Origin of the sequence: Staphylococcus sp. 191 (genome assembly GCF_011174885.1) — a bacterium.
Classification (GTDB): domain Bacteria; phylum Bacillota; class Bacilli; order Staphylococcales; family Staphylococcaceae; genus Staphylococcus; species Staphylococcus coagulans.
The window spans coordinates 1-57,671 of sequence record NZ_PNRJ01000005.1 but is presented as its reverse complement, the minus strand read 5'-3'; the positions used below and the strand labels follow the sequence as shown (position 1 = coordinate 57,671).

At 35.5% G+C, this 57,671-nt stretch carries 55 protein-coding genes, 1 other RNA gene, 1 pseudogene and 2 other annotated features (1 of these 59 running past the window's edge); of the genes and pseudogenes, 53 read left to right on the top strand and 4 right to left on the bottom strand.

The window, feature by feature from the left end:
• The 9 genes from clpX to C1H58_RS05325 all read left to right on the top strand — a co-directional run.
• Window positions 1-881: the 3' portion of an ATP-dependent Clp protease ATP-binding subunit ClpX gene (gene clpX, locus C1H58_RS05365; RefSeq protein WP_050345531.1), read on the top strand. It extends 382 nt beyond the left edge of the window; only the last 881 of its 1,263 coding nucleotides appear in the window; its start codon lies off the left edge, out of view; the stop codon is at window positions 879-881.
• A 166-nt stretch (window positions 882-1,047) separates the two neighbouring features.
• Window positions 1,048-1,641, top strand: a complete 594-nt coding sequence (yihA, locus tag C1H58_RS05360) for a ribosome biogenesis GTP-binding protein YihA/YsxC (protein ID WP_165545567.1) — start codon at window positions 1,048-1,050, stop codon at window positions 1,639-1,641.
• Window positions 1,642-1,868: 227 nt separating this feature from the next.
• Window positions 1,869-3,209 carry a glutamyl-tRNA reductase gene (gene hemA, locus C1H58_RS05355; RefSeq protein ID WP_165545566.1) on the top strand — a complete coding sequence of 447 codons (1,341 nt, stop codon included), beginning with the start codon at window positions 1,869-1,871 and terminating at the stop codon, window positions 3,207-3,209.
• 14 nt (window positions 3,210-3,223) lie between these two features.
• On the top strand, window positions 3,224-4,060 hold the full coding sequence (locus C1H58_RS05350) for a cytochrome C assembly family protein (protein WP_050330715.1): 837 nt from the start codon (window positions 3,224-3,226) through the stop codon (window positions 4,058-4,060).
• A gap of 25 nt (window positions 4,061-4,085) precedes the next feature.
• Window positions 4,086-5,009, top strand: a complete 924-nt coding sequence (hemC, locus tag C1H58_RS05345; RefSeq protein ID WP_165545565.1) for a hydroxymethylbilane synthase — start codon at window positions 4,086-4,088, stop codon at window positions 5,007-5,009.
• Window positions 5,010-5,023: 14 nt separating this feature from the next.
• Window positions 5,024-5,701 carry a uroporphyrinogen-III synthase gene (locus tag C1H58_RS05340; protein ID WP_165545564.1) on the top strand — a complete coding sequence of 226 codons (678 nt, stop codon included), beginning with the start codon at window positions 5,024-5,026 and terminating at the stop codon, window positions 5,699-5,701.
• The gene (gene hemB, locus C1H58_RS05335; RefSeq protein ID WP_165545563.1) at window positions 5,701-6,678 is read left to right on the top strand and encodes a porphobilinogen synthase; all 978 of its coding nucleotides are present in this window, start codon (window positions 5,701-5,703) and stop codon (window positions 6,676-6,678) included. The genes C1H58_RS05340 and hemB overlap by 1 nt, the downstream gene beginning before the upstream one ends.
• A 14-nt stretch (window positions 6,679-6,692) precedes the next feature.
• Window positions 6,693-7,988 (top strand): glutamate-1-semialdehyde 2,1-aminomutase, encoded by a 1,296-nt coding sequence (gene hemL / locus C1H58_RS05330; RefSeq protein ID WP_165545562.1) that lies wholly within the window; start codon window positions 6,693-6,695, stop codon window positions 7,986-7,988.
• Between the two features lie 105 nt (window positions 7,989-8,093).
• Entirely contained in the window at window positions 8,094-9,176 is a 1,083-nt protein-coding gene (locus tag C1H58_RS05325) for an AbrB family transcriptional regulator (RefSeq protein ID WP_165545561.1), read from the top strand.
• Window positions 9,177-9,281: 105 nt separating this feature from the next.
• Here C1H58_RS05325 and C1H58_RS05320 read toward each other — a convergent pair whose 3' ends face one another.
• Window positions 9,282-9,830, bottom strand: a complete 549-nt coding sequence (locus C1H58_RS05320; RefSeq protein ID WP_165545560.1) for a DNA-3-methyladenine glycosylase I — start codon at window positions 9,828-9,830, stop codon at window positions 9,282-9,284.
• Between the two features lie 58 nt (window positions 9,831-9,888).
• Window positions 9,889-10,104 (top strand) — a binding site (T-box leader).
• Window positions 10,105-10,142: 38 nt separating this feature from the next.
• On the opposite strand from C1H58_RS05320, the gene C1H58_RS05315 reads away from it, so the two are divergent.
• From C1H58_RS05315 to radC, 4 genes and pseudogenes are all read left to right on the top strand, one after another.
• A complete protein-coding gene (locus tag C1H58_RS05315) occupies window positions 10,143-12,773 on the top strand; it encodes a valine--tRNA ligase (RefSeq protein WP_165545559.1) in 2,631 nt (876 codons plus the stop codon).
• Between the two features lie 11 nt (window positions 12,774-12,784).
• A complete protein-coding gene (locus C1H58_RS05310; RefSeq protein ID WP_165545558.1) occupies window positions 12,785-14,053 on the top strand; it encodes a bifunctional folylpolyglutamate synthase/dihydrofolate synthase in 1,269 nt (422 codons plus the stop codon).
• 197 nt (window positions 14,054-14,250) lie between these two features.
• Entirely contained in the window at window positions 14,251-14,949 is a 699-nt protein-coding gene (locus C1H58_RS05305) for a prepilin peptidase (RefSeq protein ID WP_165545557.1), read from the top strand.
• Window positions 14,946-15,627, top strand: a pseudogene (radC, locus tag C1H58_RS05300) (RadC family protein). Before C1H58_RS05305 ends, radC begins: the two are co-directional and overlap by 4 nt.
• A gap of 40 nt (window positions 15,628-15,667) precedes the next feature.
• On the opposite strand, the gene C1H58_RS12340 reads toward radC, so the two are convergent.
• Window positions 15,668-15,829, bottom strand: coding sequence for a hypothetical protein (locus C1H58_RS12340; protein ID WP_235433175.1), 162 nt, complete (start codon window positions 15,827-15,829; stop codon window positions 15,668-15,670).
• A gap of 172 nt (window positions 15,830-16,001) precedes the next feature.
• Here C1H58_RS12340 and C1H58_RS05295 point away from each other — a divergent pair, with 172 nt between their 5' ends.
• The 24 genes from C1H58_RS05295 to C1H58_RS05185 all read left to right on the top strand — a co-directional run bounded on the left by C1H58_RS05295 (window position 16,002) and on the right by C1H58_RS05185 (window position 39,152).
• Window positions 16,002-16,478 carry a DUF4930 family protein gene (locus C1H58_RS05295; RefSeq protein ID WP_050330727.1) on the top strand — a complete coding sequence of 159 codons (477 nt, stop codon included), beginning with the start codon at window positions 16,002-16,004 and terminating at the stop codon, window positions 16,476-16,478.
• Window positions 16,479-16,561: 83 nt separating this feature from the next.
• A complete protein-coding gene (locus C1H58_RS12480) occupies window positions 16,562-16,693 on the top strand; it encodes a hypothetical protein (RefSeq protein ID WP_268768020.1) in 132 nt (43 codons plus the stop codon).
• Window positions 16,694-17,027: 334 nt separating this feature from the next.
• Window positions 17,028-17,864, top strand: a complete 837-nt coding sequence (gene mreC / locus C1H58_RS05290) for a rod shape-determining protein MreC (protein WP_050330728.1) — start codon at window positions 17,028-17,030, stop codon at window positions 17,862-17,864.
• A complete protein-coding gene (gene mreD, locus C1H58_RS05285) occupies window positions 17,864-18,379 on the top strand; it encodes a rod shape-determining protein MreD (protein ID WP_050330729.1) in 516 nt (171 codons plus the stop codon). Before mreC ends, mreD begins: the two co-directional genes overlap by 1 nt.
• A 35-nt stretch (window positions 18,380-18,414) precedes the next feature.
• Window positions 18,415-18,488: a sequence feature (ribosomal protein L21 leader region), on the top strand.
• Window positions 18,489-18,499: 11 nt separating this feature from the next.
• The gene (gene rplU / locus C1H58_RS05280; protein ID WP_016425278.1) at window positions 18,500-18,808 is read left to right on the top strand and encodes a 50S ribosomal protein L21; all 309 of its coding nucleotides are present in this window, start codon (window positions 18,500-18,502) and stop codon (window positions 18,806-18,808) included.
• Window positions 18,809-18,810: 2 nt separating this feature from the next.
• Window positions 18,811-19,131, top strand: a complete 321-nt coding sequence (locus C1H58_RS05275) for a ribosomal-processing cysteine protease Prp (RefSeq protein WP_050330730.1) — start codon at window positions 18,811-18,813, stop codon at window positions 19,129-19,131.
• A 10-nt stretch (window positions 19,132-19,141) separates the two neighbouring features.
• Window positions 19,142-19,426: a 50S ribosomal protein L27 gene (rpmA, locus tag C1H58_RS05270; RefSeq protein WP_014613716.1), complete on the top strand. Its 285-nt coding sequence runs from the start codon at window positions 19,142-19,144 to the stop codon at window positions 19,424-19,426.
• Between the two features lie 152 nt (window positions 19,427-19,578).
• Window positions 19,579-20,868, top strand: a complete 1,290-nt coding sequence (gene obgE / locus C1H58_RS05265) for a GTPase ObgE (RefSeq protein ID WP_165545556.1) — start codon at window positions 19,579-19,581, stop codon at window positions 20,866-20,868.
• Window positions 20,869-20,893: 25 nt separating this feature from the next.
• On the top strand, window positions 20,894-21,337 hold the full coding sequence (locus C1H58_RS05260; protein ID WP_165545638.1) for an ACT domain-containing protein: 444 nt from the start codon (window positions 20,894-20,896) through the stop codon (window positions 21,335-21,337).
• 12 nt (window positions 21,338-21,349) lie between these two features.
• A complete protein-coding gene (gene ruvA, locus C1H58_RS05255; protein ID WP_050330733.1) occupies window positions 21,350-21,955 on the top strand; it encodes a Holliday junction branch migration protein RuvA in 606 nt (201 codons plus the stop codon).
• A gap of 16 nt (window positions 21,956-21,971) precedes the next feature.
• Window positions 21,972-22,970: a Holliday junction branch migration DNA helicase RuvB gene (gene ruvB / locus C1H58_RS05250; RefSeq protein WP_165545555.1), complete on the top strand. Its 999-nt coding sequence runs from the start codon at window positions 21,972-21,974 to the stop codon at window positions 22,968-22,970.
• 17 nt (window positions 22,971-22,987) lie between these two features.
• Window positions 22,988-24,013, top strand: a complete 1,026-nt coding sequence (gene queA, locus C1H58_RS05245; protein ID WP_050345539.1) for a tRNA preQ1(34) S-adenosylmethionine ribosyltransferase-isomerase QueA — start codon at window positions 22,988-22,990, stop codon at window positions 24,011-24,013.
• 17 nt (window positions 24,014-24,030) lie between these two features.
• Complete coding sequence (tgt, locus tag C1H58_RS05240) at window positions 24,031-25,170, top strand: tRNA guanosine(34) transglycosylase Tgt (protein ID WP_050330735.1); 1,140 nt, start codon at window positions 24,031-24,033, stop codon at window positions 25,168-25,170.
• Between the two features lie 16 nt (window positions 25,171-25,186).
• On the top strand, window positions 25,187-25,450 hold the full coding sequence (yajC, locus tag C1H58_RS05235; protein WP_016425270.1) for a preprotein translocase subunit YajC: 264 nt from the start codon (window positions 25,187-25,189) through the stop codon (window positions 25,448-25,450).
• 138 nt (window positions 25,451-25,588) lie between these two features.
• Complete coding sequence (secDF, locus tag C1H58_RS05230) at window positions 25,589-27,868, top strand: protein translocase subunit SecDF (RefSeq protein ID WP_050330736.1); 2,280 nt, start codon at window positions 25,589-25,591, stop codon at window positions 27,866-27,868.
• 108 nt (window positions 27,869-27,976) lie between these two features.
• Window positions 27,977-30,259, top strand: coding sequence for a single-stranded-DNA-specific exonuclease RecJ (recJ, locus tag C1H58_RS05225; RefSeq protein WP_165545554.1), 2,283 nt, complete (start codon window positions 27,977-27,979; stop codon window positions 30,257-30,259).
• A gap of 13 nt (window positions 30,260-30,272) precedes the next feature.
• The gene (locus tag C1H58_RS05220) at window positions 30,273-30,791 is read left to right on the top strand and encodes an adenine phosphoribosyltransferase (protein ID WP_165545553.1); all 519 of its coding nucleotides are present in this window, start codon (window positions 30,273-30,275) and stop codon (window positions 30,789-30,791) included.
• 324 nt (window positions 30,792-31,115) lie between these two features.
• A complete protein-coding gene (locus C1H58_RS05215; RefSeq protein ID WP_050330738.1) occupies window positions 31,116-33,305 on the top strand; it encodes a RelA/SpoT family protein in 2,190 nt (729 codons plus the stop codon).
• 12 nt (window positions 33,306-33,317) lie between these two features.
• Window positions 33,318-33,770: a D-aminoacyl-tRNA deacylase gene (gene dtd, locus C1H58_RS05210; protein WP_050330739.1), complete on the top strand. Its 453-nt coding sequence runs from the start codon at window positions 33,318-33,320 to the stop codon at window positions 33,768-33,770.
• Complete coding sequence (locus C1H58_RS05205) at window positions 33,767-34,642, top strand: N-acetylmuramoyl-L-alanine amidase family protein (protein WP_165545552.1); 876 nt, start codon at window positions 33,767-33,769, stop codon at window positions 34,640-34,642. The genes dtd and C1H58_RS05205 overlap by 4 nt, the downstream gene beginning before the upstream one ends.
• Before the next feature lie 356 nt (window positions 34,643-34,998).
• Window positions 34,999-36,270: a histidine--tRNA ligase gene (gene hisS / locus C1H58_RS05200; RefSeq protein WP_165545551.1), complete on the top strand. Its 1,272-nt coding sequence runs from the start codon at window positions 34,999-35,001 to the stop codon at window positions 36,268-36,270.
• Window positions 36,270-38,039 carry an aspartate--tRNA ligase gene (gene aspS, locus C1H58_RS05195; RefSeq protein WP_060829808.1) on the top strand — a complete coding sequence of 590 codons (1,770 nt, stop codon included), beginning with the start codon at window positions 36,270-36,272 and terminating at the stop codon, window positions 38,037-38,039. The genes hisS and aspS overlap by 1 nt, the downstream gene beginning before the upstream one ends.
• Before the next feature lie 73 nt (window positions 38,040-38,112).
• A non-coding RNA gene (gene ssrS / locus C1H58_RS05190) (6S RNA) lies at window positions 38,113-38,304 on the top strand.
• 80 nt (window positions 38,305-38,384) lie between these two features.
• Window positions 38,385-39,152, top strand: coding sequence for a tRNA threonylcarbamoyladenosine dehydratase (locus tag C1H58_RS05185; RefSeq protein WP_165545550.1), 768 nt, complete (start codon window positions 38,385-38,387; stop codon window positions 39,150-39,152).
• A gap of 288 nt (window positions 39,153-39,440) precedes the next feature.
• Here the strand turns inward: C1H58_RS05185 and C1H58_RS05180 are convergent, their stop codons facing one another.
• Window positions 39,441-40,721, bottom strand: a complete 1,281-nt coding sequence (locus C1H58_RS05180; RefSeq protein ID WP_165545549.1) for a replication-associated recombination protein A — start codon at window positions 40,719-40,721, stop codon at window positions 39,441-39,443.
• A 110-nt stretch (window positions 40,722-40,831) separates the two neighbouring features.
• Between C1H58_RS05180 and cymR the strand changes: the two genes are divergently transcribed.
• The 3 genes from cymR to C1H58_RS05165 all read left to right on the top strand — a co-directional run bounded on the left by cymR (window position 40,832) and on the right by C1H58_RS05165 (window position 42,384).
• Complete coding sequence (gene cymR, locus C1H58_RS05175) at window positions 40,832-41,251, top strand: cysteine metabolism transcriptional regulator CymR (protein WP_165545548.1); 420 nt, start codon at window positions 40,832-40,834, stop codon at window positions 41,249-41,251.
• Between the two features lie 41 nt (window positions 41,252-41,292).
• On the top strand, window positions 41,293-42,123 hold the full coding sequence (locus tag C1H58_RS05170) for an aldo/keto reductase (protein ID WP_060829811.1): 831 nt from the start codon (window positions 41,293-41,295) through the stop codon (window positions 42,121-42,123).
• 66 nt (window positions 42,124-42,189) lie between these two features.
• Window positions 42,190-42,384 carry a CsbD family protein gene (locus C1H58_RS05165; protein ID WP_016425257.1) on the top strand — a complete coding sequence of 65 codons (195 nt, stop codon included), beginning with the start codon at window positions 42,190-42,192 and terminating at the stop codon, window positions 42,382-42,384.
• A 127-nt stretch (window positions 42,385-42,511) separates the two neighbouring features.
• Here the strand turns inward: C1H58_RS05165 and C1H58_RS05160 are convergent, their stop codons facing one another.
• Window positions 42,512-43,522 (bottom strand): LLM class flavin-dependent oxidoreductase, encoded by a 1,011-nt coding sequence (locus C1H58_RS05160; protein WP_050330745.1) that lies wholly within the window; start codon window positions 43,520-43,522, stop codon window positions 42,512-42,514.
• 207 nt (window positions 43,523-43,729) lie between these two features.
• On the opposite strand from C1H58_RS05160, the gene C1H58_RS05155 reads away from it, so the two are divergent.
• From C1H58_RS05155 to greA, 13 genes are all read left to right on the top strand, one after another.
• The gene (locus C1H58_RS05155) at window positions 43,730-44,878 is read left to right on the top strand and encodes a cysteine desulfurase family protein (RefSeq protein ID WP_165545547.1); all 1,149 of its coding nucleotides are present in this window, start codon (window positions 43,730-43,732) and stop codon (window positions 44,876-44,878) included.
• A complete protein-coding gene (gene mnmA, locus C1H58_RS05150; protein WP_165545546.1) occupies window positions 44,875-45,987 on the top strand; it encodes a tRNA 2-thiouridine(34) synthase MnmA in 1,113 nt (370 codons plus the stop codon). Before C1H58_RS05155 ends, mnmA begins: the two co-directional genes overlap by 4 nt.
• A gap of 14 nt (window positions 45,988-46,001) precedes the next feature.
• Entirely contained in the window at window positions 46,002-46,673 is a 672-nt protein-coding gene (locus tag C1H58_RS05145) for a tetratricopeptide repeat protein (protein ID WP_060829813.1), read from the top strand.
• A 2-nt stretch (window positions 46,674-46,675) separates the two neighbouring features.
• Window positions 46,676-49,069, top strand: a complete 2,394-nt coding sequence (gene recD2 / locus C1H58_RS05140; protein WP_103356381.1) for an SF1B family DNA helicase RecD2 — start codon at window positions 46,676-46,678, stop codon at window positions 49,067-49,069.
• 243 nt (window positions 49,070-49,312) lie between these two features.
• Entirely contained in the window at window positions 49,313-51,943 is a 2,631-nt protein-coding gene (alaS, locus tag C1H58_RS05135; RefSeq protein ID WP_165545545.1) for an alanine--tRNA ligase, read from the top strand.
• A 62-nt stretch (window positions 51,944-52,005) separates the two neighbouring features.
• Entirely contained in the window at window positions 52,006-52,278 is a 273-nt protein-coding gene (locus C1H58_RS05130; RefSeq protein ID WP_016425249.1) for an IreB family regulatory phosphoprotein, read from the top strand.
• On the top strand, window positions 52,271-52,699 hold the full coding sequence (gene ruvX, locus C1H58_RS05125) for a Holliday junction resolvase RuvX (protein ID WP_050330751.1): 429 nt from the start codon (window positions 52,271-52,273) through the stop codon (window positions 52,697-52,699). The genes C1H58_RS05130 and ruvX overlap by 8 nt, the downstream gene beginning before the upstream one ends.
• 13 nt (window positions 52,700-52,712) lie before the next feature.
• On the top strand, window positions 52,713-53,030 hold the full coding sequence (locus tag C1H58_RS05120; protein ID WP_050330752.1) for a DUF1292 domain-containing protein: 318 nt from the start codon (window positions 52,713-52,715) through the stop codon (window positions 53,028-53,030).
• Window positions 53,031-53,475: 445 nt separating this feature from the next.
• Window positions 53,476-54,120 carry an O-methyltransferase gene (locus tag C1H58_RS05115; RefSeq protein WP_165545544.1) on the top strand — a complete coding sequence of 215 codons (645 nt, stop codon included), beginning with the start codon at window positions 53,476-53,478 and terminating at the stop codon, window positions 54,118-54,120.
• Window positions 54,113-55,042, top strand: coding sequence for a peptidase U32 family protein (locus C1H58_RS05110; protein ID WP_165545543.1), 930 nt, complete (start codon window positions 54,113-54,115; stop codon window positions 55,040-55,042). The genes C1H58_RS05115 and C1H58_RS05110 overlap by 8 nt, the downstream gene beginning before the upstream one ends.
• 19 nt (window positions 55,043-55,061) lie before the next feature.
• Window positions 55,062-56,330 carry a peptidase U32 family protein gene (locus C1H58_RS05105; protein ID WP_165545542.1) on the top strand — a complete coding sequence of 423 codons (1,269 nt, stop codon included), beginning with the start codon at window positions 55,062-55,064 and terminating at the stop codon, window positions 56,328-56,330.
• Window positions 56,331-56,333: 3 nt separating this feature from the next.
• Entirely contained in the window at window positions 56,334-56,957 is a 624-nt protein-coding gene (gene udk, locus C1H58_RS05100) for a uridine kinase (RefSeq protein ID WP_060829818.1), read from the top strand.
• Between the two features lie 24 nt (window positions 56,958-56,981).
• Entirely contained in the window at window positions 56,982-57,458 is a 477-nt protein-coding gene (gene greA / locus C1H58_RS05095; RefSeq protein ID WP_016425242.1) for a transcription elongation factor GreA, read from the top strand.
• The last annotated feature ends 213 nt before the right edge of the window (window positions 57,459-57,671 follow it).

The window sequence follows — 57,671 nt, the reverse complement described above, 5'->3', positions numbered from 1 at the left end:
AAACATTGGCACGTACATTAAATGTACCGTTTGCTATTGCTGATGCCACAAGTTTGACAGAAGCTGGATACGTAGGTGAAGATGTTGAAAATATTCTGTTACGTTTAATACAAGCAGCTGATTTCGATATTGATAAAGCCGAAAAAGGTATTATCTATGTCGATGAAATTGATAAAATCGCACGTAAATCTGAGAATACGTCTATTACACGTGACGTTTCTGGCGAAGGTGTCCAACAGGCATTGCTCAAAATCTTAGAAGGTACAACTGCAAGTGTACCGCCACAAGGTGGACGTAAGCATCCGAACCAAGAGTTTATTCAAATTGACACAACAAATATTCTCTTTATTTTAGGTGGTGCATTTGATGGTATTAACGAAGTCATTAAACGCCGCCTAGGTGAAAAAGTTATCGGTTTCGCAAGTAACGAAGTTTCAAATTATGATGAAGCGAGTTTACTCGAACAAATTCGACCAGAAGATTTACAAACGTATGGCTTAATTCCTGAGTTTATTGGTCGTGTACCTATTGTTGCAAACCTTGAAACATTAGATGTCGAAGCGCTTAAAAATATTTTAACGCAACCTAAAAATGCACTTGTTAAGCAGTATACAAAAATGCTTGAATTAGATGGTGTCTCTTTAGAGTTTACTGACGAAGCATTAGCAGCAATAAGTGAAAAAGCAATAGAACGTAAAACAGGTGCACGTGGTCTACGCTCTATTATTGAAGAAGCATTGATAGATATCATGTACGATATTCCTTCGACTGAAGATGTCGTGAAAGTTGTTATTACTAAAGAAACAATTGTTAATGAAACTGAGCCAGAACTCTATGATTCTGAAGGTAATCTCGTTAACGTGACAAAAACTTCTGCATAAGCCAAGGGTAAATTTAAAAGAATAATGGGATAAAAGGTTGTTCCGAAATTTATTTCTTTTTTAAGTTTGCGCATGTTTTTGTTTATTGTTGCAAAGCTGAGTCTCATAATCAAATGGATTATGTCTCAGCTTTTTTTATAATAAAAATAAAAGAGGTGAAATTAAAATGAAAATTAATCCAAACCATGTCGATTTATTAATAAGTGCAGTAAAGCCAGAACAATATCCCGATCTCGGTTTGCCCGAAGTGGCACTAAGCGGGCGCTCTAACGTTGGTAAATCGACATTTATCAATAGCATGATTGGACGCAAAAATATGGCTAGAACTTCACAACAGCCAGGTAAAACACAAACACTCAACTTTTTCAATATTGATGAACAATTAATTTTTGTTGATGTGCCAGGTTATGGGTATGCCAAAGTAAGTAAAAAACAGCGTGAAGCATTTGGTAAAATGATTGAAACTTATATCACAACACGAGAACAGTTAAAACTAGTGATACAACTTGTTGACCTTCGTCATCCGCCGACTGAAGATGATGTGCTCATGTATGATTTTTTAAAGTACTATGACATCCCAACATTAATCATTGCGACAAAAGAAGATAAAATTCCAAAAGGGAAAGTCCAAAAGCATATTAAAATCATTAAAGAAAAACTAAAGTTGGAAAAAGGGGATCAAATTATTAGTTATTCTTCAATTGAGAAAAAGAAGCAAGATTTGATTTGGTCTACAATCCAAGAATTTTTAGAAGCATAAAGACGACTTCGAAGTACATATGTTATTTTATTAAAGCATGTCAATATACGTAAGGACAGCATAAGATGAGGTTTTATAACGAAGCCATTTTATCTTTCTTTTCTAACCCTAAGTCATTCGTGCTTCAATAAATCTTTAAATCATCAAATTAAAGTTTCTTTTTTTAATTAGAATGAATCTAATCTGTGTTATAATGTAGTTATTGTAGATTATATGGGGGCATAAACATGTATTTAATAGCAGTAAGTGTAAATCATCGAACAGCTGATGTTACATGTCGTGAGAAGCTAGCATTTAAAGAAGAAAATATGCTTAGCGTCCACGAATCACTATTTGAAACAAAGTCTATATTAGAGAACGTGATCTTATCAACTTGTAACCGTACTGAAGTCTATGCTGTAGTCGATCAAATTCATACGGGCCGTTATTACATTCAAAGATTTTTGGCGAGACAATTTAATTTTGAGGTAGATGAGATAAAAGCCATTTCTGAAGTTAAAACAGAAAATGATGCTATTGAACATCTATTTAAAGTTGCTTCTGGGTTAGATTCAATTGTCCTAGGAGAAACTCAGATACTTGGTCAAATGAGAGATGCTTTCTTTACAGCTCAAAAAGCAGGAACTACGGGCACTATATTTAATGAGTTGTTTAAGCAAGCGATTACTTTTAGTAAAAAGGCACACCATGAAACAGATATCGCTGACAACACAATTAGTGTATCTTACGGTGCTGTGGAACTTGCGAAAAAGATGTTCGGTAAACTTAATAAAAAGCATGCGTTAGTGATTGGCGCTGGTGAAATGGCGGAATTGTCATTGCTCAATTTAAAAGGTGCTGGTGTAAGTGAGATTACGATAATTAATCGTACATTATCACGCGCAAAATCATTAGCGGATCAATACGGGGTTCATTATGCTGAATGGGATGCGTTAGGTGATTTTCTCGTGAAATCAGATATCGTAATCAGTTCTACAAGTTCTGAACAATTTATTATTACGCAAGACATGTTAGAAATGTGTCAGGCTGTGGCGAAAACAGCTCAAAAAGTACTCATTGATATTGCAGTTCCGAGAGATATCGAACCATTTGAAGCAAATGATACAGAGTTGTTTATTTACGATGTTGATGATTTAAAAGGTCTCGTTGATGCAAATTTACGTGAACGTCGTAAAGCAGCAGACCAAATCTTAGCGCGTATACCGTCTGAAATTGAAAAACATAATGAATGGGTGAGAATGTTAGGCGTTGTTCCTGTTATTCGTGCTTTACGAGAAAAAGCAATGTTAATTCAACAAGAGACGATGGATAGCATAGACCGTAAGTTACCTAATATGTCTGAACGTGATCGTAAAGTTGTTTCTAAACATACGAAAAGTATTATTAATCAAATGTTGAAAGACCCAATCAAGCAAGCCAAAGAAATAAGTGACGATCGAAACGCCGATGCTAAGCTTCAATTATTTAAAGAAATTTTTGATTTAGAAGTTGAAGCGGATTATAAATCTCAAGCCATTGAGAAAAAAAGAACACTTTTAAGAGAGAGATTACTTAATTTTGAAACTTAACAAGCGGTGATGCTATGGAAGAGACCTTTTTTATACGGTTTCATGAAATAATATTATTGATTTATTTAGTGAGCATGGTTTGTTTAATTATAGACGTGTTCCAAAAAAATTATCGTGTGCAAAATATTGGTTTTTATGCATTAGGGATTGTTTGGTTTTGTCAAACAGTCTCTTTAACTATGTTTATTACATGGCAAAAACAACTGCCGTTAACATCTCTAGTAGAGAGTTTTTATGTTTTAACGTGGTTAATACTGACAATTACTTTCATTATGTCAGTGATGCGACAATCTGACTTTATGATTGCATTTTTAAATGTAATTGGTTTTATCTTTATGACCATTCATACGTTTCATCCACAACAATTTAAAATGGGCGGAACGCGACTCACAGTCATGAATGAGCTCCTTGTTTTCCATATATCACTCGCTTTACTAAGCTATGTGATCTTTGCAGTTGCATTTGTAAATGCAATCATCTATTTGATTCAATATCGTAATTTAAAACAAAAGCGTTTTAATCAAAATTATTTTCGAATAAGTAGTATCGGAACACTTGAAAAAATTGTATTTTACAGTTCTCTTGTTGGCACAATCATTATGTTTATAAGCTTGTTATTAGGAATATTATGGGGAATGAATTCAATCGGTTTCCATATTTTCGCCGATTTGAAAGTTATCTCATCATTAATTATTTTTGTGGCTTATTCTATATTTATTGCTTTACGACTCACACATCGATTTAAGCAATACTTTTTAATTCAGTTGAATATTATGTTATTTTTAGGCTGTATGTTTAACTTGATTGTCGTCACTCAATTATCAACGTTCCATCAATGGACAGGTGTGTAACGAATTTTTATTGGAGGAAAACTCAATGCGTAAACTAATTGTCGGTTCAAGAAGAAGCCAACTTGCGCTTACCCAAAGTCAACAGTTTATCGATCGTTTAAAAGCAATTGAGCCTGATTTGGATATTGAAATTAAAGAAATTGTAACTAAAGGCGATCAAATAGTCGATAGACAGTTATCAAAAGTAGGTGGCAAAGGCTTATTTGTAAAAGAAATTCAAAATGAATTATTTAATCATCAAATCGACTTTGCGATACACTCGTTAAAGGATGTGCCTAGTGAATTACCTGAAGGTCTTACATTAGGGTGTATCCCGGATCGAGAGAATCCTTTTGATGCTTATATCGCTAAAAATCATGTGCCACTCAATGAGTTGCCTGATGGTAGTATTATTGGTACTAGTTCACTGCGACGTGGTGCACAAATTTTAGCGAAATACCCAAAACTCGAGATTAAATGGATAAGAGGCAATATCGATACGCGATTAAAGAAGCTCCATTCAGAGGATTATGATGCGATTATTTTAGCTGCAGCAGGTTTAAAACGAATGGGTTGGTCTGACGATATCGTCACGTCTTACCTTGATAACGGACAACTTGTTCCAGCGATTGGTCAAGGTGCACTGGGTATTGAGTGTCGATCAGACGATTATGAATTATTGGCATTACTTGCTAAGGTACATAATCAAGATGTGGCTGACTGTGTTGCTGCAGAACGTACATTCTTGAAGGAAATGAATGGAAGTTGCCAAGTCCCAATTGGTGGCTATGCGTATAAAGATGACAAACAACGTATCCATTTTACAGGTTTAATCATGTCTCCAGATGGTACACAACGCTTTGAGCACACTGAAATAGGGGATCAACCTGTTGGATTGGGAAATAAAGTGAGTCAAACATTAAAAGCCCAAGGTGCAGATCAAATTATAGCAGCATTAAACGAAGAATAAAGAAGGTGTATAAAATGAAGCCAGTCGTAGTGATGACACAAACAAAGCCGTATGTAGATGAACGAGTTGAAATTCAACATTTGCCATTTGTAGAGATGCAAACTTTATCTTTTGATACGCACTTGTTAGATACGCACTACGACTGGCTCATTTTGACTTCTCAAAATGCTGTTCGATACTTTTTACCTTATATGGAGCAACTAAATTATCGCCATCTTGCAGTCATTGGGCAAAAAACGAAGGCATTTTGTGAATCTAATCATTTAGATGTCCACTTTTATCCATCTGACTATTCTCAAGAGGGCTTTTTAAAAGAATTCCCGGTAGTCAGTGGACTACAAATCCTTTTGCCGTCCAGCAAGTTAGCACGACCGTTGTTACAACAAACGCTTGAAATGAGAGGTTGTCAAGTTCATAAAATTGATCTTTATCAACCACATCCAGTACAACAAAATATTGATGAAGCTTATAATCGTATTCATCAAAATGCTGTTGATGCAGTGACGTTTGCAAGCGCTTCAGCTGCAAATGCTTTTTTTCAGCAGTACCAACCTCGTCATTTTGGTCACTACTTTGCTATAGGCAAACAAACCGCTAATGCAATCAAAAGCTATGGCAACAATTGTTGCACTGCTCAAATTCAAACTTTAGAATCAATGGTGGATAAAATAATAGAAATGAGGGTTTTATAATGGAATTTGATAGACATAGACGTTTAAGATCATCACGTACAATGCGTGATATGGTAAGAGAAACACATCTAAGAAAAGAAGATTTAATTTATCCTATTTTTGTTGTCGAAAAAGATGATGTTAAAACAGAAATTAAATCTTTACCCGGCGTTTATCAAATTAGTTTGAATTTATTACATGAAGAAATTCAAGCTGCATATGATTTTGGAATTCGTGCAATCATGTTTTTCGGTATTCCTAATGAAAAAGATAGCTGTGGTACAGGGGCTTACGTTGAAGATGGTGTGATACAAAAAGCGACACGAATTGCTAAATCAATGTATAAAGACTTATTAATACTCGCAGATACTTGTCTATGTGAGTATACGGATCATGGCCACTGCGGTTTAATTGACCCTCATACACACGATGTAGATAATGATAAAACTTTACCTTTATTAGTAAAAACTGCGATTTCTCAAGTGGAAGCGGGTGCTGATATAATTGCACCAAGCAATATGATGGATGGCTTTGTTATTGCTATACGTGAAGGGCTCGATAAAGCCGGATACCAAAATATACCAATTATGAGTTATGGCATTAAATACGCATCTAGCTTTTTCGGTCCATTTAGAGATGCTGCAGAATCAGCACCTTCTTTTGGAGATAGAAAGACATATCAAATGGATCCTGCAAACCGCCTAGAAGCACTTCGAGAATTGGAATCTGACCTTAAAGAAGGTGCCGATATGATGATTGTTAAACCTGCACTCAGCTATTTAGATATTATTCGAGATGTTAGAAATCATAGTAATGTTCCAATTGTGGCGTACAATGTAAGTGGTGAGTATAGTATGACAAAAGCAGCAGCTTTAAATGGTTGGATTGATGAAGAAAAAGTCGTTATGGAACAAATGATTTCTATGAAGCGTGCAGGTGCTGATATGATTATCACTTATTTCGCTAAAGATATCTGTCAATATTTAGATAAGGAATAAAAGGAGGTCACGTCATGCGTTATAGTGAATCAATTAAAGCTTTTGAAAAAGCAGAAAAACTCATGCCAGGCGGTGTGAATAGTCCAGTTCGTGCTTTTAAATCTGTAGATACACCCGCTATTTTTATGGATCACGGCGAAGGAAGCCGTATCTATGATATAGACGGAAACGAATATATTGATTACGTTTTAAGTTGGGGCCCATTAATTTTAGGACATCGCGACCCGAAAGTTATTGAAGAAATTCACAAAGTCGTTGACCGTGGAACAAGTTTCGGCGCTTCGACATTGGAAGAAAATCGTCTTGCTGAACTTGTGATTGAACGTGTACCATCAATTGAAAAGGTTCGCATGGTTTCTTCTGGTACCGAAGCAACGTTAGATACATTGCGACTTGCCCGCGGATATACAGGTAAAAATAAAATTATCAAGTTTGAGGGTAATTATCATGGTCATAGTGATTCTCTGTTAATCAAAGCAGGATCTGGTGTAGCAACACTAGGCTTGCCCGATTCTCCTGGGGTGCCTGAAGGGACAGCTAAAAATACAATTACCGTTCCTTATAATGATCTAGATGCGGTTCGTTATGCTTTTGAACAATATGGTGATGATATTGCAGCAGTTATCGTAGAACCTGTATCAGGTAATATGGGCGTAGTGCCGCCTATTAATGATTTCTTACAAGGTTTACGTGACATTACACAAGAAAATGATGCATTACTTATTTTTGATGAAGTCATGACAGGCTTTCGAGTAGGATACAATTGTGCACAAGGTTATTTTGATGTAATACCTGATTTAACATGTTTAGGTAAGGTTATTGGTGGCGGCTTACCTGTTGGTGCATTTGGTGGTCGTAAAGAGATTATGGATCATATCGCGCCAAGTGGTGATATTTACCAAGCAGGGACACTCTCAGGAAACCCTCTAGCAATGACAAGTGGTTACATGACATTAAGTCAATTGACACCAGAAAGTTATGACTACTTTAATCAATTAGGTGATATGTTAGAAGAGGGACTTAAAGAAATCTTTAATCGCTATAGTATTCCATTAACTGTTAACAGAGCAGGTTCAATGATAGGATTTTTCTTAAATGAAGGCCCTGTTACGAATTTTAAGGAAGCAAATGCTTCAGACCTTGAATTATTCCGCGTTCTTTATCGTGAGCTTGCAGAACAAGGTATCTTTTTACCTCCATCACAATTTGAAGGTATGTTTTTATCAACAGCGCATACAAAAGATGATATTCAACAAACTTTAAAAGCATTTGATACAGCTTTAGAGCGAATTACAAAAGCAACTGAATAAATATGTGATTAATTTTTATAACTATAAGTACTATAAACAATAAAATGCCAGTTTTATTGTTTATGATCGTTAAAAACAAAAGTGCTTTAAATGATAGGAGGGACCATGATACGAAAACACCACATTAATAATTTCATTGTACTTGGACTCTCAATCATTTTTGGTCTTATATTATTACGACTCCATTTAATGTTGCCATGGATGTTTGGACCGATACTTGCCAGTTTATTTGTGATTAAAGTTTTGAAGTTAGAAGTGAATTGGCCACAATGGCTAAGCGAATTTGGACTTATCATGTTGGGCGTTCAAATTGGGACATCTTTTACAAAAACTGTAATCGATGATATTAAAAATGATTGGTTTTCAATTATATTAGTGAGCGTCTTGTTACTTGTTTTGTCTCTTATTGTTTCTATAGGCTTTAGAAAAATTGCAAAGGTCAATAGAGAAACAGCTTTATTAAGTGTCATACCAGGTGCATTAAGCCAGATGCTTGTGATGGCCGAAGAAAACAAGCGCACAGATATACTTGTTGTCAGCCTGACACAAACGTCACGTATTATATTTGTTGTTATTTTAGTTCCGTTTATCTCATATTTCTTTAAAGATGCAAACGGTAGTCAAAAAGAAATGCAACAAATGCACCTGTTAACTGAAGTTTTAACATTCAAGGATATTTTAATCATTGGATTAGGTATTTGTGTTGTTTATATTCTGATGAAGTGGATTCACTTTCCAACAAAAATGTTACTTGCACCTATTTTAGTGCTTATAGTTTGGAATATGGTAACTGAACGGACTTTTACGCTTGATGCGCCAATTATTGCAGGAGCTCAAATTATCTATATGATTCGTGTAGGTATTCAAATTGCGCATTTAACTGGGCAACTTAAAGGCAGAATTGCAGTCGCAATTGCGTATCAAAATATTTTACTTATATTTGGTACACTTTTAATGGTCATTTTGATTCATTTATTTAATCCAGCGTCGATTAATAATCTGTTTTTAAGTGCAGCACCTGGGGGAATGAGTCAAATTGTATTAGTCGCATTAGATACCGGTGGAGATGTCGCTATGATTTCAAGCTATCATATTTTCCGTATATTCTTCATACTCTTTCTGATTGCACCGTTAATCAGTTTTATATTTAAATATCAAGATCGTAAAAATAAAAGAAGTACGTCTTAATGTAAATTAATTCATTTTATTCATTCAAAAGGGATAGCAATCACACTTTCTAACGTGACTGCTATCCTTTTTTCGTATTTTATTGATTTCATATTCATACATGTGTTAACGGTTCGGACAAGAAATCAGATGGCTATTATAAAGGCCAGCAGCTTCCATAAAAGAAAACGCAGTTACAGGACCGATAAATTGAAACCCGTATTCTTTCAGTGACTTTGACAATTTCTTGGATGTATCGTTCACTGTAATACGCGCTTCAACGGTTTCATATTGAAAATCAATGGGCGCACCATTAACAAATGACCATATAAAATGACTAAAGCTTTCATAGTCTTTTTCAATTTCAATAAAACCTTTGGCTTGAAAAACGATTGCTTCTAACTTTTTACGATGATGTATGATATTAGGGAATGACATCAATTGATCGATATCTGATGATGTCATTTGTGCAATTTTATATGGATCAAATTGATAAAATGCTGATTTGTAAGCATCTTTCTTTTTGAGTATTGTTAGCCAAGATAAACCTGCATGTTGGGATTCTAATGCTAGAAGTTCAAATAGTGCGCGAGAATCATATAATGGCTTTCCCCAAAAGTGATCATGATAATCGATATATACTGGATCTTGACTACCGAATGCACAGGGATTCACGTTTTTATACCTCCTTGTATTGACTTCATTGTCGTTTCAGTATACTATAAGAATTAAATTAATAGTAGAATTTGGGAAGAGTAGATGGTTGTCTTTTTTTTAGAGAGTGTACGTTTGCTGAGAGTACATAAAAGACGTTATTGAAGGTAGCCCACGTTGAACTTTAGCTGAAAGTAAAGTAGGTTAAAGCGTGTTATGAGCGTTAATCGTAAGAGTGCAATAGTGCGTACGCATTATTGAATTTAGGTGGTACCGCGGAACATCCGTCCTATGATTAGGACAGGATGTTTTTTTATTTGAAGGAGGATTCTTATGGAAATGAAACCAAAATATGACCCGCAAGAAGTTGAGGCGGGTCGATATCAAAAATGGGTAGAACAAGAGTTATTTAAACCTAATCAAAATTCAGAACAACCCACATATACAATTGTTATTCCACCGCCGAATGTAACTGGAAAATTACATTTAGGACATGCTTGGGATACGACATTGCAAGATATTTTAACACGTATGAAACGAATGCAAGGTTATGAAACCCTTTATTTACCTGGTATGGATCATGCTGGAATTGCGACACAAGCAAAAGTTGAAGCAAAAATGCGAGAAGAAGGCATTTCGAGACATGATATTGGCAGAGAAAAGTTTTTAGAAAAAGCGTGGGATTGGAAAGAAGAATATGCCGATTTTATACGTCAACAATGGGCTAAACTCGGACTTGGCTTAGATTATTCGAGAGAGAGATTCACACTCGACTCTGGTCTAAGTCAAGCGGTACGTAAAGTATTTGTTGATATGTATAAGAAAGGATTAATTTACCGTGGTGAACGTATCATTAACTGGGACCCTGTAGCGAAAACAGCACTATCTGACATTGAAGTCATTCACGAAGATGTTAATGGTAAATTCTATCATTTTAAATATCCGTTTGCGGATGGTGAAGGGTATATTGAAATTGCAACGACACGTCCAGAAACGATGCTAGGCGATACTGCAATCGTTGTACATCCCGATGATGCGCGTTACAAAGAAGTTATCGGTAAAAATGTTATTTTACCAATTGTTGGCCGTGAGATTCCTGTTTTAGCTGATGAATATGTTGACCAAGAATTTGGAAGCGGGGCAATGAAGGTGACACCTGCACATGATCCAAATGACTTTGAAATTGGGAATCGTCATGACTTAGAACGTATTGTCGTAATGGATGAATCTGGATGTATGAATCAAGAAGCAGGGAAATACGCTGGTCTAGATCGCTTTGAATGTCGTAAACAACTCGTTAAAGATTTGTTGGATCAAGGACTTGTAATTAAAATCGATGATCACGTACATTCAGTTGGACATTCTGAACGTTCGGGTGCTGTTGTTGAACCTTATTTATCGACACAATGGTTCGTTAAAATGGCACCATTAGCAGAACAAGCTTTGAATAATCAAAAAACAGATGGACGAATCGAATTCGTTCCTGCACGTTTTGAAAAAACTTTTAACCGTTGGATGGAAGAAATAAGGGATTGGACTATTTCTCGTCAACTTTGGTGGGGACATCAAATACCTGCTTGGTATCACAATGAAACAGGTGAGATTTATGTTGATGAAAATGCGCCTGAAGACATTGAAAATTGGACACAAGATGAGGATGTATTAGATACTTGGTTTTCTAGTGCGTTATGGCCTTTTTCTACACTTGGGTGGCCTGACGAAACAGCTGAAGATTATCAAAGATTTTATCCAACACAAGTACTAGTAACAGGATATGATATTATTTTCTTCTGGGTAGCACGTATGATCTTCCAAGGTTTAGAGTTTACAGGTGAAAAGCCATTTAGTGATGTATTATTACATGGACTAGTACGCGCAGAAGATGGGCGTAAAATGAGTAAATCTTTAGGTAATGGTGTTGACCCAATGGATGTCATTGATCAATATGGTGCAGACAGTCTTCGTTATTTCTTAGCCACAGGATCTTCACCGGGGCATGATTTACGCTATTCAACTGAAAAAGTAGAGTCAGTTTGGAACTTTATTAACAAGATATGGAATGCTGCTCGATTTAGTTTAATGAATATTGGTGAAACATTCCGTTTTGAAGATATCGATTTATCTCAAAATCTATCAGTAGCAGATCAGTGGATTTTGACTCGTTTAAATGAAACAATCGAAACAGTGACTCAATTAAGTGATAAATACGAGTTTGGCGAAGTTGGCCGTGTATTGTATAATTTTATTTGGGATGAGTTTTGTGACTGGTATATTGAAATGAGTAAAATACCAATGAATGGTGACGACGAAGTACAGAAAAACGTAACACGCTCAGTGTTAAGTTATACTTTAGATCGCATGATGCGCCTGTTACATCCATTCATGCCATTCGTAACAGAACATATTTGGCAAAACTTGCCACATGAAGGTGAGTCTATAGTGACAAGTGCGTGGCCAACAGTTAATGATGCGTTTAATTTCGAAGAGAGTAAAGACGTTATGGAACAATTAGTTGAAATTATTAAATCTGTACGTCAGTCTCGTTTAGAAGTAAACACACCATTATCAAAAGAAATTCCGATTAAAATTAAAGCGAAAAATGAAAAAATTCAACAGTTATTGTTAGCAAATCAACACTATTTACAACGCTTCTGTAATCCGAGTGAACTCGAGATTGCCACTCAAATCGAAATTCCTGATAAAGCAATGACATCTATCGTTGCAGCAGGTGAAGTCATTTTACCAATTGAAGGTTTAATTGATATGGATAAAGAATTAGAGCGTTTAGAAAAAGACCTAGAAAAATGGCAAAAAGAATTAGATCGTGTCAATAAAAAACTAGCAAATGAAAACTTTGTTAATAAAGCGCCGGAAAAAATTATTAATGAAGAGAAAGAGAAACAAGTCAAATACCAAGAAAAATATGATGGTGTTAAAGCAAGAATTGAACAATTAAAAGCGTAGGAGTCTTAGTTATGAATTATCTAGACAGTTTATATTGGATACATGAAAGAACTAAATTCGGTATTAAGCCTGGCGTAAAACGTATGGAATGGATGCTCGAAAGACTGGGAAACCCTCAACACCGTATTAACGCCATTCATATTGGTGGGACTAATGGTAAAGGCTCTACTGTAGCATACATGCGTGAAGCATTAATGAAAAACGATTACCAAGTGGGTACATTTACGTCGCCTTATATAGAGACTTTCAATGAACGAATTAGTTTAAATGGTATACCCATTACGAACGATGAAATTGTAGCATTAGTTGAACGTGTTAAACCTGTAAGTGAAGCAATGGACAAAGAAACTGAATTGGGTGTAGCAACTGAATTCGAAATTATTACAACGATGATGTATTTATATTTCGGAGCAGTACATCCTGTCGACTTTGTTATTGTGGAAGCAGGCTTAGGTGTTAAAAATGATTCTACAAATGTTATCCAACCGCTGATTAGCATCTTAACGAGTATTGGTTTAGACCATACCGATATTCTTGGACAAACGTATCTTGACATTGCTAAAGACAAATCTGCAATCATAAAAGCCAACACCCCAATTGTTTACGCGATCAAAAACGAAGAGGCTTTAAAACTTTTTCGCGATACAGCAGAGAGACTGAACGCAAAAGCATTAGAATTTGATCGTGATATTTTAATTAAGTCTGAAGGGGATGAATTTACTTATCGCTATAAAGACTATGAATTAGAAAATCTAGCGCTTCATATGCTTGGAGAGCATCAAAAAGAAAATGCCTCACTCGTCATAACAGCTTTGATAGAATTATATGAGCAAAATGTCATCAATTTGGATTTCAACAAAATGATTGATGGCATTGAGCAAGCTTATTGGACAGGTCGTATTGAGCAAGTTTCAGAAGAGCCACTCATCATTATTGATGGTGCACACAATAAAGAAAGTGTGGATGCATTGGTCGACACAATCGAAAAATATTATGATTTAGAAAAAGTAGATGTATTATTTGCTGCCATTGAAGGCAAACCCATCCATCATATGCTTGATGCTTTTCAAAATATTGCTAAGCATATTTATGTCACAGGGTTTGATTTTCCAAAAGCTTTACCGAAACAAACATTATATGATGAAGTTGAGTTCGGAAACAAATCGATCGTGGATGACTTTGTCGCATTTATTCGCGAATATAAAGGTGAGGCATTACTTATTACGGGTAGCCTTTATTTCATTAGTGAAATTAAATCTAAAATTGCATTTAACGCATAAAAATAAGCCATTTCATAGCAGGTTAATGTGTATTGCCTGTTTATGAAATGGTTTTTTCAATTTGCTTAGTTTAGGTACGCTATATTTCATTTTTGCAAATTTGACCCTTGAAATAACGACACGCTATAATGATGACACTCAAATGTTGACGCCTAGAGTTGACACGTTTCGTAAATTCTTAGATACGAGGTGCTTAATTGCAGTATTTTACGCTATTTCTTGTTGGCTGTATTTCTATGAGTTTTTTACTCCAATTTGCCGAACATCCTAACCTGAAAATAAAGCATTTAATTAAAAGGTCACGATGTATCCATTGCTTTCATCAACTTAAAATGACGGATCTCATACCGATAGTTAGCTTCGTACTTTTCAGTGGACGTTGCCGCTATTGTAGCCAGCCAATTCCTAGATCGCTTTTAATTGGAGAATTACTGGGAGGGATATTGCTCGTCTATCCTACAATCTTTCCTATTTATGTATCAACTGAAATATTTTATGCAGTTGGACTGATTGATTTACATAGTATGATTGTCCAACATCGCTTTTTAGTTTTACTTTTTGTTCTTTTGCTTTATTTATCGCATCACCTCTATGTTGATTTACAACATGTTATTTTATTTTTATCACTCTTTTTTATAGGCCTCATTCAAAACCATTTAATCGGTTTTGGTGATATAAAATTATGCCTTGTGATGATTTTCTTTTTCCCAATGCCTTTTTTATATTTGTTTTTAGAGTTGATTTTTCCAGTCGGATGTTTCTTTTACCTGCTCACACTTTTATTAAAATCAAAAATGACACATTGTATACCATTAGTTCCTTCTATATTTGTATCATTTATATTGATCACCTCGTTTTATCCTCACTTAATTAATTTTTACGGAGGTATTCTATGACAAGAATACGTGATTTATCAATTGATGAAAAACCTAAAGAACGTTTAATACAATTTGGTAGTCAAGCATTATCCAACACTGAACTACTAGCAATTTTAATAAATACAGGGAGCAGAGGGCAATCTAGTATAGATATTGCTTCTAATATATTGTCTCAATGCCAGTCACTGTCACAAATCAAGAATTTATCTTTAGCAGAATTGGAATCATTTGAAGGGATTGGGAGAAATAAAGCTGTCACACTTTTATCTGTATTTGAAATATGCCAGCGGTTAGCACAAGAAAAAACACGTACACTATCAGAACCAATACGCACACCACAACAAATAGCGGAACGTTTTTATCCCAAGTTTAATGGATGTCATCAAGAGCATTTTGTTCTTATTATATTAAACACAAAGCATCAAATTATTCACGAGCAAACTTTGTTTATCGGTACATTGAATAGTGCAGTCATTCATCCAAGAGAAATTTTTAAAACAGCTTTAAAATGGTCGGCGCATGCCATTATTGTGCTACATAATCATCCTTCTGGAGATGTTACGCCATCTAAAGCAGATATTGAAACGACTAAAAGACTGATTGGATGTGGAGAAGCGATGGGGAATTGATGTGCTTGATCACATTATTGTAGGGGATAGCAACTATGTATCTATTTTAAGCGAGATTGACTTATAAAGACAAAAGGCTCATGCAACATTGCATGAGCCTTTTGTTACTAAAGTTGAAAATTTCCAATAAGCCACGTACCAAATTTATAACATAAATATAAGGCTAATACAACTAATCCTACTTTTATTAGAAATCTTATTATTGTAATACTGACTCTGAATAGCAAAACGATCAATAATATAATTAAAAATAATGTGAGAATACTCATCAATGTCACTCCCTATATCTCTATAATAATCATTTTGTATGAAAATAGCATCATTCTAAAGTTATATTTATTTCATGCTTAAGATGGATGCTAAAATCAAATAAAGCCATTATAATGATAATACAATGAATGAAGTAAGATGAATATAATGAAAATATAGTGGAGGGCATGCATGCGGATTTTTAAAAGCTTATTCAAACTACTCATGGTTGTCTTTTTATTTTTAGCCCTCGTTTTTACTGCATTAAAGTATTTTCCTCAGATTAAAAATGAACCGTGGAATCCAATGAAAGATAAAGAAGTTTATCAAACGGTTGATAATGAAGGATATGAAATCCCAGTGAATGGTCGAAAATATGTTCAACAAGAAAATGACATGTTTAGAAATGTTCCCAAGAGTCAGATGAGAAATGTTTTTAATTGGGTAGATAAATACGAATTTATGCAAGTCAATGATATGTCTCGTCTTGGTTATGATCAAGAATATTTAATAGCTGAAAGAGATTCCCAATTTATTTTGTACCGTTTCGGTGAGAAGAATATGCGAATTTACACAACGGAGCACGATTTGTATGACGATTTAAATCAGCTTGGGCATCCGATATCTTTGCAACCCTTAGAAGCTTATCAGCAAGATGAAGCTGATTAAAAGTTCTCGATGGTAGCAAGTTTGAAAACAGAGTCTATTTACGTTAGGCTGTGATTGTGAAATCTCATAGAGGAGTGGTAAAAATGAAAACTAATCATGCAAAACAACAAAACGAGCAGCGAAAAGCACAAAGATTATTTTCTGAATGGCGTAAAAATGAAATCCTCTACAAAGAAGATCAAGAGGATCAACATTCAAAAGGGCAACGTCAGTAAGAATAACTACAGGTCAATCTTCAGTTAACTGCATGAGATTTTAACTATCATTTTGTAACTCAGTGATAAGTTATCACATTCTAATTGAGAGATACGCCGAAAGGGTAAGCTTAATGCCTTACATTTTCGGCGTTTTTTGTTTTAGACGTACAAATACATGTGACCTTTGCTTGAAATAGACCAATTTTAATTTGAAAATCATAGTATCATTCAAGTTATCATATTCGAAAATCATAATGATGTTATTACAACACACCCTTGTACTTTATTTACTAACAAGAGTAATATAAAATAGGAGCAGTAATATATTTACATATAATATGAGGTGTTGAGGTTGTCCAATTTTTTTAAAAACAACAAACTCGTTGTGTTGTTTTGTGCACTAATACTTTTTATCGCTTTAGTTGGATTATCTATCAGATCAAATACCCAATCGGTTCCTGAACAATATGCAAGTGATACCATTTCTTTCGGGCAACGTATTTTCTCTTATCCAGTCCAATTTGTAGCGGGATCTATTACAGACATATTCCATAAAAGTGAAGCGCCTACAAATAAAGAGAAACAATTACAAGCTGATAATGAACGACTTAAATCAGAAAATAAAAAACTCAAAAAAGAACTCGATATGAGTGATATTTCAGAGTATGAGCCTATTTCAGCAGGTGTGATTGCACGCCAACCGGATCAATGGTTAAATACTGTTGTTATTGATAAAGGAAAAAAATCTGGTATTAAAGAAAATATGGCTGTTATGACAGCCAATGGTTTAGTCGGTCGTGTTGCGAAAGTGAATCAATTTTCGTCACAAATCAATTTAATTACAACAAAGGGGCGTACTAACCGTTTATCAGTAAATATCCAGCATGGTTCAGATGAGGTGTTTGGCTTAATTGATCGCTATGATGATAAAACAAATCAACTTATTGTTAGTGATATAGATAATAATGAAGATATTAAAGAGGGCGATAAAGTTGTAACGAGTGGTTTAGGGGATCAATTGCCTAAAGGACTTTACGTAGGTGAAGTCGAAAAGGTTCAAAACGATCAATATGGTTTATCAAAGCAAGTTTCTATTAAGACGGGCGCAAACATGAATCATTTTTCTCATGTTTATATAGCTAAAAGAGATCCTAAAACAGTGATTAACGATAAGGGTGACAATTCATAATGAAATCGATTTATTATGTACTTATAGGCTTATTGATGTTTTATCTAGATACGTTGCTTACCTTTTTATCACCGATTACAATAGGTCACTTTTCATTTATATTAGTGCCACATTTGAGCTTTTTATTTTTAATGATTATTGCGATTTATAAAAATACAAGTACCGCATTAATTTTAGGTGTCTTATTAGGTATTATGCAAGATTTATATTTCGGTCAAGTTTATGGTGTTTATTTATTCGGTTACATTGTGTCCATACTCATTGCCGATAAATTCTTAAAAGTTTTTTTCAGAGATCATACAATGCTCTATGGCATGATTCTACTCGGCGTGATATTCTTAGAAATTTTTGTCATGGTTATCTATAGTCTATTAGGATTAATTGATTTAAATATGTTTGGATTTTTAGTTTTCCGTATCTTACCTACATTGATACTGAACAGTCTTTTATTAATCTTTATGTATTTCATTTTTAATCGCTTCATAAATCAATTAAGTACTATTGACACGAAGTAATACGAATGGTATGATTCAGTAGTTGAGTAGTTCATAGCTACATACAACCGCTCAAATATAGGTTTTAAGTACAAAATGTCACCTATATATGGCGTGGCTTATAATTAGGAGGTGCAAAGTATGTTTGCTATTATTGAAACAGGTGGAAAACAAGTAAAAGTTGAAGAAGGTCAAGAAATTTACGTTGAAAAATTAAACGTAAACGAAGGTGACACTTTCACTTTTGATAAAGTTTTATTCGTCGGTGGAGACAACGTTAAAGTTGGCGCTCCTACAGTTGAAGGCGCAACTGTCACTGCAACTGTAAACAAACAAGGTCGCGGTAAAAAAATCACTGTATTTACTTACCGTCGTCGTAAAGATTCAAAACGCAAAAAAGGCCATCGTCAACCATATACTAAGTTAACAATCGATAAGATTAACGCTTAATTATGATTAATGTTGACATTAAATTGAATGACGAAGGTCAGATAACAGATGTCATAATGGACGGTCATGCGGACTTTGCTGAGCATGGTCAAGACATTGTTTGCGCTGGTGCTTCAGCAGTAGTTTTCGGTAGCGTTAATGCTATTATCGGACTTACTGCAGAAAGACCAGATATTGATTACAGTGATGACGGTGGATATTTTCATGTGAGATCTGTTGATACATCAAATGAGCAGGCACAGTTGATACTCCAGTCAATGTTAGTTTCTTTACAAACAATTGAAGAAGAATATAATGAGTATATTAAATTAAATCTGAAGTGAGGTGTAACTCATGCTTAAATTAAACTTACAATTTTTCGCATCTAAAAAAGGGGTAAGTTCTACTAAAAACGGACGTGACTCAGAATCTAAACGTTTAGGTGCTAAACGTGCAGACGGTCAATTCGTTACTGGTGGTTCTATCTTATTCCGTCAACGTGGAACTAAGATTTACCCAGGTGAAAACGTAGGTCGTGGTGGCGATGATACATTATTCGCTAAAATCGATGGCGTTGTTAAATTCGAACGTAAAGGTCGAGACAAAAAACAAGTTTCTGTATATGCAGTTGCTGAATAATTTGTCAAATTTTGACACCAGAAGGTAACTTCTGGTGTTTATTTTTTATATTGATTAAACTAAAGATAATGATAGCTTCAAAATGAGAGTCAAACGTAAAGTAAGAGACTTACGTTTAAAATAAAACAAAAAATCGAAAAAGAGGTGAAAATATGTTTGTAGATCAAGTTAAAATATCATTAAAAGCGGGTGATGGCGGGAATGGTATTACGGCATATCGCCGGGAAAAGTATGTTCCTTTTGGAGGGCCAGCCGGTGGTGATGGCGGGCGTGGTGCGTCAGTTGTTTTCCAAGTAGATGAAGGATTGCGCACGCTCATGGACTTTAGATATCAACGACACTTTAAGGCTAAAAAAGGCGAAAATGGTCAAAGTAGTAATATGCATGGTAAAAATGCAGAGGATCTTGTTTTAAAAGTGCCGCCTGGAACGATTGTCAAAGATGTTGAAACAGAACAAACATTAGCTGATTTAGTGGAACATGGGCAAAGTGCAGTTATCGCAAAAGGAGGCCGTGGAGGTCGTGGTAACTCACGCTTTGCGACGCCTAAAAACCCGGCACCAGATTTTAGTGAGAATGGTGAACCTGGCGAAGAAATAGAAGTGACGTTGGAACTTAAGCTTCTTGCTGATGTGGGTCTTGTTGGGTTTCCAAGTGTTGGGAAATCAACACTGCTTTCAATCGTTTCAAAAGCGAAACCGAAAATTGGCGCTTATCACTTTACAACCATTCAACCTAATTTAGGTGTTGTTGTTACGCCTGACCAACGTAGTTTTGTTATGGCTGATTTACCAGGTTTGATTGAAGGAGCATCTGAAGGTGTCGGTTTAGGACATCAATTTTTAAGGCATGTTGAAAGAACAAAGGTAATTGTGCATGTGATTGATATGAGCGGTTTAGAAGGCCGTGATCCTTATGAGGATTATACGATTATCAATCAAGAGCTTAAAGCTTATGCCCAGCGATTAGAAGAACGTCCACAAATCATTGTTGCCAATAAAATGGATATACCAGAAGCGCATGACCAGTTGGAACAATTTAAAAAGAAACTTAATCAACCGGTTAAAATCATTCCAATTTCATCATATACACGTGAAAACATTGATCAATTACTTTATGAAATAGCGAATACACTTGATAAGGTCAAAGATGTTGATTTTTCTGCGACAGAAGAGGATATCGGTGTCAATCGTGTTGTTTATAAACACACACCTTCACAAGATCAATTTAAAATTACGAGAGATGATGATGGTGCTTATGTCGTAAGTGGTAATGCGATAGAACGTATGTTTAAAATGACCGACTTTAATAGTGACCCAGCAGTGCGACGTTTCGCTAGACAAATGCGTTCAATGGGTATCGATGACGCTTTACGTGAGCGTGGTGCAGAGAATGGTGATATTGTACGTATTCTTGGAGGAGAGTTTGAATTTGTCGAATAATGAACAGGAGGCGCCTAATGCGCGTATGAAACATCAATTTTATGTTATTCGTGAGGATGTTTTACCTTACGTCGTGAAGCGTGTACTACAAGTAAAATCCTCATTAAAAAATGACCCATCACTGACAATCCAAGAAGCAGTTGATATGCATGATTGTTCACGCAGTGCATTCTACAAATATAGAGACACTATCTTTCCATTAGATGAAGTTCGTAAACGTACAGAAGCTTATACCATTATTTTATTTGTTATTGATAAGGTTGGAATTCTGGCAAGTATCCTTGAAAAATTGTCAGAGCTTCAACTTTCTGTGCTCACAATTCATCAAAGCGTCCCTATTAATAATAAAGCATCCATTACACTGACATTAGATGGGAGTAAAGCGAAAATTAATCCCTATGAATTAATTAACACATTAAGACAAATGGAAAATATTTATAATGTAGATATTATCGGAATGAATTTATAAGGAGTAGTTACGATGTATGCATATATCTTTGGGAATTTAACGGCACTTTATCCAACTCACATCATCATTGAGACAACATCGGGTGTGGGATATGAAATTCAGACCCCAAACTCATATCGTTTTCAAAAGCATCTTAATCAATCTATTAAAGTTTATACGTCGTTAATTGTACGAGAAGACGCTCAATTGTTATACGGCTTTATTGATGAAGAAGAAAAAGATATGTTTTTAAGTTTAATAAAGGTGACTGGAATTGGTCCTAAATCTGCATTAGCTATTTTAGCAGCGAGCACGCCTAATGAAGTTAAACGCGCAATTGAAAATGAAAATGATGCGTATTTAACAAAATTTCCGGGAATCGGTAAAAAGACAGCACGCCAAATTGTACTAGATTTAAAAGGTAAAGTGGTCATTACCGAAACGAACGATGAAGACTTACTTTCGAATGCAACGGGTACTATCGAAACATCTCACTATGCAAAAGAAGCGCTATTGGCGTTAGAAGCATTAGGCTATTCTAAGCGTGAGTTGAAAAAAGTTGAAAAGGCGATGCAAAGTGAAACTTTTGAAAGTGTTGATATAGCAGTTAAATTTGGATTGAAACAATTAGTTTCATAAAAAAGGAGTGAGTCAAATGGAACAAGATCGAATGATGGATGGCCATGAGCAATCTGATGAGCAAGCTTTTGAATTGTCATTACGGCCAGATCGGCTAAGACAATACATAGGTCAAAGTACAATCAAATCAAATCTTGAAGTTTTTATTCAAGCGGCTAAAATTCGTGAAGAACCACTTGATCATGTCCTTCTCTTTGGCCCTCCTGGTTTGGGTAAAACGACACTTTCACATATTATCGCGAATGAAATGGGCGTTAATTTACGTACAGTTTCTGGGCCGTCCATAGAGAGACCCGGCGATTTAGCTGCTATTCTAACTGGTTTACAACCTGGTGATGTTTTATTTATTGACGAAATACATCGTCTAAGTAGCGTTGTGGAAGAAGTATTATATCCGGCTATGGAAGATTTTTTTATTGATATTATCGTTGGAAAAGGCGAGGAAGCGCGTAGTATACGTATCGATTTACCTCCGTTTACATTAGTCGGTGCAACAACACGTGCAGGGAGCTTGACGAGTCCTTTACGTGACCGATTTGGCGTCCATTTGCGCTTAGAATATTATTCTGAACAAGAACTGGCACAAATTATTATACGGACTGTTGATGTATTAGGCACAGCTATTGATGAAGAAAGTGCTATAGAAATTGCAAAAAGAAGTCGTGGGACACCTCGTATCGCTAATCGTTTATTAAAACGAATACGGGATTTCCAACAAGTAAATGAAGATGACATGATCTACATTGAGACGACAAAACGTGCATTGCACCTATTACAGGTAGATGAAGAAGGTCTAGATTATATTGATCATAAAATGATGGCTTGTATTATTGAGCAATATCATGGTGGACCAGTAGGATTAGATACGATTGCTGTTTCAATCGGAGAAGAGCGTATTACGATTGAAGACGTATATGAACCTTTTCTCATTCAAAGAGGCTTTTTAGAGCGTACACCAAGAGGGCGTAAAGCGACACACCAAGCCTATGAACATTTTAAATATACGAGTCATTAAATAGAGGAGTTACTACTTTGAATATTGAAGAATTTGATTATGAATTGCCAGAGTCGCTCATCGCACAAACACCTTTAAAACAGCGCGATCAAAGTCGTCTGTTATATTTGAATCGACGAACTGGCGAGACTGAAGACTTACATTTTAAAGATATTACACGTTTTTTTGAACAAGGTGATACTCTTGTATTAAATGATACAAAAGTGATGCCGGCGCGTTTATTTGGTGTTAAAGAAGAAACACGAGCAAAAGTTGAAATGTTAATGTTGACTCAAATTGAAGGTGACGACTGGGAAGTGTTACTTAAACCAGCGAAACGGATAAAAGTAGGGCAAACTTTGAGCTTTGGAGATGGAAAGATCATTGCTACTTGTATGAAAGAACTCGATCAAGGTGGCCGGATTATGCGCTTGCATTATGACGGTATTTTACAAGAGCGACTTGATGAATTAGGCGAAATGCCACTTCCTCCATATATTAAAGAACGATTAGACGAAAAAGATCGTTATCAAACCGTTTATGCAAAAGCATCTGGTTCAGCTGCAGCACCGACTGCAGGTTTACATTTTACAGATCAGTTGTTACAACAAATTCGTGAAAATGGGGTTAATATTGCATTTATCACACTTCACGTAGGATTAGGTACATTTAGACCTGTGAGTGTCGAAAATATCGATGACCATGAAATGCATAGTGAATATTATCAAATGTCTCAAGAAACAGCAGATTTACTGAATAAGACTAAAGCTAAGGGACATCGCATCATATCTGTAGGTACAACCTCTACAAGAACACTAGAAACTATCCGTCAAAATCATACGCAATTTGTTGCTTCTAGTGGATGGACGGATATATTTATTTATCCGGGTTTTGAATTTAAAGCGATAGATGGCTTGATTACGAATTTTCATTTACCAAAATCCACTTTAGTGATGTTGGTATCTGCTTTTAGTTCGCGACAATTTGTGCTTTCGGCATATCGTCATGCAGTCGCTGAAAAATATCGATTTTTCAGTTTTGGCGATGCGATGATTATTATTTAGTTTGAGAGGAGAATACTATGCCTGCAGTAACTTATGAGCATATTAAAACTTGTAAACAATCTGGTGCAAGATTAGGTATTGTACACACACCGCACGGGTCGTTTGAAACACCTATGTTTATGCCGGTGGGTACAAAAGCTACAGTTAAAACGATGAGCCCAGAAGAATTAAAACAAATGAATACGAAAATTTTATTAGGAAATACCTATCATTTATGGTTACAACCTGGAAATGATATTGTTAAAAAAGCAGGGGGCTTACACCAATTTATGAATTGGGATGGTCCTATTTTAACGGATTCGGGTGGCTTCCAAGTTTTCAGTTTGAGTAATTTGAGAAAAATAACCGAAGAAGGTGTAGAATTTAGACATCATACGAATGGTTCAAAACTCTTTTTATCTCCAGAAGATTCTATAAAAATACAAAATGATTTAGGTTCGGACATTATTATGGCTTTCGATGAGTGTCCACCTATGCCAGCTGAGTATGATTATGTGAAAAATTCTATTGAAAGAACAACTAGATGGGCAGAACGATGCTTACAAGCACACCAACGTCCGAATGATCAAGCCTTATTTGGAATTATACAAGGAGGAGAATACAAAGATTTACGTCAACAATCAGCGGAAGAACTCGTTAAACTGGATTTTCCAGGATATGCGATAGGTGGTTTATCTGTTGGCGAGCCAAAACCTGTCATGTATGAGATGGTCGAATTTACTGAGCAATTTATGCCTAAAGATAAGCCACGTTATTTAATGGGCGTAGGTTCTCCTGATGCATTGATTGAATGTAGTATCCGTGGTATGGATATGTTTGATTGCGTATTACCGACACGTATTGCACGTAATGGAACATGTATGACTTCACATGGACGTGTTGTTGTAAAAAATGCGCAATATAAAGATGATTTTAGACCGTTAGATGAAAATTGTGATTGTTATACGTGTAAAAATTATTCACGCGCATACCTAAGACACCTCATCAAAGCGGATGAAACTTTTGGGATTCGTCTTACCACTTATCATAATTTGCATTTTCTGTTAAAATTAATGGAGAACATTAGACAAGCCATTCGAGAGGATCGTCTTTTAGATTTTAAAGAGGAATTTTTCGAACAATATGGCCTCAATGTTGATAATCCGAAAAATTTCTAGATAGGAGCTATGATTTATGTCTTCACTTATTAGTTTATTACCTTTAATATTACTATTTGTTGTCATGTGGTTCTTCATGATTCGTCCGCAACAAAAGCGTGCTAAAGAGCATCGCCAAATGGTTGACCAATTAGAAGCGGGACAACGTGTAACTACAATTGGTGGTATTAAAGGAACAGTTCGTGCAGTTGATGAAACAACAGCTGTCATTACAGTTAATGGTAAAGGTACTGAACTGACTTTTGAAAAACAAGCCATTAAACAAGTTGATCCTTCATAACGGATTGCATTGACCAGCTTAAATACAATTAAAGACATGGCTTATACCCATGTCTTTTTTAGTTCGTGATAGAAATCACTTGCACTAATTTTGTAAAGTGAAGTATGCTTGAAACATAAGATAAAATGAGGTGTTTATGTGAAAAAAACAAGTAGATTGATCACCTTTGTTATTCTTGTTGTGCTATTATTCGCGGGAATGGCCACTACATATAAAAATGTGATCAAAGATGTCAACTTAGGGCTTGATTTACAAGGTGGATTCGAAGTTTTATATCAAGTCAACCCACTTGATAAAGGCGATAAAATTGATAATACCGCTGTACAATCCACAGCTAAAACTTTAGAACGTCGGGTTAACGTACTTGGAGTGTCTGAACCGAAAATACAAGTTGAAGATCAAAATCGTATACGTGTTCAACTTGCTGGGGTTAAGGACCAAAACCAAGCCCGTAAAATTTTATCATCACAAGCTAATTTAACAATACGTGATGCTGATGATAAAGTTTTATTAACTGGTAAAGATTTAGTTCAAGGTTCAGCTAAACAAGAGTTTAAACAAAATACGAACCAACCCGCAGTTACTTTTAAATTAAAAGACAGCGATAAATTTAAAAAAGTAACAGAAAAAATTTCTAAAAAACAAGAAAACGTAATGGTCGTATGGCTCGACTTTAAAAAAGGCGACAGCTATGCGAAAGAAAAAACTAAAGAAGATCCAAAATATATTTCAGCAGCTTCTGTTGACCAACCGATTAACTCACCTAACGTTGAAATTTCAGGTGGTTTCCAAGGTGAAAAAGGGATAACTGAAGCTAAACAAATTGCTGATCTTTTAAATTCTGGTTCATTACCGGTTGATTTAAAAGAAATCTATTCAACTTCAGTTGGTGCGCAATTTGGTCAAGATGCATTAGATAAGACGATGTTTGCATCAATTATTGGGATTAGCATCATTTTCTTATTCATGCTATTGTTCTACCGTTTGCCGGGTTTAATTGCTGTCATTACATTAACAACTTATATTTATTTAACAATGCTAGCATTTAATTTTATCTCAGGTGTCCTCACATTACCTGGTTTAGCTGCGTTGGTACTTGGTGTAGGTATGGCTGTTGATGCGAATATCATCATGTACGAAAGGATTAAAGACGAGCTGCGAATTGGTCGCACGTTAAAACAAGCTTATAAAAAAGCAAATAAAAGTTCATTTATCACTATTTTAGATGCCAACTTGACAACTGTACTTGCAGCTGCTGTTCTCTTCTTCTTTGGGGAAAGTTCAGTTAAAGGTTTCGCTACGATGTTATTATTGGCAATTTTAATGAGCTTTGTGACTGCGGTCTTCTTAACACGTATTCTTTTATCTTTAGTCGTACAATCCAATGTATTCAAGAAAAAACTTTGGTGGTTTGGTGTTAAAAACAATCAAATCCATAATATTAATGACGGATATGATGTATCGGATTTAAGTACACCTTACGATAAGATTGATTTTATGAAAATTGCAAAACCACTATTTGCATTTAGTGGTGTGGTCATTTTAGCAGGTATTATCATTTTATCTATTTTCAAATTGAACTTAGGTATTGATTTTACTTCTGGCACACGTGTTGATCTTCAAAGTGATCAACCACTCAATCAAAATCAAGTAGAGAAAAAATTAGAAGCGATTGATTTGAAACCAAACCAATTATCAATTGGTGGAAATAAAAATGAAAATGCTTCGATGCAGTATAAACATGACTTGTCAAAAGATGAAATTGCTAAAGTATCTAAAACATTAAAAGATGCCTATGGCAAAGAGCCATCTGTGAATACCGTATCACCTGTAATAGGTCAAGAATTGGCTAAAAATGCAATGCTAGCAGTGATTATTGCATCCATCGGTATGATTATTTACATTTCTTTACGTTTTGAATGGCGTATGGGGATCGCATCGATTATTTCCTTATTACATGATGCTTTTATGATTATCGCTGTCTTTAGCTTGTTTAGACTCGAGGTTGATATAACGTTTATCGCAGCAGTACTGACAATCATCGGTTATTCTATAAACGATACGATTGTAACATTTGACCGTGTTCGTGAAATGTTGAAAAAAGTAAAAGTAATCACGAAAGAAGAGCAAATAGATTATATTGTGAATAGTTCTATACGTCAAACGTTAACACGTTCAATCAACACCGTTTTAACTGTAGTTATCGTCGTTGTTGCAATGTTGATATTAGGTGCATCAAGCATATTTAACTTCTCATTAGCATTATTGATTGGTTTAGTATCAGGTGTATACTCATCTATTGTTATTGCGGTACCGCTTTGGGGCATGTTGAAAAAACGTGAATTACGTAAATCAAGCCATCACAAACTTGTTGTTTATAAACGTAAACGTACTAACGAAGAAAAAGTATTAGTATAATAGAAATAAACTTGGACGTCTTATTGATTAACATCAATGATGTCCAAGTTCTTTTTATTTTCTCTAATTTTCGTTATAATACGTTTTGAGAAAGAGGCGGTAATGATTATGATACAATCGAATTTTCAATGGCAAACGCGTCAAGTCGATAGCTTGATTGATGACGCTTTAGTCGATAAATATAAATTAACACCGATGATGAAATTAATACTAGAAAGCAAAGGGTACACCGATGGATTAGAACTTGATCGCGTATTAGCACCGAGTCATATGATTCATGACCCTCAAGCGTTAAGTGATATGGATAAAGCCATATCACGAATACATAAAGCAATTCAAAATGGTGAAAAGATACTTGTTTATGGAGACTATGATGCGGACGGTGTAACTTCGACGACCATTATGGTTAAAACTTTGCAACAACTTGGTGCCACAGTAGGGTGGTATATCCCTAACCGATTTACAGAAGGATATGGTCCGAGTGAAATGGCCTTTAGAAATGCCTATGATGAAGGGGTTACGTTAATTATTACAGTTGATAATGGTATACAAGGTCATCATGAAATTGAGCTTGTTCAAAATTTAGGCGTGGATGTGATTGTTACAGACCATCATGAAATGGGGGAAACGCTGCCTCCCGCTTTTGCAATTATCCATCCGATGCACCCTGATTTCAATTATCCATTTAAATATTTATGTGGTGCAGGTGTGGCGTTTAAGTTAGCAGATATGCTTTTAGAAGAATTGCCACATTCATTTTGGGTTTTAGCAATGATTGGAACGATTGCTGATTTAGTTTCTTTGACTGATGAAAATCGGATGATTGTTCAAAAAGGATTGACTTATATCAACGAAGAGACACCTGTGGCGATTCGTGCTTTATTAGATCAGGCACAATACCGAGATGATATTAATGAAGAAACAATTGGTTTTATCATTGCGCCACGATTAAATGCGGTAGGCCGTTTAGACGACGCGGGTTTAGCTGCTGAATTATTAATGTCAGATGATCTAGAAGAGTCGCTATTTCTAGCAGAGCAAGTGGAGCATTTCAATGTAGAACGCAAAGAGATTGTCCAGCAAATCGTTGAGGAAGCGATGGAGATGGCTCAAGAAGCCGTTAATGAGGGTCAAAAATTTTTAGTTTTAGCTAAAGAAAATTGGCACGAAGGCGTATTAGGAATTGTTGCTTCAAGAATTGTTGAAACATTTCATCTGCCTACTATGATTTTGAATATTGATGAAGCCCAGCAACATGCAAAAGGTTCATCTCGAAGTATTTCGCAAGTCTCTATGTTTGAAGCTCTATCTTCGGAATCTACATTAATTACAAAATTTGGTGGTCATCATATGGCTGCAGGATTAACAATGCCCATAGAAAATGTAGATCCGCTGAGAAACGCGTTAAATGCATGGATGACGGAGCGTTTTAATGACGATGATCTTCAACCAGTCAAAATGGCTGATGTTGTTTTAAATATCGAACATGTTACGATTGAACAAATCCGCTCTTTAGAACGGTTACGCCCTTTTGGCATGGATTTTAACAGACCCGTATTTCAAATTGATGGCTTGACCATCCAACAAGTGAAAGCGATTGGTCAAAATCAGAATCATCTTAAAGTTACTTTTAACGAACAGAATTTACAAGGCCTGTTTTGGAATCATGGTGAATTAAACCAAGAATTAATGGAAGACCAAGAAATAGATATCATTGGTGAACTTCAAATTAATGAATGGAATGGGAATCGTACGCCTCAATTTGTAATGACAGATATAAGAAGTAATGATCGACAAATTTTAGATTATCGCAGCAAAAATAAGCGGTTACCTCAATTTGAAGGTAAAGATCAAGTGTGTTATCTCATACATCCCAATAAAGATAAATCTAGTCATCATGAATTCTATTATGGTGAGGTCATTCCAGAAGGTTATGATAAATGTGTAATGAGAGACTTACCACTCACTATGGAAGACATTAAGCTTTCATGTCGTTACATTAAAGCATCTCAAATATATCTTGTCTTTGATCATCGGCATTCTATTTATTTTGAAGGTTTACCGAAAGACGATACGTTTAAAAAATGTTACAAAGCACTTTTTCAAAAGGGTAAAACAAATCTAGAAACTGAAGGAATAGCGCTGAGTCAATATTTGCAAATTAAACCCACTATGCTGAAATTTATTTTAAAAGTTTTCTTAGACTTACAAATTATTTCACAAAAAGATGGTATAATTGAGATTGCGCATTCTCGTGAAAAGCAGTCTATTTCAGCTAGTCGCATTTATCAAGCAAGGGTACAGCGAATTGAAGTTGAAAAACAGCTCTTATATGAAGAATTTGATGCCATTAAGTCTTGGTTTGTTAATGAATTAGCAGGGATTGAATGAGGAGAGGATTTAAGTGGATTTAAAAAAATATGTATCTGAAGTCAAAGATTGGCCTAAAGAAGGCGTTAATTTTAAAGATATTACAACAATCATGGACAACGGTGAAGCATATGGCTATGCGACAGATCAAATCGTTAAATATGCAAAAGAGAAAAATGTCGATATTGTCGTAGGACCAGAAGCACGTGGTTTTATCATTGGATGTCCTGTTGCATATGCAATGGGAATCGGTTTTGCACCTGTACGTAAAGAAGGTAAGCTTCCACGTGAAGTCATTCGTTATGAATACGACCTAGAATACGGAAACAATGTACTGACAATGCACGCGGATGCAATTAAACCAGGACAAAGAGTATTAATTACTGATGATTTGCTTGCTACAGGTGGGACAATCGAAGCGGCTATTCATCTTGTTGAGAAACAAGGTGGTATTGTTGCAGGTATTGCATTTATTATTGAACTTGCTTATTTAAATGGTATAGAAAAAATTAAAGATTACGACGTGATGCGTTTAATCACGTATAATGAATAGTTAATAGCATCAAAAGTTTCTCGCATGCAATTGATTGTATGTTGGAATCAAGTGAGATTAAGAAATCTTCGTTTACTATAGATTTCAGTCTCACTTTTTTTATTATTTTAAATGTTACTTTAAAGTTGATGATACCATTTTTGTTGCTTCAATATTTTAAATAAACTGAATAAACATTTTAAAATGTAATCAAGTATTGAAAAACTAAAATTATTGACACTTTTATTATTATTTTGTAATAAAATTATGCGTTGTGATACGGTTCAATTATTTTTAATCATGTAGTATGATAGAATTATTATTTATAACGTGGGGGTGACCAAAATGAATAACGAATATCCATATAGTGTAGATGAGGTATTGCATAAAGCAAAAACATATTTAGACAATGAACAATATGAATATGTATTAAAAAGTTATCACATTGCTTACCAAGCACACGAAGGACAATTTCGTAAAAACGGTTTACCATATATAATGCACCCTATTCAAGTGGCAGGTATATTAACTGAAATGCATCTCGATGGACCAACGATAGTTGCAGGTTTTTTACATGATGTGATTGAAGATACGCCGTATACTTTTGATGATGTTGAAGAAATGTTCAATGTGGAAATTGCGACAATTGTCGATGGGGTTACGAAATTAAAAAAGGTAAAATACCGTTCGAAAGAAGAGCAACAAGCTGAAAATCATCGTAAATTATTTATTGCAATTGCTAAAGATGTACGTGTCATTTTAGTAAAATTAGCTGACCGATTACATAATATGAGGACTTTGCGTGCGATGCCTCGTGAGAAACAAATTCGAATTTCAAAAGAAACATTGGAAATTTATGCACCGCTTGCCCATCGTTTAGGGATCAATACAATTAAGTGGGAATTAGAGGATATTGCATTAAGATATATTGATAATGTTCAATATTTCAGAATTGTTAATCTCATGAAAAAGAAACGAAGTGAACGTGAAGCTTATATTGAAAACGCAATTCAAAATATACGTAAAGAAATGGATATTATGGAAATTAGTGGTGAAATCAATGGTCGCCCCAAACATATCTACAGTATTTATCGTAAAATGATGAAGCAAAAGAAACAGTTCGATCAGATTTTTGATTTGCTTGCTGTACGTGTTATCGTTAACTCTATAAAAGACTGTTACGCTGTTTTAGGACTCGTCCACACCCTTTGGAAACCGATGCCAGGTCGTTTTAAAGATTATATTGCGATGCCAAAACAAAATATGTATCAGTCATTGCATACTACTGTCGTTGGTCCGAATGGTGACCCATTAGAAATCCAAATTCGTACTTTTGAAATGCATGAAATTGCAGAGCATGGGGTTGCAGCGCATTGGGCTTATAAAGAAGGAAAACAAGTTGATAAAGATAGTGAAACGTATAATAAAAAGCTAAATTGGCTAAAAGATATTGCAGAAACTGACCATACTTCTTCTGATGCACAAGAATTTATTGAGTCACTTAAATTTGATTTGCAAAGCGATAAAGTTTACGCTTTTACACCGGCGAGTGATGTGATTGAGTTACCGTACGGCGCGGTACCGATTGATTTTGCATATGCAATTCACAGTGAAGTCGGTAATAAAATGATAGGTGCAAAAGTAAACGGTAAAATTGTTCCGATTGACTACGTTTTACAAACCGGTGATATCGTTGAAATTAGAACGAGTAAGCATTCATATGGCCCAAGTCGTGATTGGTTAAAAATCGTACGTTCATCAAGTGCTAAGAGTAAAATTAAAAGTTTCTTTAAAAAACAAGATCGCTCTTCAAATATTGAAAAAGGTAAGTTTATGGTTGAAGCTGAACTTAAAGAGCAAGGCTTTAAACCTGACGAACTGTTAACTGAACGCAATTTAAAAATTGTAAATGATAAGTATAATTTTGCGAATGAAGATGATTTATATGCCGCAGTTGGCTTTGGTGGTGTAACATCAGCTCAAATCGTCAACAAACTTACTGAAAGAATTCGCATTGAAAACAAGCAAAAAGCGTTGAATCAAGCACAACAAGTGACGAAATCAGCACCTATTAAAGATCATATTACGACAGATTCAGGTGTATATGTTGAAGGTTTAGATAATGTTTTAATAAAGTTATCAAAATGTTGCAATCCGATACCGGGTGATAAAATATTAGGCTATATTACAAAAGGTCACGGTATTAAGGTGCACCGGACGGATTGTCCAAATATTCAAAACGAAAAAGAGCGTTTAATTGATGTGGAATGGGTCAAATCTAAAAATGCAGCTCAGAAATACCAAGTGGATTTAGAAGTCACTGCTTACGACAGAAATGGCTTATTAAATGAGGTTTTACAAGCAGTGAATAGCACCTCTAGTCAATTAATTAAAGTTGCAGGTAAATCTGATATTGATAAAAATGCTGTCATTAATTTGAGTATTATGGTAAAAAATGTACATGAAGTGTATAAAGTTGCTGATAAAATCAAACAACTCGGCGATATCTATACAGTAACACGAGTTTGGAATTAGGAGTGCTTAATTATGAGAATCGTTGTACAACGTGTGCAATCTGCTAGTGTGAAAAACAGCCAAATAGCGCGTTCTATAGATCGAGGATTATGCTTACTCGTAGGCATTGGTGAAAATGATACAAAAGCGGATGCAGATGCACTCGCTAAGAAGATTGCTAATTCTCGCATTTTTGAGGATGAAAATGGCAAATTAAACTTAAATGTCCAACAAATCGAAGGGCATATTTTGTCAATCTCACAATTTACCTTGTATGCTGATGTGCGAAAAGGTAATCGACCAGGATTTAGTAAAGCAATGTCTCCTGACGAAGCCAATGCATTATATTTATATTTTAATGAGCAATTACGCACTTATCATTTAGCAGTTGAAACAGGTCAATTTGGAACAGATATGATTGTAGATATTCAAAATGATGGACCCGTGACGATAATCTATGAAAGTATTGATGGCAAAATCCTATGAAAAAAGTAGATCAATGGTTAAAGAAAAAGAGAATCAAACCACATAGATTTTATTTAGCGTTACTCATCTTGGCTGTTTTCATTGCAATCGTTATTTCTTTTATCTTAATTAGAGAGAGTCATACGAGCCAAATTCATGTTGTGGAAGATGCAGAAATTAGAACGGGTCCTAATGCTGCATTTCCAGTGATATATAAAGTTAAAGAAGGCGACAGTTTTGTCAAAATAGGACAAAGTGGCAAGTGGATTGAAGTTCGCTCACCAGACGGCAATGAAAAAGGTTGGATTGCTGGTTGGCATACTAATCTAGACATTAAAGAAGACGAAAACCCTTATGCTCATCCATTAAAGAACAAAGTTATCGTTCTTGATCCAGGGCACGGAGGTGGAGATCAAGGCGCTGCTAGTCAAACGGGTAAGAAAACTTTAGAAAAAAATATGACTCTAAAAACAGGTTTAGAATTAAAAGAACTGCTTGAAAAAGAAGGGGCAAAAGTCAAATTAACGCGCACTAAGGATGAGTACGTTAAATTAAAAGATAGAAATTTGAAAGGCGATGTATTTATCAGTATTCATAATGATGCCCTTGACTCACCTAATGCGAATGGCGCAACTGTTTATTGGTTCCACGAACAGCAACAAGCACTTGCGGAAACCTTAAATGCAAGTATTCAAAAGAAAGCGATATTATCTGATCGTGGTCCAAGGCAAGAAAACTATCAAGTACTACGTCAAACAGAAATGCCTGCTGTTTTACTCGAGCTTGGCTATATTAGTAATCCAACTGACGAAGTGTTGATTAGAGATGTAAATCATAGAAAGATAGTTGAAACTGCCATCGTTGATGGATTAAAAAATTATTTTTTAAGTTAACATCTTGAAACTCAACACAAAAACAGTTATGATAATGAATGAATTTTATATTTATCACCGTTAGTATTCTTGAAGTGACTTTTAGATTCCTGAAGAAATCCAGAGAGTTTATCCTAGGCTGAAAGATAAACCTTCAAGTTAAGTTTTTGAACACAAGAAGAGGTACTTTATGAAAATAAAGTCGTACAGCCAACGTTACTGGCTATAGAGTGAAGTACAATCGTGACAGTTGATTGTGCTTAATTAGGGTGGCAACACGGCTTAAAGTACGTCCCTTGTATGCAAAAGTCATACAAGGGGCTTTTTTTATTCAAAATTTGATGACTGGTGCAATCAATGATAAAGGAGAGATGAAGATGATTCACATTCCGCGTGGAACGCAAGATATATTACCTCAAGATACTTCAAAATGGCAGTATATTGAATCAAAATTAGATGAATTAATGAAACTGTATAATTATCAAGAAATTAGAACACCTATTTTTGAAAGTACAGATTTATTTGCACGTGGCGTTGGTGATTCAACTGACGTTGTGCAAAAAGAAATGTACACATTTAAAGATAAAGGGGAACGTAGTATTACATTACGACCAGAGGGAACAGCTGCTGTAGTAAGAAGTTATATCGAAAACAAAATGCAAGGCAACCCTAATCAACCTGTTAAATTGTATTATAATGGGCCGATGTTTCGTTATGAAAGAAAACAAAAAGGACGCTATCGCCAATTTAACCAATTTGGCGTTGAAGTGATTGGTGCTGAAAATCCAAGTATTGATGCTGAAGTTTTAGCATTAGTCATGCATATTTACCAATCATTTGGTTTGAAAAAACTTAAACTTGTCATTAATAGTGTTGGTGATGCAGAATCACGTAAAGAATATCAAGAAGCACTTCGCGAACACTTTAGACCTGTCATCCATAATTATTGTCAAGATTGCCAAAAGCGAATTGAGACCAATCCAATGCGTATTTTAGATTGTAAAGTCGATCGCAATCAACCAGAGATGAAAACAGCACCTTCGATCATTGATTATTTAAATGATTATTCAAAATCGTATTTTGAAGAAGTGAAAGCACACTTGGATCGTTTAGGTATCCTGTATGAAGTGGATCCAACGCTTGTTCGTGGATTAGATTATTATACGCACACAGCGTTTGAATTGATGATGGATAACGAAGCGTATGATGGCGCAATTACTACGCTTTGTGGTGGTGGCCGTTACAATGGCTTGTTAGAGTTATTGGATGGACCTAAAGAAACAGGTATTGGGTTTGCATTAAGTATTGAACGTTTACTATTAGCTTTAGAAGAAGAAGGAATCGAACTTCCAGAAGAGAACCAAATTGACTTATTTATTGCAACTATGGGAGAAAAAGCTGATCGATATGCTGTAACATTACTTAATCGTTTGAGATATGATGGTATTTCAGCTGATAAAGATTATTTGTCACGTAAATTAAAAGGACAAATGAAACAAGCTGACCGTCTTAACGCAACCTATACGATCGTAATAGGGGATCAAGAACTAGAAAATGGCGAAGTTGCAGTGAAACATATGGCAACCGGGGAGTCAAAAACAATGAAATTTGAAGAAATTGAAAGCTATATTAATGGAGGCAGAAAGTAATGAACAAACGAACGACGTACTGTGGTTTAGTCACAGAAGCATATTTAGGACAAGAGATTACATTAAAAGGTTGGGTCCACAACCGTAGAGATTTAGGGGGGCTTATCTTTGTAGATGTTCGCGATAGAGAAGGCTATGTACAAGTCGTATTTAATCCTGATTTCTCTGAAGAAGCATTAAAAGTTGCTGAACGTATTCGCTCAGAATATGTTGTTGAAATAACGGGTACAGTAACGAAAAGAAATCCAGAAACGGTTAACCCTAAACTTAAAACGGGGCAAATAGAAGTACAAGCAAAATCCATTGAAATTATTAATCAATCCGAGACACCGCCATTTTCTATCAATGAAGATAACATCAATGTAGATGAAAATATTCGACTTAAATATCGCTACTTAGATTTACGACGTGAAAAGTTAGCTCAAACATTTAAAATGCGTCATCAAATTACAAAATCAATTCGTACATTTCTAGATGATCAAGGTTTTTATGATGTGGAAACGCCTGTTTTAACAAAGTCTACACCTGAAGGGGCACGTGACTACCTCGTCCCATCCCGTGTACACGAGGGTGAATTTTATGCACTTCCTCAATCACCACAGTTGTTTAAACAATTGCTTATGATTAGTGGATTCGATAAATATTATCAAATTGTTAAATGTTTCCGAGATGAAGACTTACGTGCTGACCGTCAGCCTGAATTTACACAAATAGATATTGAAATGAGTTTCGTTGAACAAGAAGATGTCATTCAATTAGGCGAAGCAATGGCTAAAAAAGTTGTATCTGATGTTAAACAGGTTACTTTGACAGATGCATTTCCGCGTATGACTTATGCTGAAGCAATGGAAAGATACGGTACAGATAAGCCAGATACACGATTCGGTATGGAATTGATTGACGTTTCAGAGTTAGGTGAAGTCATGGACTTTAAAGTGTTTAAAGGTGCTGTTGAAAGTGGGGGTCAAGTGAAAGCCATCATCGTTGAAAATGGTGCTAAAGATTACACAAGAAAAGACATCGATGGTTTAACTGAATTTGTCAATATTTATGGCGCTAAAGGATTAGCATGGGTTAAAGTTGTAGAAGATGGCTTGAGTGGACCTATTGCACGATTTTTCGCAGCCGAGCATGTTGAGAAATTACAATCGCTCACAAATGCTAAAGATGGAGACCTTGTGTTATTTGTTGCTGATACAAAAGAGGTCGTTGCACAAAGTTTAGGCGCTTTACGAAATAAGTTAGGAAAGGAAAGAGGTCTGATTGATCCTGAAAAATTGAATTTCTTATGGGTTACTGACTGGCCATTACTTGAATATGATGAAGAAGCACGTCGTTATGTAGCGGCGCACCATCCATTTACTTCACCAAAAGTAGAAGATATCGAATTGTTAGAATCAGCACCTGAAAAAGCGCAAGCGCAAGCTTATGACCTCGTTTTAAATGGTTATGAATTAGGTGGCGGTTCTATACGTATTCATAATGGAGAATTACAACAAAAAATGTTTAAAGCGCTTGGCTTTTCTGATGAAGCTGCGCAAGAGCAATTCGGATTTTTATTAGATGCATTTAAATATGGCGCACCTCCACATGGGGGCATCGCATTAGGATTGGACCGTTTTGTGATGCTATTGACAGGTCGTACAAATTTACGTGATACGATCGCCTTCCCTAAAACTGCATCGGCTACAGATTTATTAACAGATGCGCCGAGTCCTGTTTCTAACCGACAATTAGATGACCTGTCTTTGCGTATTAAAAACATTTAAAATATCATTTCACAGGGTGATAAACTTATTATTTGCTAAATCACTGATTTGTGATATGATGAATTCATAAGATAGTCGTCTGCAATGTTCGTAAGTTCGCTTTTTGTATTTTGACCTAACACTCTTTGATCAGGGAGCCCAATGGGTTTTCTTGCAGCGCACACGCCTCTCAAGGAGGACTTGCAAAACAAGAAACAGGGCACCCACCTGTATATAGCAGGCCAAAATGATCAAGCATTTTCAACTACGGCATGACGGATTCTATCGGTACGCAAGACACTTTGTCTTGCGTATTTTTTATGCTTTCACATATAAATGTATAACTTAGCTATGAAGGAGATTAATATGAAACATCAATTTTCTCGTAATGAACTTGCAATCGGCCAAGAAGGATTGGACAAGTTGAAACAATCGACAGTAGCTGTATTAGGTGTTGGTGGTGTAGGCTCTTTTGCAGCAGAGGCATTGGCACGTACGAACATTGGTCACATTATTTTAATTGATAAAGATGATGTTGATATTACAAATGTGAATCGTCAAATACATGCACTGACAACAACAATTGGAAAAAGTAAAGTTGCTTTGATGGAAGAGCGCATTAAACTGATCAATCCTGACTGTAAAGTCACACCACTACATATGTTCTATACTGAAGAAACGTATGAACAATTATTTAATGACTATGATATTGATTATATTGTTGATGCAAGTGATACGATTATTTATAAAGTTCATCTTATGGAACAATGTCTTAAGAGAGGTATTAAAATTATCTCAAGCATGGGTGCTGCCAATAAAACAGATCCTACACAATTTGAAATTGCTGATATTTCAAAAACACATACAGATCCAATCGCTCGAGTAATAAGAAATAAATTAAAACAAAAAGGCATTAAACAGGGCATCCCAGTAGTTTTCTCAGGTGAAAGTCCTATCGTGATTCGTGAAGATGTCAAAGCAGTGGTAGGCGATGCTCAAGGCAAAAATAGAAAAGCACAAATGCCACCATCTTCTAATGCATATGTACCAAGTGTCGTCGGTTTAATATGTGCAAGTTATGTTTGTAACGATATACTTAAATCTATTCCATTACAACGTATTAAAGACCGTTAAGTATAGAAATTGCACACTGAAGAAGTTAATTATATCAATTTTTTAAGTGTCATAGATAGTGATTGATGACGAGACGACTGAGGGAATAGGACGAATCGAAGTTTACTGGCTGAGGCTACCTTCTCGGAAATAGAAGTCAGACTATACAAAGTTTTATCATAATAAAGAAGCGCTAAGATGAATTATTAATAGAAAATCATCTTAGCGCTATTTATTTAGGGATTAATATCCTAGGTGCTTTACAAATATAGTTTATGAATTAATAGTGACTAATAACACGTGAGCATTTTACTTTTGATGAAGTTGATTCTGTTGCTTTTTAATATTGTCATAAATTTGTTTGAAATGGTGTTCTGTTTTAGAAGTGTCTTTTGGCTCGTAGTATTCCCGTTTTGCTAATGAATCAGGCAAGTATTGTTGGGCGACAAAACCATTAGAGAAATCATGAGGATATTGATAACCTATCGCGCGTCCAAGAGATTTCGCGCCTTCATAGTGACCGTCTCTTAAATAATCAGGAATTTGTCCAACATGACCTTTACGGATATCACTAAGTGCAGCATCAATAGATTTAATAGCAGAATTAGATTTTGGTGATAGGCAAAGTTCGATAACCGCTTGACTCAATGGAATTCTTGCTTCGGGAAAGCCAAGTCGTTCAGCCGCTTCGATGGCTGCGAGTGTGCGTTGTCCCGCACCAGGAGATGCTAAACCTATATCTTCATAACTAATCACTAGTAAACGTCTAGCAATCGTTGGTAAATCTCCAGCTTGAATTAAACGTGCTAAATAATGTAATGCCGCATTGACATCACTTCCGCGTATCGACTTTTGAAAGGCACTCATCACGTCATAATGCATATCACCATCCTTATCACTCAGAAAAGCCCCACGTTGGAGACAATCTTCAGCATCTTGAATTGTGATATGTGGAGGTTTCTCACTAGAACTTAGTACGGCAAGCTCTAAAGCATTTAAAGCGCTACGTACATCACCTTGGCTCTGAGTAGCAAAATATTCAAAAGCATCGTCATCCACCTCAGGCTTATAGCTAAGTAATCCTCTCTCCTCATCTTCTAGCGCATGTGTCAACGCTACTTTGATATAGTCTTTATCAAGAGGATATAATTCAAAAATTTGTGCACGTGAGCGAATCGCAGGATTAATTGCGTGGTAGGGATTAGAAGTTGTTGCGCCTATTAATACAATTTTTCCATTTTCTAAGTGCGGTAATAAAAAATCTTGCTTCGCTTTATCCAATCTATGGATTTCATCCAATAACAAAATGACTTGTCCGGACATTTTTGCTTCTTCAACGATCATTTGCATATCTTTTTTAGTATTAGTCACAGCATTCAGTTGTCTAAATTTAAATGCGGTACTTCCCGCAATAGCTTGAGCAATACTCGTTTTTCCTATGCCAGGAGGACCATAAAAAATCATAGAAGACAGTCTTTTTGCATTCACCATGCGTCGAATAATCCCTTTATCGCCAACGAGATGCTTTTGTCCTATCACTTCATCTATATTTCTAGGTCTCATTCTCGAAGCTAACGGTTCGGTTAACATCTTTATCCCTCCGTTAAGATTTGTTTTGTACTCTGATTGCATTGGTATTATAATAATATAAATAATGATAAAATCAAACTAAATCGGATTATATAAGGTGAGGTAAAAATATGAAAATATCGACTAAAGGAAGATATGGTTTAACATTAATGATTGCCTTAGCAAAACGTCAAGGGACTGGGTGTGTGTCGCTTAAAACAATTGCTGAAGAAAATCATTTGAGTGATTTATATTTAGAACAACTTGTAGGCCCTTTGCGTAATGCAGGCTTAATTAGAAGCGTTAGAGGTGCAAAAGGGGGCTATGAGTTAAAAATGCCCGCAAATGAAATTACAGCGGGGGATATCATTCGTTTATTAGAAGGGCCACTGACTATTGTTGAACGATTGGAATCAGAACCACCTGCCCAGCAACAACTGTGGTTACGAATGAGAAATGCTGTTAAAGAGGTCCTTGATCAAACAACGTTACAATCTTTAGCAGATGATAAAGATAGAGACGAACTCGAAGGCTATATGTTCTATATTTAAAATACGATTTAATCGACGTTATTCTAAGGAGGCTACAAATTATGGAACAGTTTCAATTAAGAGACGGTAATTATATTGATCAATTGGGCTTTGGGACATATAAATTGAATGGCACTCAAGGTGCACATGCGATAACTGAAGCACTCAAGTTAGGATATCGTGTATTAGACACAGCATATAACTATGAAAATGAGGGTGCCGTCGGTAAAGCAATACAAAATAGTCAAGTAGGTAGAGATCAAATTTATGTGACTTCGAAATTACCAGGCCGTTATCAAAAAGAGGCAGATGTTTATGAAACCATTCAAGAGTCACTTTATCGCCTTCATTTAGATTACATTGATTTGTATTTAATTCATTGGCCAAATCCAAAGCAAGGCTTATTCGTTGAGGCTTGGAATGCAATGATTGCAGCACAAAAAGCAGGTTTAATACGTCAAATTGGTGTGTGTAATTTTTTGCCGGAGCATATAGAACAGCTTGAAAAAGAAACAGGTGTAATGCCTGTCGTCAACCAAATTGAGTTACATCCTTACTTTAACCAAAAAGAGATGATTCAATTTCATCAGCAAAAAGGGATTTTGACTCAAGCTTGGAGTCCTTTAGGCCGGGATAACGGCGTTATGGAAGAAACGATTTTACGACAACTAGCCGAAAAATATGATAAAACACCAGCGCAAATTATTTTAAAATGGCATATTCAAAATGGTGTAATGCCAATACCAAAAGCGACATCATCTCAACGTCAGAAAGAAAACTTAAATGTGTTTAATTTCTATATTACAGATGAAGACATCCAATTAATTAATCAATTAACTAAAAAAGATGGAAGACGAAAAGGACAACATCCAGCTGTTTACGAAGAATTTTAATGACGATGTTTAAATTCCATGATTTGTGGAATAAATAGAGTAGTTATTAATAAAGGAGGCCTTTAAATGTCAAATAGTGAAAATAAATTTGAACAAGCAAAAGGTAACGTTAAAGAAACAGTAGGAAATGTAACAGATAATAAGTCGCTTGAAAATGAAGGTAAAGGTGACAAAGCTTCAGGTAAAGCTAAAGAAGCCATTGATAACGTTAAAGAAAAAGCTAAAGACGCTTTAAACAAGTTTACTGGCGACGATAAATAAGAATCTAATTAAACATTTTCATATAAATAAGCTTCCAAGGGAAACCTCGGAAGCTTATTTTTTTGTGAAATATTAGATAGACGTTTCTATTCAATATCTAGAAAATGATACAAATTGCAGTTGAATCTTATTGTTGATTTCTTTCATCCATTACTTCTTTAAAATACTGATATGAACGGTGTTGTAGTTTTGTATCATAAATATAACTAACTGCCATAATCTCATCAATTTCTCCATACTGTTCAATAAAGGCATCTAATTGCTGATTAACTGAAGCTTTATCTCCAATAATGGAATCTTGTAAACGTGCTTTTGCAAGAGCGACTTCACGAGGTGATAAAACATCACCCAAATCATCTATTGGTGGTTGCATTTTACGCATACGTCCATTTAAAATGCTTGCAAAAACTTGCGCTTGTGTTGTAGCTAAATATTGTGATTCTTCAAAAGTATCGGCAACTATGACATTTAAAGCAACAATAATGTAAGGTTCTTTTAAATAGGCTGAAGGTTGGAAGAGTTCTTTGTATATTGCAAGAGCTTCTTTCATTTGTTGTGGTGCAAAATGCCCAGCGAAAACATAAGGTAACCCCTCTCGAGCAGCTACATGTGCTGAATCGGTAGATGATCCTAAAATATACAGCGGCACATTTTTATTAACAGCGGGAATCGCTTTAACGTATCCTTGATTGGAATCGGGTCCAAAATATTTCAATAATTGTTGAACTTCTTCAGGAAATTTATACACACCATCATGTTGATCTCTTCTTAAGGCACTAGCTGTTGCCATATCCGTTCCTGGTGCTCGTCCTAAACCAAGATCGACACGGTCTCCATATATCGTTTTTAGTGTTCCAAATTGTTCGGCAACAATTAATGGCGCATGATTAGGCAACATAATACCACCTGAACCGATTCTCATGTGCGTTGTTTGGCTTAATGCATGCTGAATAAGTATCGCGGTTGCTGAACTGACTAAATTTGGAGCATTGTGATGTTCTGCAATCCACAAACGTTCATATTCTTGTTGCTCAAGATGCTTAGCAAGATCGACCATTTGCTCAATTGCATCTATATCAGAACTGCCTTCACGTATAGGAACAAGATTTAAGGCAGAGTATTTCATTTGTTTTGTCATATCCAAAACACTCCTTTTCAGAATAGAGTATAACATTTTCTAAATAGTGAACTCATGAAAACTGCTTAATGCTATCGTTGAACTCTCTTGTTTTAAAGATTACAATGAAGATAAAACAACGTGAAATCAGTAAAACGACGTACTAGAATTTTTATATCGCAAATGCTAAAATAGGAACATTGATTATGAGAAAGGATTGACGTGATTATGGGCGTATATGCAGATTATGCTGCAACAACACCTGTTAAACCAGAAGTTGTTGATAAAATGATGACCGTCTACCAAACGCATTTTGGTAACCCTTCATCTATTCATTCACAAGGACGTGATGCGAGAAGCTTGCTTGATGTATCTCGACGTACAGTAGCAAACTATTTGAATGCACAACCCAATGAAGTTGTATTTACGAGTGGTGCAACTGAATCCAATAACACAATCATCAAAGGAATCGCATACGCAAATCAATATAAGGGTAAACATCTGATTACAACAAAAATCGAGCATCATTCTGTGTTGAACGTTTTTGAGTACTTAGAACAACAAGGATTCGAAGTTACTTATTTAGATGTAACGCCTGAGGGCCTAGTTGATATCGAGCAATTGCATAAAAGTTTGCGAGAGGACACGACGCTTGTGTCGATTATGTTTGTTAATAATGAAGTTGGCACAGTTCAACACGTATATGATATTCAGCAAGTGCTGGCGCCTTATCAAGCGTATTTTCATATGGATGCTGTACAAGCTGTAGGGCATTTGCCGATTGATGTAGAAGATTTAAAGGTAGACGCGCTCAGTATGACTGCACATAAATTTGGGGGACCCAAAGGCGTCGGTGTACTTTATATTAAAAATGGGACACGTGTTACTTTTTCTCAATTAGGCGGAGAGCAAGAAACAAAAAGGAGAGCTGGAACTGAAAACTTAGCACAAATCGTTGGGTTAGCAGAAGCGCTCAAAATTGCGGAATCATCACGTGATGATAACAATGTACATCTAGCACAATTACGTGAGCATTTACTTGTTGCGCTTCAAGATCGTGCTATCCCTTTTGAATACAATGGCTCTATGATTGACAGTACAAATCATATTATTAACTTATACTTTCCGTTTATAGATGTAGAAACGTTGCTTACTTTGCTAGATCTTGCTGGCGTTTATGTATCATCTGGTTCGGCATGTACCGCAGGATCCACTATACCCTCACATGTGCTGTTAGCAATGTTTGGGGAAAATAGTCCAAGAGTGAATCAATCCGTTCGCATTAGTATCAACGAACAATTGACTGCTAAAGATATGCAATTGATTGCAACTGAAATTCAAAAAATCTATTTAAAATTTAAGGAGGAAAATACGTGACAAATCAAAATACACGTGTAGTAGTGGGGATGTCAGGCGGTGTAGATAGTTCTGTGACAGCCCATTTACTCAAAGAGCAAGGTTACGATGTAATCGGTATTTTTATGAAAAACTGGGATGATACTGATGAGAATGGCGTATGTACTGCCACTGAAGATTATAATGATGTGATTGCTGTATGTAATCAAATTGGTATTCCTTATTATGCTGTCAATTTTGAAAAAGAATATTGGGACAAGGTGTTCACTTATTTCTTAGATGAATATAAAAAAGGTCGCACACCTAATCCTGATGTCATGTGTAATAAAGAAATCAAATTCAAAGCATTTTTAGAGCATGCATTAAAGCTAGGTGCTGATTATGTGGCAACAGGACACTATGCGCGCGTAAGAAGAAATGATGACGGTTCAGTAGAAATGCTTAGAGGTGTAGATAATAATAAAGACCAAACTTATTTCTTAAATCAATTGACAAATCACCAATTAGAAAAAGTCATGTTCCCAATTGGTGATATCGATAAGAAAAAAGTGAGAGAAATTGCTTTAGAACAAGATTTGGCAACTGCTAAGAAAAAAGACTCTACAGGCATTTGCTTCATTGGTGAACGTAATTTTAAAACGTTCTTATCTCAATATTTACCGGCACAACCTGGTGAAATGCAAACTTTAACAGGCGAGAAAAAAGGGCAACACACGGGTTTAATGTACTATACAATTGGTCAAAGACACGGACTTGGTATTGGCGGAGACGGTGAGCCTTGGTTTGTAGTAGGTAAAAACTTAGAACAAAATATTTTATATGTTGAACAAGGATTCCACCATGATGCTTTATATAGCGATTATTTAATTGCTTCAGATGTATCCTTTGTAAATCAAGTTGATCTGTCAGTTCCACTTAAATGTACAGCAAAATTTAGATACCGACAACAAGACATTGGCGTGACCGTTACAGCGCACTCAGAAGATGCTATCAAAGTCACATTTGACACTCCTGTTCGTGCCATCACACCTGGCCAAGCCGTTGTTCTCTATGATGGGGAAGTTTGCTTAGGTGGTGCAACGATTGACGATGTATACAAAAATGAAAGACAGCTTGATTACGTTGTATAAGAAAAGGTGAAATTATGGATCAAGAAAAAATTCATCAATTAATAAAAGAAGGCAAATATGAAGACGCGTTACAAGCGAGCTTTGATAATATTGAAGCGCATCCAGAAGAAGTAGAAAACTATATCAATTCAGGGATACTACTTGCTGAAGCGGGTGAAGTCGAAAAAGCAGAACGGTTTTTCCAGAAGGCCATTACGATTAATCCGAATCATGGTGTGATTTACTATAATCTAGCTAATGTATATTTTAATGAAGCGCGATATCAAGAAGCCATTAAATTATATCAACAAGCCATGTCGAATGAATTAAATAATAAAGACACCAATTATATGCTTGGTCGTTCTTTTATTGAATTAGATGCGAAAAAACAAGCATTACCATATTTAATGCGTGCTGCTGAATTAGATACTGAATTTGAAGATATAGAGGTACAATTTCAATTTGCATTATTAATGTGTGATTTAGAAATGTTTGAGCAAGCTGTGCCAGTTCTGAATCAAATTTTAGAAAAAGACAATCGTCATGCAGATGCGCAATATAATCTTACGTTAGCATTATTTATGCTAAATGGTAATGTTGAAGCGGCAATTCAAGGTTTTGAACGTGCAATTACAATGGATGAAAATCATTTGTTAAGTCATCATGCAATTAAAACGTTTCGTTCTATACAAGATAAGGAGGACTAATGATGGATAATCCAACACTGTTTGATCAAACCTATGTAAAAGGAACAGTTGAAATGATATTGTTCCAAAATAACGAAAACTACTATACAGTGCTGAAAGTCGATGTACAAGAATCAAATGGCGACTTCGATGACATGGTCACAGTCGTTGGATATTTTCCTAATATGGTCGAAGATGAAACGTATCTGTTTAAAGGAAGCGTTGTCCAACATCCAAAGTATGGTAAACAGTTAAAAGCCGAAACTTTCCAGAAAGAAATTCCCCAAACTAAAGATGCAGTAATTGCATATTTATCAAGCGACTTATTCAAAGGTATTGGTAAAAAAACAGCAGAACTGATTGTCGAAACAATTGGAGAAAATGCGATTAATGAAATATTGAAAGATAATCAAGTCATTGAAAAGGTGCCAAAACTTTCTAAAAAGAAGCAAGAACAAATTGTGCAGCAAATTATCTCCAATCAAGAAAGTGAACAAGTGATGATACGCCTCAATGAATTAGGATTTGGTTCAAAATTAGCGATGGATATTTATAAATTTTATCAACATGAAACGCTCAATGTACTAGATCAAAATCCCTATCAATTGGTTTACGATATTAAGGGGGTTGGTTTTCAAAAAGCGGACCAACTTGCACAACAGTTAGGTATTCATCCGAATCATCCTGATCGTCTAAAAGCAGGACTATTATTCTTGGTTGAAGAAACTTGTATTAAACAAGGCCATACGTACTTACCACAAGAGGCACTTATCAATGAGACCATACAACTTCTTTCTAAAAATGAGGGTGAAGACGTTCGTTATGAAGCCATTGAAGACATCATGGCGCAATTGACCGAAGAAAAAAAGTTAATAGAAGTTGATCACATGATTGCCATACCAAGTCTGTATTATTCTGAAATTAAAAGTACACAAAATTTATTCAGAGTTTATAGTCATAATGAAGCACTGACGCAATTTGAACGTTCGGATATTCAACTGCATATTGGTGAAATAGAAGAGATGAATGAAGTCCATTACGCTGCCTCTCAAAAAGAAGCGTTAGAATGCGCAATCAATCATAAAGTTATGTTATTAACAGGCGGTCCAGGAACAGGAAAAACAACGGTTATTAAAGGTATTGTTCAACTTTATTCAGAGATTCATGGTGTGTCCCTTGATTATGATGATTACCATAATAACGACTATCCTATTGTTTTAGCAGCGCCAACAGGTCGTGCGTCGAAACGATTACATGAATCAACGGGCTTAGAAGCCATGACGATACATCGTTTAATAGGATGGAATCAAGAAACGAAGCCTGATGATATTTTGGATAATGAAATTAATGCTAAACTGATTATTATAGATGAGATGTCTATGGTGGATACTTGGTTATTCCATCAATTTATGGCTGCCGTGCCGTTAGACGCACAAATCATTTTTGTTGGTGATGAAGACCAGTTACCATCCGTTGGTCCGGGGCAAATTTTTAAAGACCTCATCGATTCAAATGTGCTACCTAGAATTAACTTAACTGAAGTATACCGACAACAAGAGGGATCGAGTATTATAGAACTTGCCCACAAAATGAAACTAGGTGAGCCTGTTGATATTACACAGCGTTTCCATGACCGTTCTTTTATACCCTGTAGCACCGAACAGATACCTGATGTCGTTGAAAAGGTTGTAAATAATGCAGTCCAAAAAGGATATACGATGGCTGATATTCAAGTTTTAGCACCTATGTATAGAGGGAATGCTGGTATTAAAAGATTAAATCAAATATTACAATCTATTCTTAATCCAGTTCAAGATAAGTCTAAAAGAGAAATTGAATTTGGTGATGTGATTTATCGTAAAGGCGATAAAGTATTACAACTTATCAATAGACCGAATGACAATATTTTTAATGGTGATATTGGTATTATTGTCGGCATATTTTGGGCGAAAGAAAATGCCCTTAACAAAGATGTCGTTGTAGTAGATTATGATGGTAATGAAATCACATATATGAAATCTGATTTAACGGAACTCACACATGCTTATTGTACCTCTATTCATAAAGCACAAGGTTCAGAATTTCCAATTGTGCTTATGCCGATTGTCAAGCAGTATTATCGAATGCTTCAAAAGCCGATTCTTTATACGGGGCTGACACGCGCTAAACAATCTCTTGTGTTTTTAGGCGATTCAGAAGCCTTCAATATGGGGCTAGCTACAGAGGGTAAGGCACGTTTAACACAATTATATTCGTTTTTAACACAATATTTTAACAATGAAACCGATGAAAATAATCAAGGCGATCAAGATGACTTACCAATAGAATTAACCGAAGCAACCATGTTTAAAATCAATCCTATGATTAATATGGGCGAAGTCACACCATACGATTTTCTTGAAATTGACAAAGCTTAATTCTTTTTTATATAATCATATTAAGTTCACATGCATAGCCGAGTAGGTGTTAATTGATTTTTAAAGAGACGTACTGTTGCTGGAAAAGTACGAGTCGTTACATCGAACGCTACTATGTATCATTAATAATAAAAACAAAGAGTGATAGTATGGATTCATACTGTAACTAGGGTGGTACCGCGAACATTCGTCCCTTTCTGCGACGAATGTTTTTTTGTATTTATGAAATGAGGAGTTGTAAAGATGAAAAACTTAAAAGCTAGTGATATTAGACAAATGTATATTGATTTCTTTGTGGAAAAAGGGCATATGGTTGAACCATCAGCTCCCCTTGTACCCATTGATGATGATTCTCTGTTATGGATTAATTCAGGGGTAGCCACTTTGAAAAAATATTTTGATGGCCGTGAAATACCCAAAAAGCCACGTATCGTTAATGCACAAAAATCTATTCGTACAAACGATATCGAAAATGTAGGTTTTACAGCCCGTCACCATACATTTTTTGAAATGCTTGGAAACTTTTCAATTGGGGATTATTTTAAAAAAGAAGCGATTGCGTTTGCTTGGGAGTTTTTAACGAGTCCGAAATGGATGGCAATGGAACCTGAAAAACTTTATGTGACAATTCATCCTGAAGATACGGAAGCATATGATTTTTGGTCTAATCTTATAGGTTTATCGGAAGATCGCATTATCCGAATTGAAGGGAATTTCTGGGATATTGGGGAAGGGCCATCTGGACCTAATACTGAAATATTTTATGACCGTGGAGAGGCATATGGACAAGATGATCCAGCTGAAGAAATGTACCCTGGTGGAGAAAACGAACGTTATTTAGAAGTATGGAATTTAGTATTCAGTGAGTATAATCACAATAAAGACCATACTTATACACCACTACCAAGTAAAAATATTGATACCGGCATGGGATTAGAGCGTATGGCATCGATTTCTCAAAATGTACGTACAAACTATGAAACAGACTTATTTATTCCAATCATTGCAGAAGTTGAAGCCGTTTCAGGAAAAAAATATCTCGTCAATGCGCAACACGATGTTGCATTCAAAGTGATTGCAGACCATATACGTACGATTGCTTTCGCTATTTCTGATGGTGCACTTCCAGCGAATGAAGGACGCGGTTATGTATTGCGCCGTTTATTACGTCGTGCTGTTCGCTTTAGTCAGTCATTAGACATCAATAAACCTTTTATGTATCAACTTGTCGACATTGTGGCAGAAATTATGGAACCTTATTATCCAAATGTTAAAGAAAAGGCAGATTTTATTGCGCGTGTCATTAAATCTGAAGAAGAGCGTTTTCATGAAACACTCGAAGAAGGTCTTTCTATACTTAATCAGTTCATTGAGACTGCGAAAGCATCAGATCGTATCATCAATGGTGAAGATGCTTTCAAATTATATGATACGTACGGTTTCCCAATCGAATTAACAGAGGAAATTACCGTAAACGAAGGCTTGCAAATTGATATGGATGCATTTGAATCTCATATGGATGCACAACGTGAACGTGCAAGAAAAGCGAGACAAAACAATCAATCAATGCAAGTTCAAAGTGAAGTCTTAAAAGCAATTAAAACGCCAAGTCAATTTTTAGGATATGAAACATTTGAAACAGACGCGGTGATTACCGATATCATTTTAGATGGTGCACGTGTAAGTTCTGCAGATACCGGTGAAACGATACATTTTATTCTAAATCAAACGCCGTTTTATGCTGTTAGTGGTGGACAAGTTGCTGATAAAGGTGTAATTACAAATGATCATTTCGAAATCGCTGTTACAGACGTGATTAAAGCACCTAATGGTCAACACTTACACACAGGTATTGTTCAATTTGGCGAAGTACAAGAAGCAGCAAATGTTACAGCTAAAGTGAACAGCCAAGCGAGAAAGGCGATTATGAAAAACCATAGTGCAACGCATTTACTACATGCTGCATTAAAAACTGTGTTAGGCGAACATGTCAATCAAGCAGGTTCGCTCGTGGACAGTGAGCGACTTCGCTTCGATTTTTCACATATTGCACCTATGACACAAGAAGAAATCGAACGTGTGGAACAACTCGTTAATGAGGAAATTTGGAATAGCATTAATGTAGATATTCAAGAAATGAATATTGAAGATGCAAAAGCTAAAGGCGCTATGGCACTATTTGGAGAAAAATACGGTGATGTTGTTCGTGTTGTTGATATGAGTCCATTCTCAATCGAACTTTGCGGTGGAACACATGTGAATAACACTTCTGAAATTGGTCTCTTTAAAATTACAAGTGAGTCCGGAACAGGTGCGGGTGTCAGACGTATTGAAGCCGTTACAGGACAAAAAGCATTCTTGTATTTAGAACAATACCTCGCGCGCTTTAATGAAATTAAAACTTTGGTCAAAGCAAAATCAGATGAACAAGTTTCAGAAAAAATTGAGCAATTGCAACATAATGAAAAAGATTTACAACGTACGATTGAAGAAAAAAATAAAGCACTCAACCAACTCAAAATGGGCGATATTAAGAGCCAAGTTGAGCAAATCAATGAATTCCCTGTACTGATTACAGAAGTTGAAGTTGATAATGCAAAAGCAATTCGAACAACAATGGATGATTTTAAATCCAAACTCCAAGATACGATTATCATTTTAGCAAGTGATGTTGGAGGTAAAGTATCATTGATTGCAACTGTGCCAAAACAATATACAAATCGCGTTAAAGCTGGCGACTTGATTAAACATCTTGCACCTGAAGTAGGTGGTAAAGGTGGCGGTCGTCCGGACATGGCTCAAGGCGGCGGTACACAACCTGAAAAGATAACAGAAGCATTACAATTTATTAAAAACTATATTAAATCCTTATAATGCAATTAGGTTTCATGTAAAATGGAAGTGTAATCTATTATGGTTTAAGGAGTGTTAAAACTATGGCAAATTTTGATAAAACAATGAAATTCAACTATGAAGATATTCCAAAAGAAAACGTCGAAACGGTTTTAAACAATGTCTATCATACCCTAGAAGAACGTGGTTACAACGCTGTCAATCAAATCGTAGGATACTTATTATCTGGAGATCCTGCATATATACCACGTCATAATGAAGCGAGAAATCAAATTAGACACATCGATCGTGATGATATTATGGAAGAGCTCGTCTCTTATTATTTACAAAACCATAATAAGAAAGACCATGCTTAAACATAAAATTATTGGGTTAGATGTAGGCAGTCGTACTGTCGGCATCGCAATTAGTGATCTAATGGGATGGACAGCACAAGGTTTAGATACACTCCAAATTAACGAAGAAGAAAATCAGCTCGGAATTGAAACCTTAATTGACATTATTAAAAAAGAAAATGTGGGTACTGTAGTCATTGGTTTACCAAAAAATATGAACAATACAATCGGATTTCGAGGAGAAGCATCATTAAAATATAAAGAAGCTTTAGCTGAACAAATGCCAGAGTTAGAAATTGTGATGTGGGATGAGCGATTAAGCACGATGGCAGCTGAACGCTCACTCCTTGAAGCTGATGTATCAAGACAAAAACGTAAAAAAGTTATTGATAAAATGGCGGCTGTATTCATTTTACAAGGCTATTTAGACAGAATTAATTAAGGAGAGCTAAAATATGACAAACGAAAACCATAATCAAGAAATAGAAATTAAAAATGATGAAACATTATTAACACTCTATGATGAAGAAGGTAATGAAGTTCTATATCGTAAAATGTTAGAATTTTACCACCCTGGATTTGAAAAAGAATACGTGATTCTAGCTGAAGAAGGCGCACAAGCGGATGATGATGACTTAATCGAGCTTGTACCGATGATTAATGAGCCTGATGATTCTGGTGAAGGTGGACGTTTCTTACCTGTAGAAACAGATGAAGAGTGGGACATGATTGAAGAAATTGTCAACACAAATATGGAAGATCCTGAAGTTTAGTCTCCAATATAAGTGAAGACGAGCTCAATTTTGATATATGAAAAGTAAATGCAAAACCCTTTAATTAATCAGATTAAGGGTTTTGCCCTTTTTTGTTATTGGAGTCGAATCAAGCACAGAACGTACATGAATAAAATATGAAATAAGAGCCACAGGCAAGGATTTTGCTGTTTACCTACAATTCAATTCTGTGATAAAATATGTAGAAGTGATTTTGATGTATTGAGCTGTCTGGCTTTATTATTTGTATGCGTTTTTCATATTATTTGTTAATCAAATCTTGATTAATATGTGAAAGAAACACACCAATAGCTCAATTATACTAAAGCATTAAATGTAGTTACTATACATTTATATATGACACCTGTGTTCAAAAAATCAGTCCAGTTAGACTGGTTTATTTTTTGATAAATTTTAGATTAATGTTAAAAGGAAGTTAACATAAATGGAAGATAACAACCAAAACTATCTTTTAAGTTTGCAATATTATGACAGTCCAATAGACGCATTACGTAGCATTGCTGAAAAGAACAAAGTACCTATTATCGATCAATTATCATTAGATTTGATTAAGCAATTGATTCGAATTCACAATTCTAAACAAATATTAGAAATAGGGAGTGCTATTGGCTATAGTGCTATGCAATTTGCTTCTGTTAATTCAGATATTCAAGTTACAACAATTGAGCGTAACGAAACCATGATACAAGAAGCAAAAGCAAACATTGAAAATTTAGGGTACCAGTCTCAAATTCAATTGATTGAAGCAGATGCCGCAGACGCATTGGAACTTGTAAATGATCGAATCTATGACATGATTTTTATAGATGCAGCGAAAGCGCAATCTCAACGATTTTTTGAGCTTTATAGTCCACTGCTTCGTGAAAAAGGTGTTATTATAACAGATAATGTTTTATATCATGGTTTTGTTGCCAATATTGATGTAGTAAAGAGTCGAAATGTTAAACAAATGGTTAAAAAAGTACAAAAATATAATGCATGGTTGAGTCAAAGAGAAGACTACTCAACCAACTTTCTTCACATGGATGATGGTTTAGCCATTTCAATAAAGGAGAGTAAAAATGACTGAATTATTAGTGACGCCGAAATCAATCGAACATATAAAGACACTTATTGAAAAAGGGGCAGACGCATTCGTAATTGGAGAAGAAAAATTTGGCTTGCGTCTTGCCGGTGAATTTAATCGTGATGCGATGCTTGAAGCAGTCAATATCATTCATGCGGCAGGGAAAAAAGCATATGCAGCTGTGAATGGCATTTTCCATAATTATCATATTCCTGCACTTGAAGATTATATTGAATTTTTGCATGAAATTAGAGTTGATCGTATTATTTTCGGTGATCCTGCTGTCGTGATGATTGTCAAACAGCAAGCCGAACCAATCCCTTTGAACTGGAATGCAGAAACATTGGTCACGAACCATTTTCAATGTAACTATTGGGGGAAAAGAGGCGCTAAAAGAGCCGTATTAGCAAGAGAATTGAGTCTTGAAGAAATCATCAATATTAAAGAAAATAGTGATGTTGAAATAGAAGTGCAGGTTCACGGGATGACATGTATGTTCCAATCTAAGCGTATGCTTTTAGGTAATTATTACACATTCCAAGAGAGACAAATGAAAATAGAGCGCCAAAATATCGCAGATGATGTGCAACTTCTACTTTACGATGAAGAGCGTGAGAATAAGTATCCTGTTTTTGAGGATTACAATGGTACACATATTATGTCACCGAACGATATTTGTTTAATCGAAGAATTAGAACCACTTTTTGAAGCAGGCATTGATAGTTTTAAAATTGATGGTGTGTTGCATGATGAAGCCTATATCAATACTGTGACGCAACAATATCGAGAAGCTATAGATTTATACAACGAAGATCCAGAAGCGTATGATGATGAAAAATTTATGCTTGTAGAGCCAATTGAGGAAATTCAGCCTGAGCACCGACCATTTGATGAAGGTTTTTATTACAAGCAAACAGTCTACTAATTTATGGGAGAGATTAAAGATGAAGGTACTTGAAGAAGTTAAATCAGGTTCAAAACCTAAATTAAAAAAACCTGAATTACTTGCTCCAGCTGGTAATCTAGAAAAATTAAAAATTGCAATTCACTATGGTGCAGATGCTGTTTTTATAGGTGGCCAAGAATATGGTTTGCGTTCAAATGCTGATAATTTTACGATCGATGAAATTCGTGAAGGTGTTGAATTTGCAAATCAATACGGGGCAAAAGTTTATATTACAACTAATATTATTGCTCATGACGAAAATATAGAAGGTCTTGAAGAATATTTACAACAACTTGAATCAACAGGTGCAACAGGTATCATTGTAGCCGATCCACTCATTATAGAAACATGTAAAAGTGTGGCACCAAAACTAGAAATCCATCTTTCAACACAACAATCATTAAGTAATTATAAAGCTGTTGAATACTGGAAAGAAGAGGGCTTAGATCGTGTCGTATTAGCCCGTGAGACAGGTGCAATGGAAATGAAAGAGATTAAGGATAAAGTTGATATTGAAATTGAAGCCTTTATTCATGGTGCTATGTGTATCGCTTATTCAGGTCGATGTACATTAAGCAATCACATGACTGCACGTGATTCCAATCGCGGTGGATGTTGTCAAAGTTGTCGTTGGGATTACGATTTGTTGACTGTCGATCAAGACGGTGAATTAGATGTTTATTATGATGAAAAAGGACAAGCAACACCTTTTGCAATGAGTCCAAGAGATTTAAAATTGATTGAATCGATCCCCAATATGATGGACTTAGGTATTGATTCATTAAAAATTGAAGGTAGAATGAAGTCGATTCATTATATAGCGACTGTTGTTTCTGTATATAGAAAAGTTATTGATGCTTACGCGGAAGATCCAGAGAATTTCAAAATAAAACCGGAATGGCTTTTTGAACTAGATAAGTGTGCTAACCGTGATACTGCACCAGCATTCTTTAAAGGAACACCGGGTTATGAAGAGCAAATGTTCGGTAATGAATCTTCTAAAAAAGCACCTTTTGATTTCGTTGGGCTAGTTCTTGATTATGATGAAAAAAGTCAAATTGCTACAATCCAACAACGAAATCACTTTAAGCCAGGTCAAGAAATTGAATTTTTCGGTCCGGAAATTCAAACTTTTTCACAAATTATAGATAAAATCTATGATGAAGAAGGTAATGAACTTGATGCTGCACGTCATCCATTACAAATTATACAAATTAAAGTAAACCAGCCAATTTATCCTAACAACATGATGAGAAAGGAAGTTTAAAGCATGGCAACAACGATAATCGGTATTGCTGGAGGATCAGGTTCAGGAAAAACTTCTGTGACAAACGAAATAATGAACAATTTAGAGGGCCACAGTGTTGCACTGATGGAACAAGATTACTATTATAAAGATCAGTCACATCTCACTTTTGACCAGCGATTACAAACAAATTATGATCATCCATTTGCATTTGATAATGATTTATTAATTCAAAATTTAAAAGCTTTACAGTCGGGACACAGTGTAGAAGTACCGACTTATGACTATACGAAGCATACACGTAGTGATAAAACAATTGCATTTCAACCTAAAGATGTTATTATCGTAGAAGGTATATTTGCGCTTGAAAACAAAGAACTACGTGATATGATGGATGTGAAAATTTTTGTCGACACGGATGCGGATTTGAGAATTTTACGTCGCTTAATTAGAGATACTGAAGAACGAGGACGTACGATGAATTCTGTAATCGAGCAATATCTCAATGTCGTGAGACCAATGCATAATCAGTTTATTGAGCCGACAAAAAAGTTTGCTGATATCATTATACCTGAAGGTGGTTCTAATAAAGTTGCGATTGATATCATGACAACGAAAATTCAAGCGCTCGTTCGTAAACAAGATTAAATACATGTAAAAGGAAGATGTAAAATGGAAAACCAAAAACAATATCCAATGACGCAAGAAGGATTTGAAAAGTTAGAACAAGAACTCGAAGAATTAAAAACGGTAAAACGTCCTGAAGTCGTTGAAAAAATCAAAGTTGCGCGTAGTTTTGGTGATTTATCTGAGAACTCTGAGTACGATGCAGCTAAAGACGAACAAGGTTTTATCGAACAAGATATTCAACGTATTGAGACAATGCTTCGTCATGCTTTGATTATTGAAGATACAGGCGATAACCATGCTGTACAAATTGGTAAAACTGTAACTTTTGTTGAACTTCCTGGGGATGAAGAAGAAAGCTACCAAATTGTAGGATCTGCGGAATCAGATGCATTTAATGGTAAAATTTCTAACGAATCTCCAATGGCACAAGCTTTAATTGGTAAGCAATTAAATGAAGAAGTACGCGTTCCTCTTCCAAATGGTGGAGAAATGAACGTTAAAATTATAGATATTAAATAAACTTAGATGAATGTAATAAGTAGGACATTGGCATCTAAGTTGCTCTTTTAGAATTTTGAAGTGAACCAATGTCCTCAATCTCACCTTAGTGATTTATTTACATAAATTTGGTTATATATTTTTAACGGTTGGTGAAATAGTCACTGACCGTTATTTTAATTTTTGATATTAAAAAAGCACAAATATCTCTATAATTGTAAGTGCCTAAACCAA

What these genes read in the sequence shown, in the direction of transcription:
- recD2 (WP_103356381.1), top strand. Translation starts at nt 46,676, where the DNA reads ATGGATAATCCAACACTGTTTGATCAAACCTATGTAAAAGGAACAGTT.
- cymR (WP_165545548.1), top strand. Translation starts at nt 40,832, where the DNA reads ATGAAAATATCGACTAAAGGAAGATATGGTTTAACATTAATGATTGCC.
- C1H58_RS05160 (WP_050330745.1), bottom strand. Translation starts at nt 43,522, where the DNA reads ATGACAAAACAAATGAAATACTCTGCCTTAAATCTTGTTCCTATACGT.
- greA (WP_016425242.1), top strand. Translation starts at nt 56,982, where the DNA reads ATGGAAAACCAAAAACAATATCCAATGACGCAAGAAGGATTTGAAAAG.
- C1H58_RS05170 (WP_060829811.1), top strand. Translation starts at nt 41,293, where the DNA reads ATGGAACAGTTTCAATTAAGAGACGGTAATTATATTGATCAATTGGGC.
- C1H58_RS05275 (WP_050330730.1), top strand. Translation starts at nt 18,811, where the DNA reads ATGATTAATGTTGACATTAAATTGAATGACGAAGGTCAGATAACAGAT.
- mreD (WP_050330729.1), top strand. Translation starts at nt 17,864, where the DNA reads ATGAAATCGATTTATTATGTACTTATAGGCTTATTGATGTTTTATCTA.
- C1H58_RS05115 (WP_165545544.1), top strand. Translation starts at nt 53,476, where the DNA reads ATGGAAGATAACAACCAAAACTATCTTTTAAGTTTGCAATATTATGAC.
- tgt (WP_050330735.1), top strand. Translation starts at nt 24,031, where the DNA reads ATGCCTGCAGTAACTTATGAGCATATTAAAACTTGTAAACAATCTGGT.
- udk (WP_060829818.1), top strand. Translation starts at nt 56,334, where the DNA reads ATGGCAACAACGATAATCGGTATTGCTGGAGGATCAGGTTCAGGAAAA.
- ruvB (WP_165545555.1), top strand. Translation starts at nt 21,972, where the DNA reads ATGGAACAAGATCGAATGATGGATGGCCATGAGCAATCTGATGAGCAA.
- yajC (WP_016425270.1), top strand. Translation starts at nt 25,187, where the DNA reads ATGTCTTCACTTATTAGTTTATTACCTTTAATATTACTATTTGTTGTC.
- hisS (WP_165545551.1), top strand. Translation starts at nt 34,999, where the DNA reads ATGATTCACATTCCGCGTGGAACGCAAGATATATTACCTCAAGATACT.
- C1H58_RS05350 (WP_050330715.1), top strand. Translation starts at nt 3,224, where the DNA reads ATGGAAGAGACCTTTTTTATACGGTTTCATGAAATAATATTATTGATT.
- C1H58_RS05145 (WP_060829813.1), top strand. Translation starts at nt 46,002, where the DNA reads ATGGATCAAGAAAAAATTCATCAATTAATAAAAGAAGGCAAATATGAA.
- alaS (WP_165545545.1), top strand. Translation starts at nt 49,313, where the DNA reads ATGAAAAACTTAAAAGCTAGTGATATTAGACAAATGTATATTGATTTC.
- C1H58_RS05295 (WP_050330727.1), top strand. Translation starts at nt 16,002, where the DNA reads ATGCGGATTTTTAAAAGCTTATTCAAACTACTCATGGTTGTCTTTTTA.
- C1H58_RS12340 (WP_235433175.1), bottom strand. Translation starts at nt 15,829, where the DNA reads ATGAGTATTCTCACATTATTTTTAATTATATTATTGATCGTTTTGCTA.
- ruvA (WP_050330733.1), top strand. Translation starts at nt 21,350, where the DNA reads ATGTATGCATATATCTTTGGGAATTTAACGGCACTTTATCCAACTCAC.
- C1H58_RS05260 (WP_165545638.1), top strand. Translation starts at nt 20,894, where the DNA reads ATGAAACATCAATTTTATGTTATTCGTGAGGATGTTTTACCTTACGTC.
- obgE (WP_165545556.1), top strand. Translation starts at nt 19,579, where the DNA reads ATGTTTGTAGATCAAGTTAAAATATCATTAAAAGCGGGTGATGGCGGG.
- yihA (WP_165545567.1), top strand. Translation starts at nt 1,048, where the DNA reads ATGAAAATTAATCCAAACCATGTCGATTTATTAATAAGTGCAGTAAAG.
- C1H58_RS05165 (WP_016425257.1), top strand. Translation starts at nt 42,190, where the DNA reads ATGTCAAATAGTGAAAATAAATTTGAACAAGCAAAAGGTAACGTTAAA.
- C1H58_RS05315 (WP_165545559.1), top strand. Translation starts at nt 10,143, where the DNA reads ATGGAAATGAAACCAAAATATGACCCGCAAGAAGTTGAGGCGGGTCGA.
- C1H58_RS05105 (WP_165545542.1), top strand. Translation starts at nt 55,062, where the DNA reads ATGAAGGTACTTGAAGAAGTTAAATCAGGTTCAAAACCTAAATTAAAA.
- hemB (WP_165545563.1), top strand. Translation starts at nt 5,701, where the DNA reads ATGGAATTTGATAGACATAGACGTTTAAGATCATCACGTACAATGCGT.
- C1H58_RS05180 (WP_165545549.1), bottom strand. Translation starts at nt 40,721, where the DNA reads ATGTTAACCGAACCGTTAGCTTCGAGAATGAGACCTAGAAATATAGAT.
- C1H58_RS05340 (WP_165545564.1), top strand. Translation starts at nt 5,024, where the DNA reads ATGAAGCCAGTCGTAGTGATGACACAAACAAAGCCGTATGTAGATGAA.
- rplU (WP_016425278.1), top strand. Translation starts at nt 18,500, where the DNA reads ATGTTTGCTATTATTGAAACAGGTGGAAAACAAGTAAAAGTTGAAGAA.
- hemC (WP_165545565.1), top strand. Translation starts at nt 4,086, where the DNA reads ATGCGTAAACTAATTGTCGGTTCAAGAAGAAGCCAACTTGCGCTTACC.
- C1H58_RS05310 (WP_165545558.1), top strand. Translation starts at nt 12,785, where the DNA reads ATGAATTATCTAGACAGTTTATATTGGATACATGAAAGAACTAAATTC.
- C1H58_RS05120 (WP_050330752.1), top strand. Translation starts at nt 52,713, where the DNA reads ATGACAAACGAAAACCATAATCAAGAAATAGAAATTAAAAATGATGAA.
- C1H58_RS05110 (WP_165545543.1), top strand. Translation starts at nt 54,113, where the DNA reads ATGACTGAATTATTAGTGACGCCGAAATCAATCGAACATATAAAGACA.
- C1H58_RS05215 (WP_050330738.1), top strand. Translation starts at nt 31,116, where the DNA reads ATGAATAACGAATATCCATATAGTGTAGATGAGGTATTGCATAAAGCA.
- dtd (WP_050330739.1), top strand. Translation starts at nt 33,318, where the DNA reads ATGAGAATCGTTGTACAACGTGTGCAATCTGCTAGTGTGAAAAACAGC.
- C1H58_RS05205 (WP_165545552.1), top strand. Translation starts at nt 33,767, where the DNA reads ATGAAAAAAGTAGATCAATGGTTAAAGAAAAAGAGAATCAAACCACAT.
- ruvX (WP_050330751.1), top strand. Translation starts at nt 52,271, where the DNA reads ATGCTTAAACATAAAATTATTGGGTTAGATGTAGGCAGTCGTACTGTC.
- hemA (WP_165545566.1), top strand. Translation starts at nt 1,869, where the DNA reads ATGTATTTAATAGCAGTAAGTGTAAATCATCGAACAGCTGATGTTACA.
- hemL (WP_165545562.1), top strand. Translation starts at nt 6,693, where the DNA reads ATGCGTTATAGTGAATCAATTAAAGCTTTTGAAAAAGCAGAAAAACTC.
- C1H58_RS05185 (WP_165545550.1), top strand. Translation starts at nt 38,385, where the DNA reads ATGAAACATCAATTTTCTCGTAATGAACTTGCAATCGGCCAAGAAGGA.
- C1H58_RS05325 (WP_165545561.1), top strand. Translation starts at nt 8,094, where the DNA reads ATGATACGAAAACACCACATTAATAATTTCATTGTACTTGGACTCTCA.
- rpmA (WP_014613716.1), top strand. Translation starts at nt 19,142, where the DNA reads ATGCTTAAATTAAACTTACAATTTTTCGCATCTAAAAAAGGGGTAAGT.
- C1H58_RS12480 (WP_268768020.1), top strand. Translation starts at nt 16,562, where the DNA reads ATGAAAACTAATCATGCAAAACAACAAAACGAGCAGCGAAAAGCACAA.
- recJ (WP_165545554.1), top strand. Translation starts at nt 27,977, where the DNA reads ATGATACAATCGAATTTTCAATGGCAAACGCGTCAAGTCGATAGCTTG.
- aspS (WP_060829808.1), top strand. Translation starts at nt 36,270, where the DNA reads ATGAACAAACGAACGACGTACTGTGGTTTAGTCACAGAAGCATATTTA.
- C1H58_RS05155 (WP_165545547.1), top strand. Translation starts at nt 43,730, where the DNA reads ATGGGCGTATATGCAGATTATGCTGCAACAACACCTGTTAAACCAGAA.
- C1H58_RS05130 (WP_016425249.1), top strand. Translation starts at nt 52,006, where the DNA reads ATGGCAAATTTTGATAAAACAATGAAATTCAACTATGAAGATATTCCA.